This is a genomic window from Streptomyces sp. NPDC044106 (genome assembly GCF_056433985.1).
In genome coordinates, this window is the sequence record NZ_JBWKFZ010000010.1 from 109729 (window position 1) to 157023 (window position 47295).

Genomic DNA, 47295 nt, shown 5'->3' on the forward strand with positions numbered 1-47295 from the left:
CAGGTGCGGGGGCTGACCTCGCGGCCCTTCGGCGTCAACCTCTTCATGCCGCAGCCCGAGTACGCCGACGCGGCCGCCGTCGAGGTCTACCGCAACCAGCTCGCGGGCGAGGCGACCTGGTACGAGACGGAACTCGGCGACCCGGACAGCGGCCGCGACGACGGCTACGACGCCAAGCTCGCGATCCTCCTCGACGACCCGGTGCCGCTCGTCTCCTTCACCTTCGGCTGTCCGACCCGCGACGTCCTGGACGCCTTCGCGCGCGTCGGCACGCTGACGGTCGTCACCGTCACCACGGCCGAGGAGGCCCAGACCGCCCAGTGGGCCGGCGCCGACGCCGTGTGCGTCCAGGGCGTCGAGGCGGGCGGCCACCAGGGGACGCACAAGGACAACCCCGAGGCGGACGGCGCGGGGATCGGGCTGCTCTCGCTGATCACGCAGGTGCGCGAGACCGCGCAGATTCCGCTGATCGCCGCCGGTGGGCTGATGCGGGGCGCGCAGATCGCCGCGGTCCTCGCGGCCGGCGCGGAGGCGGCACAGCTCGGCACCGCGTTCCTCGTCACCCCCGAGTCGGGCGCGAACCCCCTGCACAAGCAGGCCATGACCAATCCGCTGTTCGTACGCACCGAGCTGACCCGGGCGTTCTCCGGGCGCCCCGCGCGCGGCCTCGTCAACCGCTTCATGCGGGAGCACGGCCCGTACGCCCCCGCCGCCTACCCGCAGGTCCACCACCTCACCAGCGGGCTGCGCAAGGCCGCGGCGAAGGCCGGTGACGCGCAGGCCATGGCGCTCTGGGCCGGGCAGGGCCACCGGCTCGCCCGGGAGCTGCCCGCGGAGCAGCTCGTGGAGGTCCTCGTCGCGGAACTGGCCGAGGCGAAGGACGCGCTGTCGGCGGGAGGCGCCGCGTGACCGCCCCCGTCTTCGTCGTCGAGGACTTCACCGAGGACCTCACCGGGGGCTTCACCGCGGGCGGCGGTGGACGCTTCGTCCTGGACGGGCCCGAGGGGCGGCACGCCGTCTCCGTGAAGCGGCTGCGCGCCGGCGAGGCCGTCGTCCTGACGGACGGCGCCGGACGGTGGGCGCGGGGCGTGGTGCGCGACACCGAGGGCAAGGACCGGCTGGTCCTCGACCTGGCAGCCGTGACCGAGGAGCCCGAGGAGACGCCCCGGATCACCGTCGTGCAGGCCCTGCCCAAGGGCGACCGCGGTGAACTGGCCGTGGAGACCATGACGGAGACCGGCGTCGACGCCGTCGTCCCGTGGGCCGCAGCGCGCTGCATCACGCAGTGGAAGGGCGACCGCGGGCTCAAGGCGCTGGCCAAGTGGCGGGCCACCGCGCGCGAGGCGGGCAAGCAGTCGCGCCGCGTCCGCTTCCCCGAGATCGCCGACGCCGCGTCCACCAAGCAGGTCGCCGCCCTCCTCGCGGACGCCGACTTCGCGGCCGTCCTGCACGAGGAGGGCAGCGAGCCGCTGGCCGCGGCGGACCTCCCGGCGACCGGCCGCATCGTGCTGGTGGTCGGGCCCGAAGGCGGCGTCTCGCCCGACGAGCTGGCGGCCTTCGCGGCGGCCGGCGCGAAACCGTACCGGCTGGGGCGCACTGTGTTGCGTACATCGACGGCCGGAACGGCGGCGACCGCCCTGCTTCTCGGCCGCACCGGCCGCTGGCTCTGACGAACCCTCTGGAGGCTGTCTTGGAACTCGCTCAAGTCCGGCTGCTCGTCACGGACTTCACCGCCTGCTACCGCTTCTACGGCGAGGTCCTCGGCCTCAAGCCCCAGTCGGGCGCCGAGGAAGGACCGTACGAGAAGTTCAGCCCGGCCGCCGGTTCCGCGGGCATCGCGCTGCAGGACCGCGCGATGATGGCAGGGTTGCTGGGTGAGCTGGCCGATTCGGTGACCGGCCACCGTTCGCTGGTGGTGCTGCGGGTCGACGACCTGGACGCGTACTGCGCGGAGATCACCGGACGCGGGGCCGTCCTCGTCCACGGCCCCGCGCCGTTCACCGACCGGATGCGCGTCGCCCATCTCAAGGACCCCGAGGGCAACGTCGTGGAGTTGCAGGAGTGGCTGCTGCTGCGCGGCTGACGCAAGAGGTCGGGCGCGGCGGCCCAGGGCCCGCGGGCGGGCGGGAACGGATGGCCGCAAGCGGTCTATCGCACCGGGGCGCGCGGTGGCACTCTGCCGCCCATGGGGGCATTGAGGCGGTTACGCGGCCGGGGTGCGGCGACCCGGCGTTCGGCTTTCCTGTACGCCGTCGGGCTCGCGGGCGCCGCCGCGCTCGGCGTCACCGCGTGCGATCCGGTCAACGGGGACATGAACTCCTCCGCGGTCGCACTCACCACCGACGAGCTGGGCACCAGGGCGCTGGAGCGGCAGCACACCGGTGTGGCGTGGCTCAGCTGCACCGCCCGCTTCGCCGACAAGGCCACGTCCCGCGGCAGGACCGCGCGGGACGACAGCATGGTGAAGGTCGACTGCCAGGGCGAGACCGACGGCGGCAAGGACATCTCCATCAAGGGCGAGGTGCGCTCCGTCGTCGACGGGGACTGCGTACGCGGCAACCTCACCGCCAAGGTGGACGGCAAGCAGCGGTTCCGCGTCGACGTGCTGGGCAACTGCTCGTCGGGCGGCGGGGGCGGGGGCGGCGGCGGGCATCCGACTTCCCGGCCGACCTTCTCCCACCACCCGCCGCCCTCCCACGAACAGCCCCGCCCCGCACCCACCACCACCGTCACCGTGACCGTCACCGCGGACCCACCCGCCCGGCCGACCTGCGAGTGCGTCCCGGGCAAATGACCCGGCGGCCTGGACGGCGGTACCCGGCCAAGTGATCCAAACCGGTGTCGGGCCGCCCGGCGCGTCCCTAGGCTGGTCGACGTGACAGAGGCAGCGCGCTCCGCGTATCTACGGTTCCCGCACATCCACGGCGAGTTGACCACCTTCACGGCCGAGGACGACGTCTGGATCGCGCCCCTCGACGGGGGACGCGCCTGGCGGGTCAGCGCCGACGACATGCCCGTGAACCACCCCCGGATCTCCCCGGACGGCACGACCGTCGCCTGGACCTCCACCCGCGACGGAGCCCCCGAGGTGCACGTCGCGCCCCTCGACGGCGGTCCCGCCGAGCGCCTCACGTACTGGGGGAGCGCGAAGACCGCCGTGCGCGGCTGGACCCCCGACGGGCGGGTCCTCGCGGTCAGTTCGGCGGGACAGGCCTCGCTGCGCCGCACCTGGGCGCGGGCCGTGCCGCTCGACGGCGGCCCCGCCGACACCCTCCCGTACGGCATCGTCGGCGACGTCGCGTACGGCCCCGAGGGGCAGATCCTGCTGCTCTCCGCCCCGATGGGCCGCGAGGCCGCCTGGTGGAAGCGGTACCGCGGTGGCACCGCGGGCAAGCTGTGGATCCGGCGGCCGGGTACGGACGGCGGGACGCCGCCCTTCGCGCGCGTCCACGAGGAGCTCGAAGGGAACATCGAGTACCCGCTCTGGGTGGGCGGGCGCATCGCCTTCCTCTGCGACCACGAAGGCGTGGGAGCGCTCTACTCCTCGCTGCCCGACGGCTCCGACCTGCGTGCGCACACCCCGGTCGACGGCTTCTACGCGCGGCACGCCGCCACCGACGGCACGCGCGTCGTCTACGCGTCGGCGGGTGAACTCTGGCTCCTTGACGACCTGTCGGACGCCGAGCCGCGCCGCCTGGACATCCGCCTCGGCGGACAGCGCACCGACCTGCAGCCGCATCCCGTCTCCGCGGTCCGCTGGTTCGGCGCCGCCGCGCCCGACCACACCGGACGCGGCAGCGCCCTCTCCGTGCGCGGCTCCGTCCACTGGGTGACGCACCGCGAAGGCCCCGCCCGCGCGCTCGCCGCCGAGCACGGGGTACGCGCCCGGCTGCCCCGCACCTTCCGCGTGCAGGGCGAGGAGCACGTCGTCTGGGTCACCGACGCCGAAGGCGACGAGGCGCTCGAATTCGCCCCCGCCACCGGCACCGCGCCCGGCGCCACGCCCCGCAGGCTCGCCGCCGGACAGCTCGGCCGGGTCCTCGGGCTCGCCATGGCGCCCGACGGCTCCCGCGCCGCCGTCGCCTCGCACGACGGCCGGGTGCTCCTCGTCGAACGGGAGAGCGGCGAGGTCCGCGAGGTCGACCGCGGCGAGTACGGCGAGGCCACCGGGCTCGTCTTCTCGCCCGACTCGGCATGGCTCGCCTGGTCGCATCCGGGACCGCGGCCGCTGCGCAGGCTCCGGCTCGCCAACACCGCCGACCTGTCGGTGTCCGACGCGACACCGCTGCGCTTTCGCGACTACGCGCCCGCGTTCACCCTCGACGGCAAGCACCTCGCGTTCCTCTCCGCCCGCGCCTTCGACCCGGTCTACGACGAACACGTCTTCGACCTCGCGTTCGTCGGCGGCTCCCGCCCGTACCTGATCACCCTGGCCGCGGCCACGTCCTCGCCCTTCGGCCCGCAGCGGCACGGCAGGCCCTTCGAGACACAGGACGGCGCGGGCGCCGAGACGCCCGACAGCGAGGGCGCGCCCGTCACCCGCATCGACTTCGACGGACTCGCCGACCGCATCGTGCCCTTCCCCGTCGAGGCCGCCCGCTACACCACGCTGAGGGCCGCCAAGGACGGCCTGCTCTGGCTGCGCCACCCGGTGCGCGGCGTACTCGGCGCCTCCCGCGCCACCCCGCACGATCCCGACCCGAAGACCGCCCTCGAGCGGTACGACCTCACGCGCCACCGCGTCGAGGAACTGGCCGCGGACGCCGACCACTTCGCGGTCACCGGCGACGGCAGGCGGGTCCTGCTGTGGACCGACGGCAAGCTGAAGGTCGTCCCCAGTGACCGGCGCGCCTCCGGCGACGAGGACAGCGACACCAACATCACCGTCGACCTCTCCCGGGTCCACCACACCGTCGACCCGGCCGCCGAATGGCGCCAGATGTACGACGAGACGGGCCGCCTCATGCGGGACAACTTCTGGCGCCCCGACATGGGCGGCGTCGACTGGGACGCCGTCCTCGAGCGCTACCGCCCGGTCCTCGCCCGCGTCGCCACCCACGACGACCTCGTCGACCTGCTGTGGGAGGTGCACGGCGAGCTCGGCACGTCCCACGCGTACGTCATACCGGGCGGCTCCGGCGGCGCGCCCCGGCAAGGGCTCCTCGGCGCGGACCTCTCGCGCGGCGGGGACGGCCTGTGGCGCATCGACCGGATCCTCCCCTCGGAGACCTCCGACCCCTCCGCGCGCTCGCCGCTCGCCGCGCCCGGCGTCGCCGTCCGCCCCGGCGACGCGGTCATCGAGGTGAACGGCAGGCCCGTCGACCCTGTCGCGGGCCCGGGACCGCTCCTTGTCGGCACCGCGGACAAACCCGTCGAGCTGACGGTGTCGCCGTCCGGCGGCGGCGATCCGCGGCACGCCGTGGTGGTCCCCGTCGACGACGAGGAGCCGCTGCGCTACCACGCCTGGGTCGCCGACCGGAGGGCGTACGTCCACGAGCGCTCGGGCGGTCGCCTCGGCTACCTCCACGTGCCCGACATGCAGGCGCCCGGCTGGGCGCAGATCCACCGCGACCTGCGGATCGAGGTGGCCCGCGAGGGCCTGGTCGTGGACGTCAGGGAGAACCGCGGTGGGCACACCTCGCAGCTCGTCGTGGAGAAGCTGGCGCGCCGCGTCGTCGGCTGGGACGTGCCCCGGGGCTCGCGCCCCTTCAGCTACCCCGCGGACGCGCCGCGCGGCCCCGTCGTCGCCGTCGCCAACGAGTTCTCCGGTTCCGACGGCGACATCGTCAACGCCGCCATCAGGGCGCTCGGCATCGGACCCGTGGTGGGCACGCGCACCTGGGGTGGTGTCATCGGCATCGACAGCCGCTACCACCTGGTCGACGGGACGCTGGTGACGCAGCCGAAGTACGCGTTCTGGCTGGAGGGCGAGGGGTGGGGCGTCGAGAACCACGGGGTCGAGCCGGACGTGGAGGTCGTCACCACCCCGGACGACCACGCGGCGGGCCGCGACCCGCAGTTGGACGAGGCGGTCCGCCTCGCCCTCGCCGCGCTCGCGGAGCATCCGGCGAAGGCGGCGCCGGACCTGCCGGGCGCACGGTGACCTCGTCCCGGTCCTTCGGCGCGGGGCCGATAGCATGCCGAGCGTACTGATCGTTCCGTTCCAGGAGGCGGCCCATGGCGGGCGAAGCGCGAAGCGACTGTCTGTTCTGCAAGATCGTCGCGGGGGAGGTGCCGGCGACCGTCGTGCGCGAGAGCGAGACGACCGTGGCCTTCCGCGACATCAACCCGCAGGCGCCGACCCACGTCCTGGTGATCCCCAAGGTCCACCACCCGGACGCCGCGTCGCTGGCGGCCGCCGAGCCGCAGATCGCCGCGGACGTGCTGCGCGAGGCGGGCGAGGTCGCCGCCCAGGAAGGCGCCGACAGCCACCGCATCGTCTTCAACACCGGAACCGGCGCGGGCCAGACCGTCTTCCACGCGCACGCGCACGTCCTGGCCGGCCGCGGCCTCCAGTGGCCCCCCGGATAGCGGAGCCGACGCCTCTTGTCCGTACGTGAACTGGTGGTGCTCGGCACCGCCAGCCAGGTCCCCACCCGGCACCGCAACCACAACGGCTACGTCCTGCTCTGGGACGGCCAGGGCATCATGTTCGACCCCGGCGAGGGCACGCAGCGGCAGCTGCTGCGCGCCGGGGTCGCCGCCCACGACCTGCACCGGATCTGTGTGACGCACTTCCACGGCGACCACTCCCTCGGCCTCGCCGGGGTGATCCAGCGCATCAACCTCGACCGGGTCCCGCACCCCGTCACCGCCCACTACCCGGCGTCGGGGCAGCGCTTCTTCGACCGCCTGCGGTACGCGACGGCCTACCGCGAGACCGTGGCGCTCGGCGAGGCGCCGGTCGCCGCCGACGGGCCGCTCGCCGTCACCCCGGCGTACACCCTCGACGCGATGAAGCTCTCCCACCCGGTGGAGTCCTACGGCTACCGCGTCACCGAACCCGACGGCCGCCGCATGCTGCCCCGGCTGCTCGCCGAGCACGGCATCAAGGGCCCCGACGTCGGACGGCTCCAGAAGGAGGGCAGCCTCGGCGGCGTCACCCTCGACGAGGTCAGCGAGGTGCGGCGCGGGCAGCGGTTCGCCTTCGTCATGGACACCCGGCTCTGCGACGGCGTGCACGCGCTCGCCGAGGGCTGCGACATGCTCGTCATCGAGTCGACCTTCCTCGACGAGGACGAGCAACTCGCCACTGACCACGGGCATCTGACCGCAGGTCAGGCCGCGCGGGTCGCCGTCGACGCGGGCGTGCGCCATCTCGTGCTCACGCACTTCAGCCAGCGCTACCCCGATCCGTCCGCCTACGAGCGGCAGGCGCGCGCCGCCGGCTTCGACGGTGAACTCACCGTCGCCCGCGACCTGACCCGCGTCCCCCTCCCCAGACGGACCTGAACCACCGGCCGAACCACCCACCGGCCGAACCACCCCCCTCGAACCGAACTGAGCGAGACCGCACCATGCCGATCCCCAAGGCCGAACTCCACCTCCACATCGAAGGCACCCTCGAACCCGAGCTCGCCTTCGCGCTCGCCGCGCGGAACGGCGTCGAACTGCCCTACGCCGACACCGAAGAGCTCCGCAAGGCCTACCTCTTCGACGACCTCCAGACGTTCCTGGACCTCTACTACAGCCTGATGGCCGTGCTGCGCACCGAGGCCGACTTCGAAGAGCTCGCGGAGGCCTATCTCGCCCGCGCCGCCGAGCAGGGCGTGCGCCACGCGGAGATCTTCTTCGACCCGCAGGCGCACACCGCGCGCGGCGTCCCCATCGCCACCGTCATCGAGGGCCTCTCCCGCGCCCTTGACCGCAGCGAGGAGCGGCACGGCGTCTCCACGCGGCTCATCATGTGCTTCCTGCGCGACGAGTCCGCCGAATCCGCCCTCCAGACCCTGGCGGACGCCGAGCCCCACCTCCACCGGATCATCGGCATCGGCCTGGACTCGGCCGAGGTCGGCCACCCGCCGGCCAAGTTCAAGGAGGTGTACGAGGCCGCCGCCGCCCGCGGTCTGCGCCTCGTCGCCCACGCGGGCGAGGAGGGCCCGCCCGCGTACATCACCGAGGCCCTGGACGTCCTGGGCGTCGAGCGCATCGACCACGGGCTGCGCTGCATGGAGGACCCGGCCCTCATGGAGCGCCTGGTCCGCGACCGCGTGCCGCTCACGCTCTGCCCGCTCTCCAACGTCCGGCTGCGCGCCATCGACGTACTGGAGGAGCACCCGCTGGCGCGGATGCTGGAGGCCGGCCTGATGTGCACCGTCAACTCCGACGACCCCGCCTACTTCGGCGGGTACGTCGACGACACCTTCCACGCCGTTCGCGAAGCCCTCGGGCTCGACCAGGAGCGGCTGCGCACGCTCGCCCGGAACTCCTTCGAGGCGTCCTTCCTCGACCGCGACGAGGCCGACGAGGCGCTGAGGGCGCGCTACCTCGCCGAGGTCGAGGCTTATTCGTTCGACTGAGGCCCGGCGACGGGTTACCGTCCTGCCCATGGACACCATCGCGCAGATCTACGGCTGACACGGCTCCCTGGCCCCGCCCGCCCCTTTCCGGGGCCGCGGCGGTGGGCCGCCGTGTCCAAGCCCGTAGCTCTCTGTACGAAGGAACTCTCATGTCATCCCGACGTCCTGCCCGTCGCCGCGCCCACATCGCCATGGTCGGCGTCCCGATGGTCAGCCATGTGCTGCCCGGCCGCGAGGTCATCCGTGAGCTGGTGGCGCGCGGCCACCGCGTGACATACGCCAACGACCCGGCCACCGCGGGGCTGATCGAGCCCACCGGCGCCGAACTCGTCGCGTACGAGTCGACGCTCCCGTTCCGCGACAACATCTGGCCCGAGGACCCGATCGAGGCCGGCGGGCTCTTCCTCGGCGAGGCGGCGGCGGTGCTCCCGCAGCTCCACGCCGCCTACGACGACGACCCCGCCGACCTCTACTTGTACGACATCGGCGCGTACGTCGCCCGTGCGCTCGCCGAGGCGCAGGGCCGGCCGCTCGTGCAGCTCTCGCCCACCTTCGTGGCCTGGGGCAGCTACCAGGAGGACGTCGGCGCGGTCCTCGCGCAACTGCCGGGCGCGGACGCGCTGGAGGCCCGGTTCAAGGAGTGGCTCGCCGGGAGCGGGGCCACCACGCTGGACGTCGCGGAGTTCTCCGGCGTGCCGCCGCGGGCCGTCGCCACCATCCCGCGGGCCATGCAGCCGCACGCCGACACGGTCGACGCCGAACGGATCGACTTCGTCGGGCCCTGCCTCGGCGAGCGTGCGCGGCGGGAGAGCTGGGCGCGGCCCGAGGGCGTGGAGAAGGTGCTCCTGGTCTCGCTCGGCTCGGCGTACACCGTGCAGCCGGAGTTCTACCGGCAGTGCGTGGCCGCCTTCGGGGACCTGCCCGGCTGGCACGTGGTCCTCCAGATCGGCAAGCACGTGGACCCCGCGGAGCTGGGTGAGGATCTCCCGGCCAACGTCGAAGTCCGCTCGTGGGTGGCGCAGTTGGCGGTCCTGGAGCAGGCCGACGCGTTCGTCACGCATGCGGGGATGGGGAGCAGTTCGGAGGGGCTCTTCTGCGGCGTGCCGATGATCGCGGTGCCGCAGGGGGCCGAGCAGCCGATGAACGCGGACCGGCTCGTGGAGCTCGGTGTGGCACGCCGCGTCGATACGGAGGCCGCGACCGGGGACGTCCTGCGGTCGGCCCTGCTCGGCCTCGTGGCGGACCCTGATGTCGCCCGCAGGTGTGCCGAGTTGAAGTCGGAGGTCCGTGCGGAGGGCGGGGCTCGGCGGGCGGCCGACCTGATCGAGTCGGAGCTTTAGCGCTCCACTGGGGGCGGGTGGGGAGCTGCGGGTCGGCTGCGGCTGGTCGCGCAGTTCCCCGCGCCCCTTCGCGGAGTTCCCCGCGCCCCTTGTCCTGCGCCGTTCCCCACCCCTGGCCGTTGACTCCGGCTCGTTCGTCTATCTACTCTCCGTTCTCATGTATGGACAGCGAAGCGGCGGTCTCGTCATCACCGATGTACGGCTCACTCCCGTTCTCGTTGCCGATCCGCCGCTGCTCAATACTCAGGGGGTCCATCAGCCCTATACGCCACGGCTGATCATCGAGGTGGTCACGCGGGGTGGGGTGAGCGGGATCGGGGAGACCTACGGGGACGGGAAGTACCTGGAGGTGGCGCGGCCTCTCGCCGAGCGGCTCGTGGGGCGGGAGGTCTCCGAGCTGAACGGACTGTTCACACTTGTGGACGACGTGGGCGTCGACGCCGCGCGGGTCGACGACTCCCTGGACGTCGGCGGGCTGCGCGGCGTGCAGAGCGCCGAGAAGTTGCGGCTCTCCGTCGTCTCCGGGTTCGAGGTGGCCTGTCTGGACGCGCTCGGCAAGGCGCTCGGGCTGCCCGTGCACGCGCTGCTCGGCGGCAAGGTGCGCGACGCCGTGGAGTACAGCGCGTACCTCTTCTACAAATGGGCCGAGCACCCCGAGGGCGTCGCGTGCGAGCCGGACGCCGGGTGGGGCGCGGCCCTCGACCCGGCCGGGATCGTCGCGCAGGCCCGGCTCTTCACCGAGCGGTACGGCTTCTCCTCGTTCAAGCTCAAGGGCGGCGTCTTCCCGCCGGATGAGGAGATCGCCGCGATCCGCGCCCTGGCCGAGGCGTTCCCCGGCACGCCGTTGCGGCTCGACCCCAACGGGGCCTGGTCGGTGGCGACTTCGCTGAGGGTCGCGGCCGAGCTCGGGGACGTACTCGAATATCTGGAGGATCCGGCGCTCGGCACGCCCGCGATGGCCGAGGTCGCCGCGGGCACCCGGATCCCGCTCGCCACGAACATGTGCGTGACGACCTTCGATGAGATACCGGAGGCCTTCGCGAAGGGGGCCGTGCAGGTGGTCCTCTCCGACCATCACTACTGGGGCGGTCTGCGGCGCACGCGTGAACTGGCCGCGGTCTGCCGGACGTTCGGCGTGAGCGTGTCGATGCACTCCAACACGCACCTGGGGATCAGCCTGGCCGCCATGACGCAGGTGGCGGCGACCGTGCCGGGCCTCGCGCACGCCTGCGACTCGCACTACCCGTGGCAGGCCGAGGACGTGCTGACCTCCCGGCCGCGCTTCGTGGCCGGGAAGGTCGCCGTCACCGACACCCCAGGCCTCGGCGTCGAGCTCGACCGGGCCAGGCTCGCGGCCCTGCACGCGCGCTGGCTGGACGACGGCTTCCGCGCGCTGCGGGAACGGGACGACGCGGCGGCGATGCGGGTGGCCGATCCCGCCTGGACGACACCGGCCGTACCGCGCTGGTAGTCCGGGCGCGGCGCCGCCGCCCGGCGTGCCACACGGAAGCCCCCAAGCCTCCCGCAGGGTCAGGGCCCTTCTGACGGATCTCCGTCAGAAGGGCCCTGATCCGTTACGTTGCCTGCATGGTCGTACCACCAAAGCCCACCGTCGACCCGCTGAAGGCGGCCCGCAGAGCCGGTGATCCGGACTGCGACGTCTACCTCACCGGCACGGTCTTCCTCGACATCATCTTCACCGGGCTCGACTCCGCGCCCGTGCGCGGGACCGAGTCCTGGGCGCGCGGCATGGGGTCGAGCCCCGGCGGCGTCGCCAACATGGCGACCGCGCTCGCCCGGCTCGGCCTGCACACCTCGCTCGCCGCGGCCTTCGGCGACGACCACTACGGGGAGTACTGCTGGGACGCCCTCGAACAGGGTGAGGGCATCGACCTCACGCCGTCGCGCACCGTCCCCGGCTGGCACTCGCCGGTGACGGTCTCGATGGCGTACGAGGGCGAGCGGACCATGGTGAGCCACGGCCACGAGCCGCCGCTGGACGCGGCGGCGCCGGACCGGGGCGCCCCTTTCTGCCCGCCACGCGCGCGTGCCGCCGTCGCCTCGCTCACCCCAGGCAGCCGCGCCCCCTGGATCGCGCGGGCCGCGCGGAGCGGCACCCGGATCTTCGCCGACGTCGGATGGGACGACACCGGACGCTGGGACCTCGCGGCCCTGCCCGACCTGCGGCACTGCGAGGCGTTCCTGCCGAACGCCGAGGAGGCGATGCGCTACACGCGCACGTCGTGCCCGCGGGAGGCCGCACGGGCGCTGACCGAGCACGTGCCGCTCGCCGTGGTGACGCTGGGCGCGGAGGGCGCGTACGCGGTGGACCGGCGGACCGGCGAGACCGCGGAGGTCCCGGCCATCGAGGTCGAGGCGCTCGACCCCACCGGGGCCGGGGACGTCTTCGTCGCCGGATTCGTCACGGGGACGCTGGCGGAGTGGCCGCTCGCGGACCGGCTCGCCTTCGCGGGGCTGACGGCGGCCCTCTCGGTCCAGGAGTTCGGCGGGTCCCTCTCGGCGCCGGGATGGGCCGAGGTGGGGGCCTGGTGGAGCCGGGTGCGGGAGGTCGAGGACCAGGATCCGGTGGCGCTGCGGCGGTACGCGTTCCTGGAGAAGCTGCTGCCCGCCGCGACGCGGCCGTGGCCGCTGCGCAGGGCGGTGCCGACCATCGGTTTCCGCTCCCCGTAGAGGATCACCGGCCGTCCGGCCGGTTTCGCCGGTGCGTGCCGGGCGTCCTGGCGCAGGCGGGGGCGCGGGGACGGGCTCCGAGGTGACCGTGGGGAAGATCCGCCGCCCCGTGGTGGTTCAGGTCGTATGCGACGGGCGCGACGAAAAGGCCTACGGCCGGGACGGCGGCGCGTCGTACTCTTGGCAGTGCAAGGCTGTCGAGCGGCCACAAGCCCCGCACGAGGAGGATGAGCAGGCCTTCAGAGCCGGCCCATGACTCAGACACCCACGACTCACACCGACGCGCAGGACCAGGCCCGAGCCCACTTCACCGTCCCCGCCAGCCATCCCATGGTGACGGTCCTCGGCTCCGGTGACGCCCTGCTGCGGGTGATCGAGAAGGCCTTCCCGGCGGCCGACATCCATGTCCGGGGCAATGAGATCAGCGCCGTGGGGGATGCCCACGAAGTCGCCCTGATCCAGCGCTTGTTCGACCAGATGATGCTGGTGCTCCGCACCGGTCAGCCGATGACGGAGGACGCAGTGGAACGCTCGATCGCCATGCTGAGGGCGGACGAGAACGGCACGGGCTCGCCGGAGACCCCCGCCGAGGTCCTCACGCAGAACATCCTCTCCTCCCGCGGCCGCACCATCCGCCCCAAGACGCTGAACCAGAAGCGGTACGTCGACGCGATCGACAAGCACACCATCGTCTTCGGGATCGGCCCCGCCGGTACGGGCAAGACCTACCTCGCCATGGCCAAGGCCGTGCAGGCGCTCCAGTCCAAGCAGGTCAACCGCATCATCCTGACCCGGCCCGCGGTCGAGGCCGGCGAGCGGCTCGGCTTCCTGCCCGGCACGCTCTACGAGAAGATCGACCCGTACCTGCGCCCGCTCTACGACGCCCTGCACGACATGCTCGACCCCGACTCCATCCCCCGGCTGATGGCCGCGGGCACGATCGAGGTCGCCCCGCTGGCGTACATGCGCGGCAGGACGCTGAACGACGCGTTCATCATCCTCGACGAGGCGCAGAACACCAGCGCCGAGCAGATGAAGATGTTCCTCACCCGCCTCGGCTTCGACTCCAAGATCGTCATCACTGGTGACGTCACCCAGGTCGACCTGCCGGGCGGCACCAAGAGCGGCCTGCGCGAGGTGCAGCGGATCCTGGACGGCGTCGAGGACATCCACTTCTCCCGGCTCACGTCGCACGATGTCGTCCGGCACAAGCTGGTCGGCCGTATCGTCGACGCGTACGAGAAGCACGACAGCCGCGACGGGAAGTAGACCAGCAGCACCATGTCGATCGACGTCAACAACGAATCCGGAACCGAGGTCGACGAGCAGGCGATCCTCGACATCGCCCGCTACGCCCTCGCGCGGATGCGCATCCACCCGCTCTCCGAGCTCTCGGTGATCGTCGTGGACGGCGACGCCATGGAGCAGCTGCACATGCAGTGGATGGACCTGCCCGGCCCGACGGACGTCATGTCCTTCCCGATGGACGAGCTGCGGCCGCCCATGAAGGACGACGAGCCCCCGCAGGGCCTCCTCGGGGACATCGTGCTCTGCCCCGAGGTCGCCGCCCAGCAGGGCAAGGACGCCCCGACGCAGCACTCCATGGACGAGGAGCTCCAGCTCCTCACCGTCCACGGAGTGCTGCACCTGCTCGGCTACGACCACGAGGAGCCGGACGAGAAGGCCGAGATGTTCTCCCTGCAGGCCGCGATCGTCGACGGCTGGCGTGCGGAGAAGGGCCTGACCGGGCCGTCCCCCGCGCCCACGGTCTCGTAGCGCCATGAGCCCTCAGCTGATCGCCGGCGCCGTCGCCCTCGTGGTCGTCGCCTGGCTCGCCGCGTGCGCCGAGGCGGGCATCGCGCGGGTCTCCAGCTTCCGCGCGGAGGAGGCCGCCCGCTCCGGGCGCCGCGGCAGCGCGAAGCTCGCGCAGGTCGCCGCGGACCCGACCCGCTATCTCAATGTGGCGCTGCTCGTGCGGGTGGCGTGCGAGATGGCGGCGTCGGCCCTGGTCACGTACGCCTGCCTGAAGGAGTTCGACGCGACCTGGCAGGCGCTCGCGGTCGCCATCGGCGTGATGGTCCTCGTCAGCTACGTCGCCGTGGGCGTCTCCCCGCGCACCATCGGCCGCCAGCACCCGCTGAACACGGCGACCGCCGCGGCGTACGTCCTGCTGCCGCTGGCCCGCGTCATGGGCCCGATCCCGCCCCTGCTGATCCTCATCGGCAACGCGCTCACGCCCGGCAAGGGCTTCAGGCGCGGCCCCTTCGCCTCCGAGGCCGAGCTGCGCGCGATGGTCGACCTCGCCGAGAAGGAGTCCCTCATCGAGGACGAGGAGCGGCGCATGGTCCACTCCGTCTTCGAGCTCGGGGACACGCTCGTACGGGAGGTCATGGTGCCCCGCACCGACCTGATCGCCATCGAGCGCTTCAAGACCATCCGCCAGGCGCTCACCCTCGCGCTGCGCTCCGGCTTCTCGCGGATCCCTGTGACGGGGGAGAGCGAGGACGACGTCGTCGGCATGGTGTACCTGAAGGACCTGGCCCGCAAGACGCACATCAACCGCGACGCCGAGTCCGAGCTCGTGTCGACGGCGATGCGCCCCGCGACCTTCGTGCCCGACACGAAGAACGCGGGCGACCTGCTGCGCGAGATGCAGCAGGAGCGCAACCACGTGGCCGTCGTCATCGACGAGTACGGCGGCACGGCCGGCATCGTGACGATCGAGGACATCCTTGAGGAGATCGTCGGTGAGATCACCGACGAGTACGACCGTGAGCTGCCGCCGGTCGAGGAGCTCGCCGACGGCTGCTACCGCGTCACGGCGCGCCTGGACATCGGCGACCTGGGCGAGCTCTTCGGGTTCGACGAGTTCGACGACGAGGACGTGGAGACGGTGGGCGGGCTGCTCGCCAAGCGGCTCGGCCGCGTCCCGATCGCGGGCGCCTCGGCGGCCGTGCCGCTGCCCGACGGGCGGGAGCTGAAGCTCACCGCGGAGTCCGCGGCGGGGCGCCGCAACCGGATCATGACCGTGCTCGTGGAGCCCGTCGCCGCCGACGGCGAGGAGCAGAGGGCGGGGGAGTCCGGGTGACGCCCGAGGCGCTGCGGGCGTTCTGCCTGTCCTTCAACGGCGTGGTGGAGGAGTTCCCCTTCAACCCGGAGACCTCGGTCTTCAAGGTGGCGGGGAAGGTGTTCGCGCTCACGGCCCTCGACGCGCGTCCGCTCACCGTCAACCTCAAGTGTGAGCCGGACATCGCCGTGCGGCTGCGGGCCGCCCATCCCGAGATCGTGCCGGGCTGGCACATGAACAAGCGCCACTGGAACACGGTCTCGGTCGCCGCGGGGCTCCCCGACCGGCAGGTCAGGGAGCTCATCGAGGATTCGTACGACCTGGTGGTGGCCGGGCTGCCACGGGCGGAGCGGCTGCGCCTCGACCGCCCCTGAGGGGCGTGCGCGAGCCGGGGTGCACCGTGCAGAGTGTCCCAACAGGCCCTCGCCATCGGGGACATGGGGCGGCAGAATGGACCGGGAGGCGGATCCGAAACGCTCCCACTCCGGGCTGCCGGCCAAGGGAACTCGGAGTGGAAACGTCGTGCGATGGCGTCCGCCGCAGCTGGTCCCGGCCTGGAGGCCGGGACCAGTCTCCGTTCACACGTGGGGCAGTACCCACCTGTCGATGATCTCCTGGACCATGATCAGAAGGCTCACCCACGGGGCCGACAGTGCGACCCGGTCGGTCCACGTGCGGATGGTGCGACGCCCGTCCGGCTTCTCGGCCATCGGGCTGTTCTCCTCCCTGGTTCCACGCGAGTCGTGGATACCGCGGCGAGCCACGAACGGGTGGCGCCAGGAAGGGCGAACCAGCGGTGGCCGGCACTCGACGGAGTGAGGCCGGACCCTGCCGGTGCTGTTCCCAACCTCCTTGCGGTGATGGTCAGTTGAGCAGGCTACCCTCTGCCGTATCGTAGCCTGCAGGATGCGACATGGGTAGTACTGTCGGGCACGTTGCTCATCGAGGGCTCGCCAAGTGCGATATAGCTATCCGGCAACTGTCGACCCCGGGCCGTCGCTCCGGTTGCGCACCCATGGGGTTCGGGGTCTCCTGGCAGTGGCGTGAACTGTCGTCCCGAAAGGTCTCGATGAGTAAGCTGCTAGTCTGCTATGTTGCACCTCGCACCATCCGGTCGGAGGTGAAGCCATCATGAGCGCGCCCAGTGCGGCACTTCAGCGGCTAAGGCTGCGCACAGAGCTCCGTAAGGCGCGGACCGCCGCGCATCTCACGCAGCGCCAGGTCGCCGCGAAGATGGAGTGGAGCCCCTCCAAACTGATCCGGATCGAGGCCGGCGAGGTCGGCGTCTCGGTCAATGACCTGCGGCCGCTCCTGGAGGCGTACGGGATCCGGGACCGCCGCAAGATCGAGGAGCTGCTCGACCTCGCGCGGGGCAGCCGGAAGATGCCGTACACGGAGTACCGCGACCTGTACAGCAAGGAGTTCTTGCAGTTCCTCGCCCTCGAGTCGTCGGCGTCGATCGTCCGGGCGTACAACTCCCTGCAAGTGCCGGGGCCGTTGCAGACCGAGGAGTACGGCCGCGCCATCATGCGGGCGTACGACAAGGGCATCGCCGACGAGATGATCGAGCGGGCCGTCGAGGTGCGGCTCTCCCGCCAGGAGATGCTGACGTCCGGCGATCGCGAGGTGTTCTACATCCTCGACGAGGCGGTCCTGCGCCGCCAGATCGGCGGACGCGGCGTCATGCGCGCCCAGTTGGAGCGGCTCGCGGAACTGGCGGCCCTGCCGAAGTTCACCATCCAGATCCTGCCGTTCAGCGTCGGCGGGCACCCCGGGGTCCAGGGGCCCTTCACGCTCTTCGAGTTCGAGGCGGACGAGATGCCGGACTCGCTCTACCTGGAGAACCCGCGGGGCGATTCCTACAGCACCAGCGCGCCCGAGGAGAGCGGGCGTTATCTGGAGAGGTTCTGGGAGCTGGAGGACCTCGCCGTCAAGGAGCGCACCGTGGACATCCTCAGGGCTCTGGCGGTCAGGGCCGAGGAGGGCGCCGACGATCTGGAGAGGCTCCTGCCGCCCGCCGAGGCTGTCTGACGTCCCATCAGCCCCGCTTGCACCACAGGACCTTGGCGCATTTCGAGTCGTTCGGAAGTGTATGACGCGCCGTTATCCTGGAAGAGGTGCTACGTCCCTGTGCACCAGCCGTGCTGGGCCGGCTGGCCTTCCGCACCCGGGGTGGAGGAGAAGCGTGGTCAGCACGTGGGGATGGCGCAAGAGCAGTGCGAGCGGGGCGTCCAACGACGACTGCGTGGAGATCGCCTGGACCGGCGGGACGGTCCTGATCCGTGACTCGGCGCGCCCCCGGGGCGCGGTCGTCGCGGTGGGCCCGGACACCTGGGAGGCGTTCCTCTCCTCCCTGGCCCGGCCTTCGGTGCGTGATGTGACGTCGGCCCGCCCCTGACCGGGCCGGGCCGGCGTCACGCGAGGACTCGGCGGGCTCAACCGCGCTTGCGTCCGCCGAGTCCGGCCGCCACCGCGGCCGCCGTCGCGAGGACCACCGCCGCGTCGATCAGGAGGACCGTCCGCGTGCCCGCCAGCAGGTCCGGGCCCGTCGTCGCGAGGACTCCGAGCAGCGGGATGCCGATCGTGATGCCCACCTGCTGGGTGGAGGTGACCAGGCCGGTCGCCAGGCCCTGCTCCTCGTCGGGGACGCCCGAGGTGACGGTCACGCCGTACGAGACGATCGCGCCCAGGTGGAACATGCTCGCCAGCGACACCGCGGCCGTGGCGAGCCACACCGACCAGCCGCTCTCCCCGATACCCAGCAGCGCGAGCCCGAACAGGCCCTGGCCGCACAGCGAGACGACCAGCGTGCGGCGCGCGCCGAAGCGGCCGATGACCTTCGGTGCGTAGGACCCCGCGACCACCGAGACGACGCCCTGCACGCCGAAGACGAGGCCGGCCCTGAGCGCGGAGAGGTGCAGGATCTCCTGCAGGTAGAGGGTGAGCACGAAGACGACCGTCGACATCATCGAGAACGTGACCAGACCGCCGAGGTTGCCCCACGCCACCGTGCGGCGGCGCAGCATCGGCAGCGAGACGAGGGGCGCGGCGGCGCGTGACTCGACGTACCCGAAGGCCGCGAGCAGCAGCACGCCCGCCACCAGGGTGACGACGACGTCCGCGCCGCCGAAGCCGCGCTCGGCCGCCGTGGAGAGCGCGTAGATCAGGGAGAGCAGGCCGCCGGTGACCGTCACGGCCCCCGGGATGTCCAGGCGCGGGCGGTCCGGGGTGCGGGACTCGGGCAGCAGTCCGGGCGCCAGCGGCAGCACGATCAGCGCGAAGAGGGTCAGCAGGCCCATCGTGGAGCGCCAGCCGAGGGTGTCGGTCAGTACGCCGCCGAGCACCATGCCGACCGTGAAGCCGAGCGAGAGCAGCGTGCCGGAGATGCCGAGCGCCCGGTCGCGCTGCGGGCCCTCGGGGAACGTGGTCGTCAGGAGCGACATGCCGGTCGGCACGATCGCCGCCGCGCCGACCCCTTGCAGGGCACGCCCGGCCAGGAACGACGCCGGGTCCCACGCGAAGGTGGCGAGCAGCGAGGCCAGGCCGAAGAGGGCGAGGCCCGCGAGGAACAGCTTGCGGCGCCCGAAGAGGTCGCCGGCCCTGCCGAAGAGCAGCAGGAAGCCGCCCGAGGGCAGCGCGAAGGCGGTCACCGCCCACTGCAGCGCGGACTGGCTCATGCCGAGGTCGGCGCCGAGCACGGGCAGCGCCACGTTCAGCACGGAGAAGTCGAGCGCGACCATGAACTGCGCGGCGCAGAGCACGAAGAGGACGAGCTTGTCGCGGGAGGAGAGCCTGGGGTTCTGCGGTCGCGGCGCCGGTGGGGCGGCCTGGGCGGATGGGGCGGTGGTGGTGTCGATCGCCATGGTCAAGAGCTTGCGGTGGCCGGAATAGTCGTGGGGAGCGGGAACTTATGCTGGTGGTCGGAACACCAGTCAGTGCTTGGGGGAGCGCCATATGGCAACGGCAGCAGCAGCGGGTGCGGAGTCGGACACCGGCGCATCCAAGGCGCATCGGCTCGGGGAGCTGCGGGAGTTCCTGATGAGCCGTCGCGCGCGGGTCAGCCCCGCGGAGGCCGGGCTTCCGGACGGCGGCGGCCGTCGTCGTACGCCCGGTCTGCGCCGCGAGGAGGTCGCCGTGCTCGCCGGGGTCGGGGCGTCCTGGTACCAGTGGCTGGAGCAGGGCCGGGACATCTCCGTCTCGCCGCAGGTCCTGGACTCCGTGGCGCGGGTCCTGAAGCTGAGCAGCGCGGAGCGGCGCCATCTGTACGTCCTGTCCGGTCTCAACCCGCCCGCGCCCGAGGTCGCGCAGACCGACCGGGGCATGTGCCAAGGGCTGAACCGGCTCATCGACGCGTGGCTGCCGTACCCGGCGCACATCATGGACGCGTACTGGAACTGCGTCATGTACAACGACGCGGCCGCTTCGGTGCTCGGCATGCGCTCGGAGACCTCCGAGAACTGCCTGCTCAACTTCTTCACCGATGCCATCTACCGCGCCCGCGCGAAGAGTTGGGAGCGGAACGCCCCGCAGGTCGTGGCCATGTACCGGGCCGCGTGCTCGGAGCACCCCCAGGACGACGGCTTCGCCGCGGTGATCGCCGGGGCGAAGTCGGTCAGCGCGGAGTTCACGGAGCTGTGGGAACGGCGGGACATCCTGCCCGGCGGGCAGCTCGCCAAGGAGATCGAGCACCCCGTGGTGGGCGCGCTGAACCTGGAGTCGACGCAGCTGAAGGTGCCTGCCAGGCCCGACCTCACGATCGTGCTGCACACGCCGCTGCCGGACGCCGAGGTGGACACGGCGGGGAAGCTGGCGTGGCTCGCCTCGCCCGAGGGGCGCCGGGGATCGATCCATCCGGTGGCGATGTAGCGGTGCGTGCTCCGTATGCTCGGTCCATGACTGAGAGCGCCGCGCTGGACCCCGAGGACCGCAAGATCGTCACCCTGGCTCGTTCCGCCCGGGCCCGCAATGGTGTGCCCGAGGGGGCGGCTGTGCGGGACGAGACGGGACGTACGTATGTCGCGGGGACCGTGGCGCTCGACTCGCTCCAGCTGTCCGCGCTGCGGACCGCCGTGGCGATGGCGGTGGCGTCCGGCGCGGAGTCGTTGGAGGCGGCGGCGGTCGTCTCCGGCGAGACGGCCGTGCGGGACGAGGATCTCGCGGCGGTACGGGACCTCGGCGGGGCCGGGACGCCGGTGTTCCTCGCGGGGGCGGACGGGGAGGTCCGGGAGCGGGTGGCGGCGGGCTGAGGCCTTCCCGGGGCTCCGTGCGCCGGGGGCGCGTGCTGGGCGCCGGGGCGCAGACGGGGGTCCAAAGACAGGCTCTGAAATCGACGGGCCCGTCACACCGCGTCGGGACCCCGTTCCCCCGTCCGCACCCGGACCACCGTCTCCACCGGCACCGCCCACACCTTGCCGTCGCCGATCTTGCCCGTGTGTGCGGCGCGCACGATCGCGTCGATGACCGGGTCCGCGTCAGGGTCGTCGACGACGACTTCGATGCGGACCTTGGGAACCAGGTCGACCTGGTACTCCGCGCCCCGGTACACCTCCGTGTGGCCCCGCTGGCGGCCGTAGCCGCTCGCCTCGGTGACCGTCAGGCCGTGTACGCCGAGTTCCTGGAGGGCCGTCTTCACCTCGTCCAGACGGAACGGTTTGATGACCGCGGTGATCAGCTTCATGCGACGGGGCTCCCCTTCTTGACCGAGGCGGAGCCCACGGGACTCGCCAGGACGCCGTGATCGTAGGCGCTCTCCGCGTGCTGTGTCTGGTCGAGGCCCGTCACCTCGTCCTCGGCCGACGCCCGGAAGCCCAGGAGCCCGTCGATCGCCTTCCCGAGGGCGTACGTGAGCGTGAACGTGTACGAAGCCACCGCGGCGACCGCCACCGCCTGCTTGCCGAGCTGCGCCGCACCGCCACCGTGGAACAGGCCCTCGGCGCCGCCCGTCATCGTGGCCGTCGCGAACAGGCCGATCAGGAGCGTGCCGATCACGCCGCCCACCAGGTGCACGCCGACGACGTCGAGCGAGTCGTCGTAGCCGAGGCGGAACTTCCACGCGACCGCGTACGAGCAGACGACGCCCGCCGCGAGTCCGATCACCGCCGCGCCGAGGATGTCGACCACGCCGCACGACGGGGTGATCGCGACCAGGCCCGCCACCGCGCCCGACGCCGCGCCGAAGGTGGTGGGGTGGCCGTCGCGCCGCTGCTCCACGAAGAGCCAGCCGAGCAGGCCCGTGCAGCCCGCGACCAGCGTGTTGAGGAGGGAGGCGGCGGCGAGGCCGTTCGCGCCGAGGGCCGAGCCGCCGTTGAAGCCGAGCCAGCCGAACCAGAGCAGCCCCGCGCCCATCAGGACCATCGGGAGGTTGTGCGGGCGCATCGCCTCCTTGCGGAAGCCGATGCGCGGGCCGAGCACCAGGCACAGGGCGAGGCCCGAGGCGCCCGACGCGATCTCCACGACCAGGCCGCCCGCGAAGTCGAGCGCGCCGAGCGAGTCCGCGATCCAGCCGCCGGGACCCCACACCCAGTGCGCCACGGGAACGTATACGACGAGCGTCCAGACCGGTACGAAGACCAGCCAGGCCGCGAACTTCGTGCGGTCCGCGATCGCGCCGCTGATCAGCGCCGCCGTGATCACCGCGAAGGTGAGCTGGAAGGTGGTGAAGAGGAGGGTGGGGACCGTGCCGGTGAGGGTGTCCGGGCCGATGCCCGCCATGCCGAGGTGGCCGACGCCGCCGATCAGGCCCGCGAAGGCGTCGTCCCCGAAGGCCAGCGAGTACCCCGCGACCAGCCACACCACGGTGACCAGCGCGATCGCCACGAAGGACATGAGCAGCATGTTCAGGACGCTCTTCGTGCGGACCATGCCGCCGTAGAACAGGGCGAGGCCCGGCGTCATCAGGAGGACGAGCGCGGTGGCCGCGAGCAGCCAGGCGGTGTCGCCGGTGTCGAGGTGGGGGGCGGCGAAGGTCGTCATGGGGGGAGAGCGTCACGCGCCCGCGTTTCGTAACGGGCACCCACGGGTTTCCGCCGTGTTTCGTGTTGCCGAGCCGCTTGTGGGGGCTCATGGGGCGGGCTCGGGCGCCGTACGGCGGGCCCCCGCGGGCCGGGCGGTGCGGCGGGGCTTCCGGGATCAGGGACAATGGGCGCCATGAGCGTTCGTACCCCGTCATCAGCCGAGCCGTCCGAGGCCGTCCACCGCGCCGGCTTCGCCTGCTTCGTCGGCCGCCCCAACGCGGGCAAGTCCACCCTCACGAACGCTCTGGTCGGCAAGAAGGTCGCGATCACCGCGAACCAGCCGCAGACCACGCGGCACACCGTGCGCGGCATCGTGCACCGGCCCGACGCCCAGATGATCCTGGTCGACACCCCCGGCCTGCACAAGCCGCGCACGCTCCTCGGCGAGCGGCTCAACGACGTCGTGCGCACGACGTGGGCCGAGGTCGACGTCATCGGCTTCTGCCTGCCCGCCAACGAGAAGCTCGGCCCCGGCGACCGCTTCATCGCCAAGGAGCTCGCCTCCATCAAGAAGACGCCGAAGATCGCGATCGTCACCAAGACGGACCTCGTCGACAGCAAGACCCTGGCCGAGCAGCTCATCGCCATCGACCAGCTCGGTGCGGAGCTCGGCTTCGAGTGGGCCGAGATCGTGCCGGTCTCCGCCGTCGGCGACCAGCAGATCGGCCTCCTCGCCGACCTCATCGTGCCGCTGCTGCCCGAGGGCCCCGCGCTCTACCCCGAGGGTGACCTCACGGACGAGCCCGAGCAGGTCATGGTCGCGGAGCTGATCCGCGAGGCGGCGCTGGAGGGTGTGCGCGACGAGCTGCCGCACTCCATCGCGGTCGTCGTCGAGGAGATGCTGCCGCGCGAGGACCGGCCGGCCGACAAGCCGCTGCTCGACATCCACGCGTTCGTCTACATCGAGCGGCCCAGCCAGAAGGGGATCATCATCGGTCCCAAGGGCAAGCGGCTCAAGGATGTGGGGATCAAGTCGCGGAAGCAGATCGAGGCGCTGCTGGGTACGCCGGTCTTCCTCGACCTGCACGTCAAGGTCGCGAAGGACTGGCAGCGGGACCCCCGTCAGCTGCGCAAGCTCGGGTTCTGAGGACGGGCTCTACTCCACCCCTCTGATCCGCGTCACAAGGCCCGCCCCCACCAGCCCGATCACCGCCGCCGTCACGTACAGCACCCGGTAGCCGCCCAGGTACGTGACGATCGGGGCCGCCATCGCGGGGGCCGCCACCTGGGGGAGGGAGTTGGCGATGTTGATGACGCCGAGGTCCTTGCCGCGGTCCATGGCCGTGGGCAGGACGTCCGTCATCAGGGCGAAGTCCACCGACGTGAAGACGCCGAAGCCGATGCCGAGCACAGCAGCCGCGACGACCGCGCCGGGCCAGGTCTGCCAGCAGGCGAGCAGGCCCGTCGCGACCGCCATCAGCGCCCCCGACCAGATCACGAAGGGCTTGCGGCGGCCCACCCGGTCCGACCAGGCGCCGCCCACCACGACCGTGGCGAGCATCGTCGCGCCGTTCACCGCCGTCAGGATCAGCACGCCCTGCTCCGGGTCGGCGTACGCCAGGCGGTCGCGCAGGAAGTACAGCAGGTAGAGCAGCACCACCGAGTTGCTGACGTTGATCAGGAAGCGGGTCAGCCAAGCCCAGGCCAGGCCCGGGTGGCCGCGGGGGCTGAGCCGGAAGCCCGCCAGGAACTCCCGGCGGTTCCACGGCGGCCGGTCGGCCGGTGTCAGGCGCAGGTCACGGTGGCGTACGACGTAGGGCAGCACGCCCGCCGCCGTGCAGAGCGCGCAGGCGGCGTACCCCGCGACCGTCCCGCCCGCCGCCGTCGCGAGCCCCGTGCCGACGACCACGCCGAGCAGCTGCGCCGCGCCGAGCCAGCCGCCCACCGAGCCACGCTGCGGACGCGGCACGCGGTCGGGGACGGCGGCCGTGACCGCGGCGAAGGCGGCGTTCAGGGTGAGCTGGACCAGGCACCAGCCCGCCGCGAGCCACCACACCGAGCCCGCCGCGGAGAGCAGCAGCAGCGCTGCGGCGCCGCCCGCCGTGCCCGCCACGATCCACGGGGTGCGCCGGCCCCACCGGGACGTGGTGCGGTCCGAGAGCGCGCCGAAGAGCGGGTTCGCGGCCAGGGAGACGACCGCGCCTGCGCCCGTCACCCAGGCGAGGACCGTCTCCTTGGAGGTGCCCGCGGGGGCCAGGTCCTCCGCCTGGAGGGCGAGCAGGATCTGCAGCGGGCCGTACCAGCCGACCCAGATCGCGCCGTTGGCGAGGGACAGGGAAGCCGTCCAGCCGCGGCCGACCCGCTCCGTCGGTTCCCGCAGCGCGACCGTGGTCACGGGCGCCGCGCCCGCAGGGTCTCGCGCAGCCAGTGGTACGACGCCTTGGGCGTGCGCTCCTGGGTGGCGTGGTCGACGTGGACGAGGCCGAACCGCTGCCGGTAGCCCTCCGCCCACTCGAAGTTGTCGATCAGCGACCAGACGAAGTACCCGCGCACGTCGACGCCCGCCTCCAGCGCCCGGTGCAGCGCCCGCAGGTGGCCGTCCAGGTAGGCGATCCGCTCCTGGTCGTCGAGGCCGTCGTACGAGCAGCCGTTCTCGGTGATCACGAGGGGCGGGAGGCGGTCGCCGTAGCGGTCGCGGAACGCGGTGAGCAGTTCGGTGAAGGCCTCCGGGACGACCGGCCAGCCGAAGTCCGTGACCGGGTACCCCTCGATCTCCCGGGGGGCGAAGGGGAGTTCGGGCGGGAGTGTGACGCCGGAGAACTCGGCGGCCGTCCCCTCGGGCGGTGGGGCGCCCACCTTCGTCGGCTGGTAGAAGTTGATCCCGTACCAGTCGAGGGGCTCGGCGATGACCTTCAGGTCCGCTTCGAGGTCGTCCGTCGGCATCAGCTCCCCGAAGCCCTCCGGGTAGCGGCCGAGGAGCAGCGGGTCGGCGAAGAGGCGGTTGAGGAGTACGTCGTAGAGGTCCGCCGCGGCGCGGTCGCCCTCGGCGCCGGAGGCCGGCCAGGTCGGGCCGTGCGAGTTGGCGATGCCTATGTCGTGGGCGCCCGCCGCGCGCAGCGCCCGTACGGCGAGGCCGTGCGCGAGGAGCTGGTGGTGGGCGGCGGGCAGCGCGTCGAAGAGGAGCCGCTCGCCGGGGGCGTGCTGGCCGAGCGCGTGGCCGAGCAGGGTGTGTTCCGCGGGCTCGTTGAGGGTGATCCACTTGGTGACGCGGTCACCGATGCGGGCCGCCACCACGGCCGCGTACTCGGCGAACCGCTCGGCGGTCCGCCGCTCCAGCCAGCCGCCGGCCCGCTGGAGCGCGAGTGGGGTGTCCCAGTGGAAGAGGGTGGCGACGGGGCGTACGCCCGACGCGCACAGCTCGTCGACGAGACGGTCGTAGAAGTCGAGTCCCGCGGGGTTCAGTGCCCCCGCGCCGGCGGGCAGCACGCGCGGCCAGGAGACCGAGAAGCGGTAGGCGTCCACGCCGAGGTCCCGGACGAGCGCCACGTCCTGGCGGTAGCGGTGGTAATGGTCGCAGGCGACCTCGGCCGTCGAGCCGTCCTTCACGTTCCCCGGCTCGGCCGTGAACGCGTCCCAGACCGAGGCGCCGCGCTGGTCGGCGGCGCCCTCGATCTGATGGGCCGATGTGGAGACGCCCCACAGGAAACCGTGGGGGAACTGGGGGAACGGTTCTCTCGCCGGTGTCGCCGCGCTCGCTGCCATGGGCGGGATCTTCCGGACCGGCCGGTACGGAAGTCAATGGGTGCGGCGAAGAAAGATGAACAACCCTCAGGTTCCAGTCCTCGGCGCCCCTAAGGGTCTCAGGCGCCTTCCTTCAGCACCCGCGAGATCAGCCTCCGCTGCGGCTCCGTCAGCCGCGGGTCCGAGCAGTACACCGTCCGCCCGTCCACCGTCAGCTGGTAGTTGAAGCCGTCGGGCACCCCTATCCGCGGGGCGTCCCGCCCGTCGGCCAGGGCCTTCTCGGCCAGGGCGTGCCATTCCGGGGCATCGGCCAGCAGCGAGGTGTCCACCTCGGCGTGCCGGTCGATGCCCGCGAAACCTCCGGTCCGCTTCACCTGGATACGCATGGGTCCTGTCTACTGCACCCGGTGGGCGGCCGGTAGCGCGTCATCAGCCGTTGGTGGGCACCTTGACCGTGGACCACGCGTCGATGACGGCCTTGAGCTCGTCGCCGTCGCCGAACTTCGCCCGCGCGGCGGCCACCGTCAGCTTCGCGAAGTCCGTGAAGGACGCGTCCTGCGCCAGCTCGCCGCCGGTCAGGACGGCGTACCAGATCTCTCCCGCACGCTCCCACGAGTGACCGCCCAGGGCGTTGGCGACCAGGTAGAACGCGCGGTTGGGGATGCCGGAGTTGATGTGCACGCCGCCGTTGTCGCGGCCCGTGTTGACGAAGTGGTCCATGTCGGCGGGTTGCGGGTCCTTGCCGAGCACGTCGTCGTCGTACGCGGTGCCGGGCTCCTTCATCGAGCGCAGCGCCTTGCCGGTGACGCGCGGGGCGAGCAGCCCCGCGCCGATCAGCCAGTCGGCGTCGGCGGCGGTCTGACCGAGCGTGTACTGCTTGATCATCGAGCCGAACACGTCCGAGAGGGACTCGTTCAGGGCGCCCGGCTGGCCGAAGTAGGTGAGGTTCGCCGTGTACTGCGTGACGCCGTGGGTGAGCTCGTGGCCGATGACGTCCACGGGGATGGTGAAGTCCAGGAAGATCTCCTGGTCGCCGTCGCCGAACACCATCTGCTCGCCGTTCCAGAAGGCGTTGTTGTACTCCTCGGAGTAGTGGACGGTCGCGATCAGCGGCAGGCCGTTGTTGTCGATGGAGTTGCGCTCGTACGCCTTCTGGTAGAGCTCGAAGGTCGCGCCGAGGCCCGCGTACGCGCGGTTCACGGTGGCGTCCTTGCCGGGCTTCTCGCCCTCGCCGCGGACCTTGCGGCCCGGCAGCTCCGTGCGGTGCCGTGCGTCGTGGATGGTGCGGTGCGGCTTGCCCGCCGCGGCTTCCTTGGGCGGGCTCACGCTGGGCGCGCCGATGACGGTCGTCAGGCGGCGCTGGGTGCGCTCGAAGGCGTCCCGCTGCAGGGTGCGGCGGGCGGGTGCGGCGAGCGCGGGGTCCTGGCTCCGGGCGAGGGTGTCCAGGACGTGCGGTGGCACGATGGAGCAGAAGACAGGCTCGAAGCCTGCCGGATTGGTGGTCATGGCGGCAATGTGGCACTGGGTCATGCCGCTGTCACTACCAGCCACCATGATTGGTGAAATAGAGGCATACGGGGGCCTGAGCTTCGCTCAGCGTGGTACAGGGCACTTTCCGGCCGGAATCCGACACCGATCCCGCATACTGATACGGGCCCGCGCACGGAACGCGGCTCGGCTAGGCTGCGGCACATCATGCGATTCGGGCTGCTTCTCCTTAGCTGCCGCGGCGAGGGCCTGTAGTCGAGGCCGACCCCCTCCCCGCGGAGTTCGGCGTTGCGCTAAGACCGTCGGCCGTCCTTCAGGACACTTCCGAGGAGCCCCGCACATGCCGAACTTCCAGCGCCCCACGTCCCTGCCGGTCCACAAGTACGGGCAGTACGAGCAGGTCGACATCCCCGACCGCACCTGGCCGGACAAGCGGATCACCGTAGCCCCCCGCTGGCTCTCCACCGACCTGCGCGACGGCAACCAGGCGCTGATCGACCCGATGTCCCCGGCCCGCAAGCGCGCCATGTTCGACCTGCTGGTGCGCATGGGCTACAAGGAGATCGAGGTCGGCTTCCCCTCCTCGGGCCAGACCGACTTCGATTTCGTACGCTCGATCATCGAGGACGAGGACGCGATCCCCGAGGACGTGACGATCTCCGTCCTGACCCAGGCCCGCGAGGAGCTCATCGAGCGGACCGTGGAGTCCCTGAAGGGCGCCCGGCGCGCGACGGTCCACCTGTACAACGCCACCGCCCCCGTCTGGCGCGACGTCGTCTTCCGCGGCTCGCGCGACGCCGTCAGGCAGATCGCCGTCGACGGCACACGCCTGGTCATGGAGTACGCGGACAAGCTGCTCGACGACCGTACGACCTTCGGCTACCAGTACAGCCCGGAGATCTTCACCGACACCGAGCTGGACTTCGCCCTGGAGGTCTGCGAGGGCGTCATGGACGTCTGGCAGCCCGACGCCGAGCGCGAGATCATCCTCAACCTGCCCGCCACCGTGGAGCGCTCGACGCCCTCGACCCACGCGGACCGCTTCGAGTGGATGTCCCGCCACCTGTCCCGGCGCGAGTTCGTCTGCCTCTCCATCCACCCGCACAACGACCGCGGCACCGCCGTCGCCGCCGCCGAACTGGCCGTGATGGCCGGCGGCGACCGCGTCGAGGGCTGCCTGTTCGGCCAGGGTGAGCGCACCGGCAACGTCGACCTGGTCACCCTGGGCATGAACCTCTTCAGCCAGGGCGTCGACCCGCAGATCGACTTCTCGGACATCGACGAGGTCCGCCGCGTCTACGAGTACTGCAACCAGATGGAGGTCCACCCCCGCCACCCCTACGCGGGCGACCTCGTCTACACCGCCTTCTCCGGCTCCCACCAGGACGCCATCAAGAAGGGCTTCGACGCGATGGAGACCCGCGCGGCGGCCGCGGGCAAGACCGTCGACGACATCGAGTGGGCCGTGCCGTACCTGCCCATCGACCCCAAGGACGTCGGCCGCTCCTACGAGGCCGTCATCCGCGTCAACTCGCAGTCCGGCAAGGGCGGCATCGCGTACGTCCTCAAGAACGACCACAAGCTGGACCTGCCGCGCCGGATGCAGGTGGAGTTCTCGAAGATCATCCAGAGCAAGACGGACGCCGAGGGCGGCGAGGTCACGCCCGCCGCGATCTGGAGCGTCTTCAAGGACGAATACCTGCCCAACCCCGAGAACCCCTGGGGTCGGATTCAGGTCAAGAACGGCCAGACGACGACCGACACGGACGGCGTCGACACCCTCACTGTCGAGGCGACCCTGGACGGCGATGACACCGTCCTGACCGGTACGGGCAACGGCCCGATCTCCGCGTTCTTCGACGCGCTGCAGGGCATCGGCATCGACGTACGCCTCCTGGACTACCAGGAGCACACGATGAGCGAGGGCGCGTCCGCGCAGGCCGCCTCGTACATCGAGTGCGCGATCGGCGACAAGGTGCTGTGGGGCATCGGCATCGACGCCAACACGACACGCGCGTCCCTGAAGGCCGCCGTCTCCGCCGTCAACCGCGCGGCACGCTGATCCACCGACCGGTTCCGCCCGGTTTCATCCGGCCCCGTCCGCCGATCCGGCGGGCGGGGCCGCGTCGTCTCCCGGCCATGTCCGGCCCGCTCTCCCGTACGAGGTGCTGACGCCACATCATCGATGTGGCTAACATCACGCCAACACGGCAATGCAGCCGGGGAGTTACGGAGGTGCGTGGTGCTGCCAGCTCGGGGACAGGACGGCCGGAATACCCGCATCCCCGCCAAACCGGTCTCGCGCGGGCGAGCGCTGTGCAGGCGCGTGATCGGCATGCACACCGCCTGGGACACCGTCGGCGACGGCGAGTTCTTCTGTCCGGGCTGCGGCGGCGACCGCAACTACCAGCGGCTCACAGGACGGCGCCGCTTCGTCCTGCTCGGCCTGCCCGTCGTGCCGCGCGGCACCCGCGGACCCGTCGTCCAGTGCGCCGCCTGCCAGGACCTCTTCGACCCGGACGTCCTGGACCACCCCACCACCACCCGGCTCGCCGCGATGCTCCGCGACGCCATGCACACCCTCGTCCTCGCGGTCCTCTCCGCCGGTGGCACCGCCTCGCGCTGCACCCTGGACACGGCCGTCGCCGCCCTGCACGGCGCCGGGCACGACGACTGCACCGAGGAGCAGCTCGTCGCCCTCGTCGAGGCGCTCGCCACCGACGCCGGACGCGCCACCGGGCCCGACTGCGACCCCGGCCTCGCCATAGAACTCCACGAGGCGCTCGGCCCGCTGGCCCCGCACCTCGCTCCCGCGGGCCGCGAGGCCCTGCTCCTCAAGGGCGCCCGCATCGCCCTCGCCGACGGCCCGTACACCACGGCCGAGCGGGACGTGCTCGCCACGGCGGGCTGCGCGCTGACGATCTGCTCGGAGGACGTGACGCGCCTCCTCGCGACGGCGCGGACACCTTCCTGACGGCAGACGTCCTGCCGAGGACGGGCGGCGGTCTCCCGCGCCCTTCCGCGTACCGGAAGATGGTGGGGTGGAACTACCTGTCGCGGTCCGGGGCACTGCGTCGGGCGCCGCCGCCCGCCGCGACCTCGTCGAGCGTCTCCTCGGGCCCGCGGCCCCCGGCGAACGGCTGCGCGCCGACGCCCTGCTCGCCGCGGCCATGGCCGTGAGCGCCCTCGTGGTCGTGCGGGCCGTGCGGGACAACGGCAGGACGCCCGACGCGTACGGCTGGGCGCTGCTGCTCGCCGCCCACGTCCTCATCGTGTGGCGCCGGCGCGCCCCGATGCGCGTCATGATCGCCATGCTGGCGATCCTGCTGCCCTACCACTACCTGGAGAACAACCACACCGCGCCGATGGCCGTGACGATGGCCGCGCTGTTCACCGTGGCCTCCCGCTCCCGCCCCCGGCACACCGTCCTGGTCGGCGCCGCGGGCATGGCCGTCATGCTCGGCGTCAAGTTCCATCAGGGCATGGCCCAGGGCGCGGAGACCCTGCGCATCTCCGGCTGGGTCGTCGCCTTCCTGCTGCTCGGCGTGTACGTACGCATCCACCGCCAGTACGTCACCTCGGTGGTGGAGCGGGCCGAGCGCGCGGAACGCACCCGCGAGCAGGAGGCGCGCCGCCGGGTCGCCGAGGAGCGGCTGCGGGTCGCCCGCGACCTGCACGACCTGCTCGCGCACAGCATCACCCTCGTGGGCGTCCAGACGTCCGTCGCCGCGCACGTGCTGACCGCCGACCCGGAACGGCTCGACCGTGCGGCCGTCGCCAAGGCACTCGACGACGTCGCCGAGACCTGCCGCAGCGCCCGCGGCGAACTCCGTGCCACCCTCCAGGTGCTGCGCTCCGGCACGGAGGACGAGGCCAGAGGGCCGTTGCCGGGCCTCGACGGGCTGCCCGACCTCGCCGCGGCGGCCCGCGTGTCGGGCGCCCGCGTGGAGCTCGCCGTCGCGGAGTGCGAGGCCCCCGCCGCCGTGGGCGCGGCGGCCTACCGCATCGTGCAGGAGGCGCTCACCAACGTCGTACGGCACGCGGGCCCCGGCGGCACCGTGCGGGTGTCGGTCGGCACCGCGGACGCGGCGCTGTGCGTGCGGGTCACGGACGACGGGGGCGGCGGCCGGACCGAAGAGGCGGGGCACGCGCCGGGGTTCGGGCTCGTCGGGATGCGGGAGCGGGCCCGCTCGGTCGGCGGCACCCTGGACGCGGGGCCGCGGCCCGAAGGGGGTTTCATGGTGTCGGCGGTGCTGCCCCTCGTACCCCTGTCCCTGGGAGGCCCCCGATGACCATCCGTGTGCTGCTCGCCGACGACCAGACGCTGGTGCGTGCCGCGTTCGCGATGCTCGTCGACTCGGCGCCCGGCATGGAGGTCGTGGGGCAGGCGGGCACGGGACGCTCGGCGGTCGACCTGGCACGCACCGAGCGCGCGGACCTCGTCGTCATGGACATCCGCATGCCCGACCTCGACGGCATCGAGGCGACGCGGCTGCTCGTGGCCGACAGGGACCTCGCGGGCGTGAAGGTCCTGATCCTGACGACGTACGACACGGACGAGCATGTCGTCGACGCGCTCCGCGCCGGCGCGTCCGGCTTCCTGGTCAAGGACACCAGACCCGCCGAACTCCTCGACGCCATCCGCACGGTGGCCGCCGGCGACGCGCTCCTGTCACCGGGGCCCACGGCCCGCCTCATCGCCCGGGTGCTGCGGGCGCCGGACGCCGGGCAGCCCGTGACGGGCGGGCCCGAGGGCCTCTCGGAGCGGGAGCGACAGGTCCTGCGGCTCGTCGCGCGCGGCCTGAACAACCAGGAGATCGCCGACACGCTCGGCCTGAGCCCGCTGACCGCGAAGACGCACGTGAGTCGCATCATGGGCAAGCTGAGCGCCCGCGACAGGGCCCAACTCGTCATCATGGCCTACGAGTCGGGGCTGGTGGCGCCCGGCTCGGTGGCGGCGCCCTGACGGCCCGCGTCATGTCCCCGGCCCTCCGTGCCCGTCACAGCAGCCCTGCCGCCGCCAGGTGCTCGCCCACCCGCGCCGTCTCCGCCGCCGACAGCGGGATCTGCGGCTCCGCCGTGGCCGGGCAGTCGATCACCCCGCGCAGATTCAGCGCCGCCTTGAACGCGCCGAGCGCCGCGGAGCTGCCGCCCATCCGCGCCGGGTCCCCGGCCGTGACCATTCCGAACAGCCCGCACAGCCGCTCCTGTTCGGCCCGCGCCCGCTCCCAGTCGCCGTCTTTGCAGGCGCGGTAGAGGGCCGCGTACCCCCGCGGGTCCACGTTTCCGAGACCGGGCACGATGCCGTCCGCGCCCATCGCGAGCGCCGCGTCGGCCGTCACCTCGGACCCGGTGAGCACACTGAACCCCGCGAGCCCCGGCTCCGAGCGCTTGCCGAGGACGACGCCGCGGAAGGCGCCCTCGTCGCCGCTGGAGTCCTTCAGGCCCGCGATGACGCCCTCCCCGGCCAGGCGGAGGACCAGCTGCGCGCCCAGCTTGGTGTGGACGGCGACCGGAATGTCGTACGCGAGGACCGGCACCGCGCAGCCCCGCGCGACCAGCCGGAAGTGCCGGGCGATCTCGGCGGGATGGGTCCGCGTGTAGAAGGGGGCGGTGACCACGACGGCGTCCGCGCCCGCACCGGCGAGGGCCCGCGCGTGGTCGAGGACGCGCGGCGTCGTCATGTCGATGGCCCCGGCCAGGACGGGCAGCTCACCGCCGACGTGACGTACGACCGTGTCGACGACGAGGGCGCGCTGCCGGTCCGTCAGGTACGCCGCCTCCGAGGTCGAGCCCAGCACGAAGAGACCGTCGACGCCGCCCGTCACCAAGTGGTCGACGAGCCGGACGAGTGAGGCCGTGTCGACCTCGCGCTCCGGTGTCAGCGGGGTGCAGACGGGCGGGACGACACCGGTCAGCGGGGTGGGGACGGGCATGGACGCTCCCTGGACTGGGCGGAGGCCGTGGCGGCGGCCTGGGTGACGAGGTCGTGGGTCGACTCTGCCTCGTCGACGGGGTGGAAGCAGCGGAACTCGTGCCCCGGCCCCGCCGCCCGGGCGTCCGGCATGGCGGTGGCGCACACGTCGTCCGCCTTCCAGCAGCGGGTGCGGAACGGACAGCCGCTCGGCGGCCGGGTCGCCGAGGGCACGGGCCCGGCCAGCGGGATCGGGTCGATGGGGTCGAGCAGGCCCGGCGTGGCGGAGAACAGGGCGCGCGTGTACGGGTGCCGGGCCCGGTCCAGGATCTCCCCGGCCGGCGACTCCTCGACGATCCGCCCGAGGTACATCGTGACGACGCGGTCGCTCATCCTGCGTACGGTCTGGATGTCGTGGGAGACGAAGACCAGGGCGAGGCCCAGGCGCTCCTTCAGGTCGAGGAGCAGGTTGAGGATCTGGGCCCGCACCGACACGTCCAGGGCGCTCGTCGGCTCGTCGGCGACCACGAGGGAGGGTTCGAGGGCCAGCGCGCGGGCGATCGCCACGCGCTGCCGCTGGCCGCCGCTGAGCTGGCCGGGCACGCCGTCCGCGAGGCCGGGCGGCAGGCCGACGAGTGCCATCAGTTCGCGTACGCGCGCGTCCCGCTGGGCCCTGGTGCCGCGCCGGTGGACGTCCAGGGGGTCCCGGAGGATCCGGCCGACCGGGAGCCTGCGGTTCAGGGCGGTCGACGGGTCCTGGAAGATCATGCCGGTGTGGGTGCCGATGGAGCCGCGGCGTTCTGCCGGGTCCATCGCCCACAGGTCGCGGCCGCGGAACGAGACGGTGCCGGTGGTCGGGCGCTGGGCGCCGACGAGGACTTTGGCCAGGGTGGATTTGCCGCAGCCGGATTCGCCCACGATCCCGACGGTTTCGCCGGGGGCGGCCTTGAGGGTGGCTTCGGTGAGGGCGTACACGTGGTCCCGGGAGAAGAGACCTCCCGACCTCGCCCTGTGGACCACGTGGACGTTGTCCAACCGCACGATGGGGGTCGTCATTCGGCTTGCCCTCCGTCGTGGCTCGTCGCGCGGTTCCCCGCGCCCCTGCGGGGCACGGTCGCCGGGTGGTGGCAGGCCGTCGTGTGGGTGCGGGGGCCCGTCAGCGCGGGAGGCTCGGAACGGCACACCGCGCTCGCCATCGGGCACCGGTCCGTGAACCTGCACCCCGCGGGGAAGTCCGCAGGGGACGGCACCACGCCCTTGATCTGGGTGAGGCGTTGTGCCGCCGACTCCAGGGAGAGCACCGAGCCGAGCAGGCCGCGTGTGTAGTGGTGGGACGGGGATTCGACGAGGTCGGCCGTGACGCCGGTCTCGACGATCTGGCCGCCGTACATCACCACCACCCGGTCGGTGACGTCGGCGACCAGGGCCAGGTCGTGCGAGACGAGGATCAGCGCGAAGCCCAACTCCTCGCGCAGTCGGAGCAGGAGCTGGATGATCTGGGCCTGCACGGTGACGTCGAGGGCGGTGGTCGGCTCGTCGGCGACGATCAGTTTCGGGTCGCGGGAGAGGGCCATGGCGATCAGGACGCGCTGGCGCTGGCCGCCGGAGAGTTCGTGCGGATAGCTGCGCAGGGTGCGGGCGGGGTCGAGGCCGACCAGTTCGAGGAGTTCGACAGGGGTGCGGCGGCCACCCCTGCGTACGACCTGCTTGAGCTGGGAGCGGACCGTCATGGCGGGGTTCAGCGACGACAGCGCGTCCTGGTAGATCATCGCCATGTCGTGGCCGAGCAGGCGGCGCCGGGCGCGCATGGGCAGGCCGATGAGCTCCCGGCCGTCGAAGGTGACGCGGCCGCCGACCTCGGCGCCCTTCGGTTCGAGGCCCATCACGGTCAGCGCGGTCAGCGACTTGCCACAGCCCGATTCGCCGACCAGGCCGAGGACTTCACCGGGCCGTACGTCGAAGCTGATGCCGTCGACGATGTCCCTGCCGCCGTGGCGCCGGGGGAAGGAGACGGTGAGGCGGTCGACGCAGAGGACGGGGGCGCCCGTCGGCAGGGGGCGGGCGCGGGAGCGGAGGCGGTCCGCCGCCTCGGTCAGGCCGGGCAGTTCGAGGACGTGGCCGCTGCCCGGCTCGGGGGTCTCCAGGCGGTCCTCCGCGCGCGCCGCGCCCGCGACGTCCCGGCCGGAAGGCGCCGCCCACGCGTCCGACACGCCCTCGGAGAGGACGTTCAGGGAGAGGACCGTGAGCAGCATCAGGAGGCCGGGGAAGACGGTCGCCCACCAGCCGCCGATCAGGACCATGTTCTTGCCGTCGGCGATGACGCTGCCCCAGGACGGGTCGGGGGGCCGCACCCCCGCGCCGATGAAGGAGAGCGACGCCTCGAAGACGATGGCCTCGGCGACCTGCACCGTGCAGAAGACGAGGATGGGCGCGGCACAGTTGACGGCGACGTGGCGGATCAGGATGTGCGGGGTGCGGGCGCCGATGACGCGTTCGGCGACGACGTAGTCCTCGCCGTACTGGTCGAGCACGTTGGCCCGTACGACCCGGGCGACGGGCGGGGTGAACAGGAAGGCGATGGCGCAGATCAGGACGAGGATGCCGCCGCCGAAGACCGCGACGAGCACGGCGGCGAGCGCGATGCCGGGGAACGCCATGACGACGTCGAGGCAGCGCATCAGCGTCTCGTCGACGGCCTTGCGGGAGGTCGCGGCGACCGCGCCGATCACGGCGCCGACGACGAGGGCGAGCAGGGTGGCGCCGAGCCCGATCGCCAGCGACCAGCGCGCCCCGTACATCAGTCGGCTGAGGATGTCGCGGCCCAGGCTGTCCTGGCCCATCCAGTGGCTGCCGGAGGGGTGGCCGGTGCCGTCGGTCTGCGGCTGCTGGTCGAGCGGGTCGTAGGGGGCGAGGAGCGGGGCGAACAGGGCCACAAGGACGACGAGGGCGATGACGCCGACCGCGACCCGGGACAGCGCGGGAAGGTTCCGCAGCGAGCGCAGCCGGAGGCCGGGCACGGAGAGCCGCTCGGTCAGTGCCTTGCGCGAGGCGGGCATCAACTCGTCCCCCTCAGGCGCGGGTTGACCAGGAGGTGGAGGATGTCGATGGCGAGGTTCACGACGACGAATCCGACGGCGGTGGTGATGACGACGCCCTGTACGACGGCCGGATCGCCGTTCTTCACGGCGTCGATCATCAGCTTCCCCATGCCGGGCAGCGAGAAGATCGTCTCGATGACCACCGCGCCGCCGAGCAGGTAGCCGACGCGCAGGCCGAGGACGGTGAGCGGGTTGATGAGGGCGTTGCGCAGGACGTTGCGGCCCACGACCACCACCGGCGGCAGACCGCAGCCGATCGCCGTGCGCACGTAGTCCTTGTCCAGCTCCTCGACCACCGCCGTGCGGATGATGCGGGTGAGGCCGGCCGCCACCGGCAGCGAGAGCGCGAAGGCGGGCAGCGTCATGGTTCTGAGCCACCCGGTGAAGGAGTCGGCGGGGTTGATGTAGCCGCCGGTCGGGAACCAGCCGAGGTCCACCGCCAGGTACTGGATCATGAGGAGCGCCAGCCAGAAGCCGGGCGCCGCGACACCGGTCAGGGAGACGACGCGGATCAGCTGGTCCGGCAGCCGGTCGCGGTAGATGGCGGCGGTGACGCCGAGGGTGAGGGAGAGCACCACGGCGATGCCGAGGCCGAGGAAGGTGAGCTGCACGGTGAGCGGCAGGGCGGTGGTGACCTGGTCGACGACGGGGGAGCGGTTGAGGACGCTGATGCCCATGTCGCCTCGCAGGAGGTCGCCGACAAAGGCGATGTAGCGCACGGGCAGCGGGTCGAGAAGCCCGTTCTCCTCGCGGAAGTCGTGCAGCTGCTCGGGGGTCGGGTTGGCGCCCTGGAAGAACGCGGACGCCGGGTCGACGTCCGAGAAGCGCATCACGAGGAAGACGAAGAGGACGATGCCGAGCAGCAGCGGGACGAGGAGGGCGACGCGGCGGGCCAGGATTCTGAGGACTGCGGTCACGGCGTGGAGCTCCTGAACCGGTCGGGTGTCAGACCCACTTGGCCTGCAGCAGATTGATCCCCGGGTAGGGCTGGGCCTTGACGCCGGTGATCTTCTTCGGGTCCCAGGCGGTCATGAGTTCGTTGTGGACCACCGGGTAGAGCACGGCCTGTTCCGCGACGACGTCGATGTACTCCTGGACCATGGCCTTCTTCTTGCTCGCATCGGGCTCGCGGGTCGCCTGGTCCATGTCCTTGAAGAGCTTCTTGGCGACCGGGTCGTCGGCCCAGCGCGCGTAGCCCATCCACAGGTTCTCGGCGCCGTAGTTGTAGTGCATGATCAGGTCGGCGTCGAGCCCGAACTGGTTGGGGTTGGAGGCGGCGGCGACCACCTGGAAGTCCTTCTTCTGGTCCAGCTTGCTGAAGACGGCGGTGGTCTCCTGCGGGTCGAGGGTGACCTCGACGCCGAGCTTCTCCCAGCCGTCCTGGATGGTCGGCAGGCAGTCGACGATCCAACTGACGTTGACCGCCATGAGGTTGACCTTCAGCTTGCCGACTCCGGCCGCCTTCAGGAGCTTCTTCGCCTTCGCCAGGTCGTAGCCGTAGACGGTCTTCGCGGGCCGGTAGGAGGGGTTGGCCTCGTTGAGGAAGGACGTCGACGCCTTGCCGTGGCCCCGGAGGGCGGCCCGGATCATCTTCTCGCGGTCGATGGCGTAGTGCAGGGCCTGGCGGACGCGGGCGTCGTCGAACGGTTGGTGCGCGGTGTTGAAGAGCAGGAAGAGGTTGTTCATGCCCGCGCCGCCCTCGACGGTCATCCCGCCCCTCTTGAGCTGCTCGATGTTGGCGTACGGGATGTTGTCGGCGATCTCCGCGTCCGCGCTGCCCCCGGAGATCTTCGCGACGCGCGGCGCCGCGTCCACGATGGTCAGCCAGTTCATCTTCTTGAACGCGGCCTTGCGCGGGCCGTTGTAGTCGTCGAAGGCCTCGAAGGTCGTGTTCGACTTCGGGTGGTGCGAGGCCTGCCTGTACGGTCCCGAGCCCACCGCCTTCCCCTTGGTCGCGTCGTCCCAGGCGCCCGGCTTCGAGAAGACGTGCTTCGGCATGATCTTGGCCAGGGAGAGGCGCGCGGCGCCGTCGGGGAAGGGGAACTTGAGGATCAGCTCGACGGAGGTGGCGCCGGTCTTCCTGACCTCCTTGAGCCAGCTCGCGAAGAAGCCCTTGGCGAGTGTCTGGGTCTTCGGGTCGAGGATGCGGTCGAAGACGAACACCACGTCGTCGGCGGTGACGGGCTTGCCGTCGTGCCACTTGGCTCCCGGCCGCAGGGTGAACTTCCACGTGGTCGCTCGGAGGTCGTTCGGGATCTCGGTGGCGAGCGCCGCGTAGGGCTCGCGGGTGATCGGGTCGGTGCCGAGGAGCCCCTCGTAGATGTGCTCGTTGCCTGCCATCGCGAAGGCCGACGCGGTCTGCGTCGGGTCCCAGCTGCCGTCGTTGCCGTAACCGATGACGGCGGTCAGCGTCGAGCTGCCGCCCTGCCCTCCGCCCCCGGTCTCGTTGGTGGACTCGGGCCCCGACGAGCAGGCGGAGAGCGTGGCGGTGACGGCGGCTCCCGCGCTGAGCGCGCCGGTGTACCTGAGGAAGGAGCGGCGGTCCGGCGCGAGCGCGCGGCGCACCGTACGAGAGGTCGGATCGGTCACTGTGTCTCCCTTGCCTCCCTGAGAGGTCCCACGTCCTACGTCGTGGGTGGCGTGGCGACGATAGGAGGGGGAAGAGGGCCGGTCAAGGCCTCCGGCACGGGCGCGCGGAGGGGTGGGCCGGATGAGGTGCGGGGGGCCAACCGGCGGCCCGGCCAGGGGTATTGGGGGCGGCGACCGGTCGTGAGGGAGGCGTCGGGCAGGGGTGCGGGGGGTGCTGAGGCGATCATGAGGGTGACATCGGGAAAAGATGTGCGGGACGCGGCACCGGTCGCGCGGCCTGTGACCACGCAGGTCGGCACCCCCTGAGAGCCTGTGTCATATCCCCGGCCAGGCGGCGACCACCCGGCCGGGGATATGACACAGGCTCTGAGGGGTCACAGCGAATGGTCGCGGGGATGCACCGGCCCCCGGACGTCACGGTCTCGCGAAGCGGTCGTCCGCGCCCCGGCCCCGGCCGGGTTTGTATCCTCGGCGGGCGCCAACCACCGAAAGCGGCACCTGCGAGAGGCACCACCATGACCACCGAGCTGAGCCCCGACACCCAGGCCCTGGCCGGGCTGCTTGAGCAGGCCAGGAAGGAGTACGCGGACCTCGCCGGGCGCGGACTCTCCCTCGACCTGACCCGGGGCAAGCCGGCGCCCGAGCAGCTCGACCTCGCCGAGGAGCTGCTGAGCCTGCCCGGCGGACGGTACACGGCCGCCGACGGCACCGACGTACGCAACTACGGCGGGCTCCAGGGGCTGCCCGAGCTCCGCGAGATCTTCGCCGAACTGCTCCAGGTGCCCGCGGGGCAGCTGCTCGCCCTCGGCAACTCCAGCCTGGAGCTGATGCACGACTGCCTCGTGCACGCCCTGCTCGGCGTTCTGCCCGGCGCCGAGTCCCGCTGGGTGGAGCAGGAGCGGATCGTGTTCCTGTGCCCGGTGCCCGGCTACGACCGGCACTTCGCGCTCTGCCAGCGCTTCGGCATCGACATGATCCCCGTGCCGATGACGGCGGACGGTCCCGACATGGACGAGGTCGAGCGGCTCGTCGCCGAGGACCCCGCGGTCAAGGGCATCTGGTGCGTGCCGAAGTACAGCAACCCCGACGGCGTCGTCTACAGCGACGAGACCGTGGCGCGGCTCGCCGCGATGCCCACCGCCGCGCCCGACTTCCGCGTCTTCTGGGACAACGCGTACGCCGTCCACCACCTCACCGACGAGCCCGCCGGGATCGCCGACCTGCTCGCCGCCTGCGCGCGGGCCGGGCACGAGGACCGGGCGTTCGTCTTCGGCTCCACCTCGAAGATCACCGCGGCGGGCGCGGGCGTCGCGTTCTTCGGCTCGTCGCCCGCCAACGTGAAGTGGCTGCTCGCGGCCAACCAGAAGCGGTCCATCGGCCCCGACAAGGTCAACCAGCTGCGGCACGTGATGTTCCTGAAGGACGCGGACGGCGTACGCGCGCACATGGAGCGCCAGCGCGCCCTGCTGCAGCCCAAGTTCGCGGCGGTCGCGCGGATCCTGGAGGCCGAGCTGGGCGGCACCGGCCTCGCCACGTGGACCTCGCCCAAGGGCGGCTACTTCGTGACCCTGACGGTCCCGGACGGCTGCGCCAAGGAGGTCGTACGCCGCGCCGCGGAGGCCGGCATCGTGCTGACCCCGGCCGGTGCGACGCACCCCTACGGGGACGACCCGCGCGACGCGGTCATTCGCGTGGCGCCCAGCTATCCGAACCTCGCGGAGCTTGAGCAGGCGATCTTGGGGCTGGCGGTGTGTGTGCGGCTCGTTGGCTATGAGCGGGGCGTGGTGGCGGTGCGCTAGGGGGAGTTTCAGGGGCGTGGGCGTCCGTTTATCTGTGCGGGTCGGCTGTGGTTGGGTGCGCAGTTCCCCGCGCCCCTTGGGGGGTGGGCGTCCGTTTACCTGTGACGGTCGGCTGTGGCTCGGCGCGCAGTTCCTCGCGCCCCTGGGGGGTCCGGGGTCTCTTCCAGGAATGGGGTCAGGAGGCCCGGGACCGCTCGTTCCGCGAAGGTCAGGCCCTCGCCCTCGTCCACGTCGTACGCCGCGTACTCCTGCGAGCCCGCCGCCGTCGTCGCGCTCAGCGTCACCAGGCCGGCCCGGCGTTGCAGCACGGACTGCTTGACGGTCCAGCCGATCACCCCGCCGCGCCGCAGGGCCACCGTGGACCGCCGCAGCGTCCCGGACCGCACCACGAGATAGTCGCCGTCGAGCGCGTGCCCCAGGCTGCGGTACGCGTCGCACGCGAGCGCCACCGCGAGCGGCACGAGGACCACCGCGGCCCCCGCCCCGAGATAGTTCAGGACCGGCACACCGAGCAGCACCCCGAGCAGGACCAGGACGAGGGCGGGTGTCAGCGCCGCCGACACCGCCCAGCGGATCCGCCGGGCCCGCGCCGCCAGCGGATGCGGCGTGAGCCGCGCGGCGGTGGGCGTCTCCGGCTCCCGCAGGACCCGTGCCGCCACCTCCGCGGCGAGTGCGCGGGGCGCCGCGGGCAGCAGGGTGCCCGGACCCGCCTGGTCCTCCTCGTCCCGGCGGGAGAGCCCCGTGGCGACCGCGTCCACGCGGGCCGCCCCGGACAGCCGCAGGCCGAGCGGTTCCACCACGTCGACGCCGCGCAGCCGCGCCTCCTCAAGGGAGACGGAACGGGTCGTGAAGAGCCCGCGCCGCACCCGCAGCGTCCCGCCGGGCTCGCGCTCCAGGCGGTAGTTCCACCACATCTCGACCCAGAGCCCGAGCGCCCCCACGGAACCGGCCGCCAGCGCCCCCACGATCAGGGCGAGCACCATGCCCGCGACCGACATCCCGCGAAAGACGTCACCCACCCACTCGATGACCTCATCCTGCACCCCGAACCACTCGCTGACCTGCATGATCGCCCCGCCCGCCGCGGCGGCGAGCGCCGAGGTGACGAAGGACAGCGGGGCGTAGCGTATCCAGCGGAGGTCGAGCGCGGCGATGGCGCCCGAGGCGTCGGCGGCGGCACTCGGAGTCGTCCGGCTCAGCAGTTCGCGCCGCAGCCGTTCGCCCTCCGCCCTGCGCACGGGCCTGAGTTCGAGCGTGGCCTCCTGCCCCGCGCTCTGCTCACCGGTGCCGATGCGGACCTCGACCAGGCCGAGGAGGCGCAGCAGCGGGTGGGCGACGAGGTCGACGGAGCGGATGCGCTCCCGGCTGAGGGAGCGGTGTTTGGCGAAGAGGATGCCGCTGCGCAGCTCGGCGCGGTCGGGGCCGATGCGGTAGCGGCTGTGGCGCAGCCGCAGCGCGTCGAGGCCCACGCCGCTCGCGATGAGCAGCGCGCTCAGGCCGACCGCCCAGGCGATCACGGGACCCATGGGCACCCAGCCCTGGAAGCTGAGGGTGACCGGCAGGCCGACGGCGGTCACCACACCGCCCGTCATCTGGACGGTGACGAGCAGCGAACGGCGGTCGAGCCGCCGCCAGTCGTGGTCCTCGGCGAGCTCGCCGCTCACGTCGCGTCGCCCGGTGTCGCCTGGGTGACGAGCGCGAGCCGCTCGGCGAGTTCCGCCGCCGTCGCGTGATCCAGGCCCTTGACCTTGAGCGCGCCCTTGGCGGACGCCGTGGTGACCGTGACGGTGGAGAGCCCGAAGACGCGCTGCACGGGTCCGCGCATCGTGTCGACGGTCTGGAGCCGCGACATGGGCGCGATCCGGCCCTCCGTCCAGAAGAAGCCGGTCCGCACGTACACCGCGTCGTCCGTGACCTCCCAGCGGTGGACCTTGTACCACCACAGCGGCAGCAGCGCCCCGACCGGCAGACCGCCCGCCGCGATCACCGCGGCGGGCAGCAGGAGCCAGAACCTGGCAGGGGTGATGAGCACGCCGAGCAGGCCGAGGAGCGCCACCGGGGCGGCGGCCGTCAGCAGCAGCTGCGTACGCCACCAGGCGACGGCACGGCGGTCCAGGGGGTGGCGCGGTGGCCGCAGCCGCACGCCTGCCCCTGGAGCTCTCGCGGCTTCCCCGGCTCCCTCGACTCCTTGGTCAACAACGTCAACAACCATGAGACGAAAGGTACTTGCCCGCCCGAGTTGCCTGCTCACCGGCTGTAGCCGGACTCGGCCGATCGTCGACCGCGACCGGCGCCGATCCGGCCACCTCCTAGTGCTGCTGCGCCTTCTGCGGCGTCGCCTCGCTGGGCCGCACGATGACGTGCCCCTCACCCTCCAGCTTCAGCTGCACGGCCTCGCCCGAGCCGCCGCGGAGCATCGAGCCGATGGACTGCGAGCGGTGCAGGGAGGTGCTGAGGTGGGCGGTCCAGCCGACCACCGCGTCCGTGTCGACGTACACCGGCTGCTGCGGCGAGACGGGAATGACCAGCGGGCTGCCCTCACACATCAGCCCGAGCCGGCCCGCACCCGTGAAGACGCTGTTGAACAGCCCGCCGCCGGTCATCCCCGCGCCCTTCACGGTCTTGATCTCGTACGAGAGGGTCGCGTCGAAGCAGAGGACGTTGCGGCCGTTGACCGTGAGGACGTCGCCGGGCTCGACGTCGACGATGAAGCAGTTCTGCGCCTCGTGCGCGAACCACGCCTCGCCCTGGCCGCGCACGGCCATCAGCGGCAGCCCCTCACCGGTCATGGCACGCTTGAGCATGCCGCCCACACCCTGCCCCTTGCGCTCGAACTGCAGGTCGCCGCGGTAGGCGATCATCGCGCCCTGCCGGGCGAACATCTCACCGCTCACGGCGTACTTGACGGATTTGGCGTTCTGCAAGGTCATGCCGGGGGCGTGGGCCGGCTGGGCCATGTGGTCGCTGGAGAACAGGTCACTCTTCATGCCGGTATCTTGGGCCACTTGTCGTGATCGGGGAAGCGTGGCCCCTCCGTGGGCCGTGAAACGCGGCGGCGACGTTTCGGCCCGCGCCGAAACGTGACGCCCTTACGGTCGTGGCATGACGCTTGCCTACGAGGAGTTCCGCGACCTGCACCGCGCCGGTGCGCCCCTGCTGCTGCCCAACGCCTGGGACCACGCATCGGCCGCCGCGTTCGTCGCCGCCGGGTTCCGCGCGGTCGGCACGACCAGCCTGGGGGTGGCGGCCGCGGCGGGGCTGCCGGACGGGGCGGGCACCGCGCGCGCCGCGACCCTCCGCCTGGTGCGCGGCCTGACCCGGCTCGACGCGCTGGTCAGCGTCGACATCGAGGGCGGCTTCAGCGACCGGCCCGAGGAAGTGGCCGCGCTGGTCGCCGAGTTGGCGGACATGGGGGTCGTCGGGGTCAACATCGAGGACGGTCGCGCGGACGGCACGCTGCGGGACGCCACGCACCAGTGCGAGATCCTCGGCGCCGTCCGGGAGGCGGTCGCTGGGCGGCTCTTCGTCAATGCCCGCACGGACACGTACTGGTTGCGGGACGCGGAGTGGGCGGACCAGACGGCGGACCGGCTCGCCGCCTACCGACAGGCGGGCGCGGACGGGCTCTTCGTGCCGGGAGTACGGGATGTGCGGGGTGTAAGGGACGTGCGGGGTGCCCGAGACGCCTGGGATGCCAGGGACATCCGCGTCATCGCGGAGCTGGTCGCGGGCCTCGACGCCCCGCTCAACGTCCTCCACAACCCCGGCGGCCCCGCCCTCCCGGCGCTGGCCGAAGCGGGCGTGGCGCGGGTCAGCTGCGGTTCGCTGCTGTTCAGGGCGGCGCTGCGGGGGGCCTTGGCGGCCGTCGAAGCGGTGGCGCGGAGCACGCCGTTGGCGTCGGGCATCCCTTCGTACGCGAAGACGCAGGCGTTGTCGGACGCCTTCGCCTAGAGTCCGGGCGGTGGAGATCACGGAACTGACCGACGCCGAAAGGCGGGTGTGGGAGGCGGTCCCGCTGGGGCGGACCGTCGACTTCCGGGAGCGGGACGGGGAGACCGCGGCGCTCGGCGCGGAGTGGGGCGCCGAGAGGACCGTACGCGCCGAGGTCCTGCGGGCACTGCTGCTCGGCGCCGCCCGGCGGGACGGCGAGATCCCCGTCCTCCGGGTCACCGGCGCGCGGGTCACCGGCCGGCTGAACCTCCAGTACGCGGAGGTCGCGGGCCCGATCCACCTGTGGGCCTGCTACTTCGACGAGGTGCCCGACCTGTACGGGGCGCGGCTGCGCCAGCTGTACCTGGGCCGCTCCGTGCTGCCCGGCCTGCACGCCGTCGCGCTGCGCGTCGACGGTTCGCTGCGGATGACCGGGTGCCGGGTGCGGGGGCCCGTCAGGCTCGGCGGGGCGCGGATCTCCGGGGCGGTCTTCTTCGACGGCGCGCGCATCGGGGAGGAGGGGGTGCGCCATTCCGAGCCCGTCCTGGCGCTCAATCGCGTCACCATAGACGACGAGTTCCAGGCGAACGCGGGCTTCACGGCCCACGGCATGGTCCGCCTCACCGGTTCGGTCATCGCGGGGAACATCACGCTCGACGACGCGGTGCTCAGCAACCCGGGTTCCACGGCGCTGCACGCGGCGAACTTGAGCGGGGGCGCGGATCTGCATGCGATGCGGGCCAGGGTGTACGGGCGGATCAGCCTGCGGGGCGCCCGTATCCCGGGACAGCTCAACTTCGCCCATGCCCGTCTGTCCAACCCGGGCGACATGGCTCTGCACGCCAGCAGCGTGACCGTCGGTGAGTTGTGGTTGCGTGAGGCCGCGCCCGTCGAAGGCTCGGTCAATCTGCGCCGGGCCCAACTGGACCTGCTGCACATCGCCCCCGAGACCTGGCCGGACGAGGTCCGCCTCAGCGGCATGACGTACAACACGCTCGATCCGCACGAACCGGCCGCGCGACGGCTCCAGGCCTTGGAACGGGACACCGACGGGTTCATCCCGTTCGCGTACGAGCAGCTGACCGCCGCGTACCGTCGCAGCGGCGACGACGCGGCGGCGCGGACCGTCCAGCTGGCCAAGGAGCGGCGTCACCGGGCGACGCTGGCGTGGTACGCCCGGCTCTGGGGCCATCTCCAGGACGTGACCGTCGGCTACGGGTTCCGGCCCACGCGGGCGGCGGCCTGGCTGCTGTCGTTGCTGCTTGTGGGGACCGTCACGTACGCGATACGGCAGCCGCCCGCGCTGAAGCCGGAGGAGTCACCGGAGTTCAACCCCCTCTTCTACACGCTGGACCTGCTGCTCCCGATCGTCGACTTCGGGCAGGAGCGGGCGTACGCCGCGCAGGGGGCGTACCAGTGGTTCGGGTATGCCTTGGTCGTGCTGGGGTGGACCCTCGCGACGACGATCGCGGCGGGCGTCACTCGGGCGATCAGTCGTCAGTAGGTGCCATGGCCAACGGCCTTTCACTGCCCCCCAGTTGTCGAGGACGGACCCCTGCCGAGTCTAGACACAAAACGTCACCGCAGGGGTGCGAAGAGTGAAAGCCGACGGCGAGGGGGAGCCACGTGAAGGCGGATGGAAAGCATCACGCAGTGGCATGTACCGAACGTGCGGAGGAAACCGTGAAGGAATTGCGCGCCGCGCTCACGCAGGCGGAAATCACGCTGCCGTCACTGGGGATCGGTACCGCGGCCCGGCTCGCGGCGGCGCCGAGGAGGCCCGTGTGAGCCTCGACCTGCCCATCGGGGCGTACGTGGTGGACACCCGTAGTGGTCAGGTGGGCCGGGTCATGGGGCACGAGGGGCCGTACGTCCAGTTGCGCCCCTACGGAGGGGGCCGTGAGTGGGACTGCGCTCCGGAGGTGGTCCGCACGGCGACGACCGCGGAGCGGCTGAGCGCGGCGACGGCGTACGCGAACGCCCGGAGCCGGGGCGAGGTGCCTTGACGGACAGCCGGCGGGTACCGGGGCCCGCCGCCCCGCCGGGATACGCGAGAATGGCCCCATGAGTCTGTTCCGCGACGACGGCATCGTGCTGCGCACCCAGAAGCTGGGCGAAGCGGACCGCATCATGCTGCTGTCTTCCGGGGGGCGACCCCCGTACCCC

45 protein-coding genes (1 of these 45 only partly in view) are annotated in these 47295 nt (G+C 72.1%); 29 read left to right on the forward strand and 16 right to left on the reverse strand.

Annotated elements, in window-relative coordinates:
• The 15 genes from AC07DI_RS19515 to AC07DI_RS19585 form a co-directional block, all read left to right on the forward strand.
• Nucleotides 1-909 carry the 3' portion of a nitronate monooxygenase gene (locus AC07DI_RS19515; RefSeq protein WP_384260186.1) on the forward strand. 165 nt of this gene lie to the left of the window's left edge, so the window shows 909 of its 1074 coding nt (coding positions 166-1074); the start codon falls outside the window, past its left edge; it ends in the stop codon at nucleotides 907-909.
• Nucleotides 906-1670, forward strand: a complete 765-nt coding sequence (locus AC07DI_RS19520; protein ID WP_384260183.1) for a 16S rRNA (uracil(1498)-N(3))-methyltransferase — start codon at nucleotides 906-908, stop codon at nucleotides 1668-1670. Before AC07DI_RS19515 ends, AC07DI_RS19520 begins: the two co-directional genes overlap by 4 nt.
• Nucleotides 1671-1690: 20 nt before the next feature.
• Entirely contained in the window at nucleotides 1691-2083 is a 393-nt protein-coding gene (locus AC07DI_RS19525; protein ID WP_384260181.1) for a VOC family protein, read from the forward strand.
• A gap of 102 nt (nucleotides 2084-2185) precedes the next feature.
• Nucleotides 2186-2794 (forward strand): hypothetical protein, encoded by a 609-nt coding sequence (locus AC07DI_RS19530; RefSeq protein WP_478905361.1) that lies wholly within the window; start codon nucleotides 2186-2188, stop codon nucleotides 2792-2794.
• An 81-nt stretch (nucleotides 2795-2875) separates the two neighbouring features.
• Nucleotides 2876-6103, forward strand: a complete 3228-nt coding sequence (locus AC07DI_RS19535; RefSeq protein WP_478905362.1) for a S41 family peptidase — start codon at nucleotides 2876-2878, stop codon at nucleotides 6101-6103.
• Between the two features lie 74 nt (nucleotides 6104-6177).
• On the forward strand, nucleotides 6178-6531 hold the full coding sequence (locus AC07DI_RS19540; RefSeq protein WP_478905363.1) for a histidine triad nucleotide-binding protein: 354 nt from the start codon (nucleotides 6178-6180) through the stop codon (nucleotides 6529-6531).
• Nucleotides 6532-6546: 15 nt separating this feature from the next.
• Entirely contained in the window at nucleotides 6547-7452 is a 906-nt protein-coding gene (locus AC07DI_RS19545) for a ribonuclease Z (protein WP_478905364.1), read from the forward strand.
• 65 nt (nucleotides 7453-7517) lie between these two features.
• Nucleotides 7518-8519 (forward strand): adenosine deaminase, encoded by a 1002-nt coding sequence (locus AC07DI_RS19550; protein ID WP_478905366.1) that lies wholly within the window; start codon nucleotides 7518-7520, stop codon nucleotides 8517-8519.
• 149 nt (nucleotides 8520-8668) lie between these two features.
• Nucleotides 8669-9859: a macrolide family glycosyltransferase gene (locus tag AC07DI_RS19555; RefSeq protein ID WP_478905367.1), complete on the forward strand. Its 1191-nt coding sequence runs from the start codon at nucleotides 8669-8671 to the stop codon at nucleotides 9857-9859.
• 157 nt (nucleotides 9860-10016) lie between these two features.
• Nucleotides 10017-11330 carry a glucarate dehydratase family protein gene (locus AC07DI_RS19560; protein WP_478905368.1) on the forward strand — a complete coding sequence of 438 codons (1314 nt, stop codon included), beginning with the start codon at nucleotides 10017-10019 and terminating at the stop codon, nucleotides 11328-11330.
• Between the two features lie 116 nt (nucleotides 11331-11446).
• Nucleotides 11447-12550, forward strand: coding sequence for a carbohydrate kinase family protein (locus tag AC07DI_RS19565; RefSeq protein ID WP_384260158.1), 1104 nt, complete (start codon nucleotides 11447-11449; stop codon nucleotides 12548-12550).
• Nucleotides 12551-12802: 252 nt separating this feature from the next.
• A complete protein-coding gene (locus tag AC07DI_RS19570) occupies nucleotides 12803-13819 on the forward strand; it encodes a PhoH family protein (RefSeq protein ID WP_384260155.1) in 1017 nt (338 codons plus the stop codon).
• Nucleotides 13820-13831: 12 nt separating this feature from the next.
• Nucleotides 13832-14326 (forward strand): rRNA maturation RNase YbeY, encoded by a 495-nt coding sequence (ybeY, locus tag AC07DI_RS19575; RefSeq protein WP_384260153.1) that lies wholly within the window; start codon nucleotides 13832-13834, stop codon nucleotides 14324-14326.
• Nucleotides 14327-14330: 4 nt separating this feature from the next.
• Nucleotides 14331-15638, forward strand: a complete 1308-nt coding sequence (locus tag AC07DI_RS19580; RefSeq protein ID WP_384260151.1) for a hemolysin family protein — start codon at nucleotides 14331-14333, stop codon at nucleotides 15636-15638.
• Nucleotides 15635-15991, forward strand: coding sequence for an MmcQ/YjbR family DNA-binding protein (locus tag AC07DI_RS19585; RefSeq protein WP_384260148.1), 357 nt, complete (start codon nucleotides 15635-15637; stop codon nucleotides 15989-15991). The genes AC07DI_RS19580 and AC07DI_RS19585 overlap by 4 nt, the downstream gene beginning before the upstream one ends.
• A gap of 204 nt (nucleotides 15992-16195) precedes the next feature.
• On the opposite strand, the gene AC07DI_RS19590 is transcribed toward AC07DI_RS19585, so the two are convergent.
• Nucleotides 16196-16327 carry a hypothetical protein gene (locus AC07DI_RS19590; protein WP_384260146.1) on the reverse strand — a complete coding sequence of 44 codons (132 nt, stop codon included), beginning with the start codon at nucleotides 16325-16327 and terminating at the stop codon, nucleotides 16196-16198.
• Between the two features lie 421 nt (nucleotides 16328-16748).
• Between AC07DI_RS19590 and AC07DI_RS19595 the strand changes: the two genes are divergently transcribed.
• The gene (locus AC07DI_RS19595) at nucleotides 16749-17648 is read left to right on the forward strand and encodes a helix-turn-helix domain-containing protein (protein ID WP_478905370.1); all 900 of its coding nucleotides are present in this window, start codon (nucleotides 16749-16751) and stop codon (nucleotides 17646-17648) included.
• A 154-nt stretch (nucleotides 17649-17802) separates the two neighbouring features.
• Nucleotides 17803-18015 carry a DUF397 domain-containing protein gene (locus AC07DI_RS19600; protein WP_384260141.1) on the forward strand — a complete coding sequence of 71 codons (213 nt, stop codon included), beginning with the start codon at nucleotides 17803-17805 and terminating at the stop codon, nucleotides 18013-18015.
• Between the two features lie 37 nt (nucleotides 18016-18052).
• Here AC07DI_RS19600 and AC07DI_RS19605 read toward each other — a convergent pair whose 3' ends face one another.
• The gene (locus AC07DI_RS19605) at nucleotides 18053-19480 is read right to left on the reverse strand and encodes an MFS transporter (RefSeq protein WP_478905371.1); all 1428 of its coding nucleotides are present in this window, start codon (nucleotides 19478-19480) and stop codon (nucleotides 18053-18055) included.
• A 91-nt stretch (nucleotides 19481-19571) separates the two neighbouring features.
• On the opposite strand from AC07DI_RS19605, the gene AC07DI_RS19610 reads away from it, so the two are divergent.
• A complete protein-coding gene (locus AC07DI_RS19610; RefSeq protein ID WP_478905373.1) occupies nucleotides 19572-20483 on the forward strand; it encodes a helix-turn-helix transcriptional regulator in 912 nt (303 codons plus the stop codon).
• A 26-nt stretch (nucleotides 20484-20509) separates the two neighbouring features.
• The gene (locus tag AC07DI_RS19615; protein ID WP_384255151.1) at nucleotides 20510-20863 is read left to right on the forward strand and encodes a cytidine deaminase; all 354 of its coding nucleotides are present in this window, start codon (nucleotides 20510-20512) and stop codon (nucleotides 20861-20863) included.
• Nucleotides 20864-20955: 92 nt separating this feature from the next.
• On the opposite strand, the gene AC07DI_RS19620 is transcribed toward AC07DI_RS19615, so the two are convergent.
• Nucleotides 20956-21294, reverse strand: coding sequence for a P-II family nitrogen regulator (locus AC07DI_RS19620; RefSeq protein WP_384255154.1), 339 nt, complete (start codon nucleotides 21292-21294; stop codon nucleotides 20956-20958).
• Nucleotides 21291-22589 (reverse strand): ammonium transporter, encoded by a 1299-nt coding sequence (locus tag AC07DI_RS19625; protein ID WP_384255156.1) that lies wholly within the window; start codon nucleotides 22587-22589, stop codon nucleotides 21291-21293. The genes AC07DI_RS19620 and AC07DI_RS19625 overlap by 4 nt, the downstream gene beginning before the upstream one ends.
• A gap of 165 nt (nucleotides 22590-22754) precedes the next feature.
• Here AC07DI_RS19625 and era point away from each other — a divergent pair, with 165 nt between their 5' ends.
• Nucleotides 22755-23717, forward strand: coding sequence for a GTPase Era (gene era, locus AC07DI_RS19630; RefSeq protein WP_384255159.1), 963 nt, complete (start codon nucleotides 22755-22757; stop codon nucleotides 23715-23717).
• 9 nt (nucleotides 23718-23726) lie between these two features.
• On the opposite strand, the gene AC07DI_RS19635 is transcribed toward era, so the two are convergent.
• The 4 genes from AC07DI_RS19635 to AC07DI_RS19650 form a co-directional block, all read right to left on the reverse strand.
• Nucleotides 23727-24965 carry an MFS transporter gene (locus tag AC07DI_RS19635; RefSeq protein ID WP_478905374.1) on the reverse strand — a complete coding sequence of 413 codons (1239 nt, stop codon included), beginning with the start codon at nucleotides 24963-24965 and terminating at the stop codon, nucleotides 23727-23729.
• The gene (locus tag AC07DI_RS19640; RefSeq protein ID WP_384255163.1) at nucleotides 24962-26332 is read right to left on the reverse strand and encodes a GH1 family beta-glucosidase; all 1371 of its coding nucleotides are present in this window, start codon (nucleotides 26330-26332) and stop codon (nucleotides 24962-24964) included. Before AC07DI_RS19640 ends, AC07DI_RS19635 begins: the two co-directional genes overlap by 4 nt.
• A gap of 98 nt (nucleotides 26333-26430) precedes the next feature.
• Entirely contained in the window at nucleotides 26431-26697 is a 267-nt protein-coding gene (locus AC07DI_RS19645) for a protealysin inhibitor emfourin (protein WP_384255166.1), read from the reverse strand.
• A gap of 43 nt (nucleotides 26698-26740) precedes the next feature.
• Nucleotides 26741-27817, reverse strand: coding sequence for a M4 family metallopeptidase (locus AC07DI_RS19650; protein WP_478905375.1), 1077 nt, complete (start codon nucleotides 27815-27817; stop codon nucleotides 26741-26743).
• 322 nt (nucleotides 27818-28139) lie between these two features.
• On the opposite strand from AC07DI_RS19650, the gene leuA reads away from it, so the two are divergent.
• The 4 genes from leuA (at nucleotide 28140) to AC07DI_RS19670 (ending at nucleotide 32765) form a co-directional block, all read left to right on the forward strand.
• Nucleotides 28140-29861: a 2-isopropylmalate synthase gene (leuA, locus tag AC07DI_RS19655; protein ID WP_478905377.1), complete on the forward strand. Its 1722-nt coding sequence runs from the start codon at nucleotides 28140-28142 to the stop codon at nucleotides 29859-29861.
• A gap of 180 nt (nucleotides 29862-30041) precedes the next feature.
• The gene (locus AC07DI_RS19660) at nucleotides 30042-30773 is read left to right on the forward strand and encodes a TerB family tellurite resistance protein (protein WP_478905378.1); all 732 of its coding nucleotides are present in this window, start codon (nucleotides 30042-30044) and stop codon (nucleotides 30771-30773) included.
• 67 nt (nucleotides 30774-30840) lie between these two features.
• Complete coding sequence (locus tag AC07DI_RS19665) at nucleotides 30841-32091, forward strand: sensor histidine kinase (protein WP_478905380.1); 1251 nt, start codon at nucleotides 30841-30843, stop codon at nucleotides 32089-32091.
• Nucleotides 32088-32765 (forward strand): response regulator transcription factor, encoded by a 678-nt coding sequence (locus tag AC07DI_RS19670; protein WP_384255178.1) that lies wholly within the window; start codon nucleotides 32088-32090, stop codon nucleotides 32763-32765. The genes AC07DI_RS19665 and AC07DI_RS19670 overlap by 4 nt, the downstream gene beginning before the upstream one ends.
• Nucleotides 32766-32799: 34 nt before the next feature.
• Here the strand turns inward: AC07DI_RS19670 and AC07DI_RS19675 are convergent, their stop codons facing one another.
• From AC07DI_RS19675 to AC07DI_RS19695, 5 genes are read right to left on the reverse strand one after another with little or no spacing between them, the layout of a single operon-like run.
• Nucleotides 32800-33735: a dihydrodipicolinate synthase family protein gene (locus tag AC07DI_RS19675; RefSeq protein WP_478905381.1), complete on the reverse strand. Its 936-nt coding sequence runs from the start codon at nucleotides 33733-33735 to the stop codon at nucleotides 32800-32802.
• Nucleotides 33714-34769 (reverse strand): oligopeptide/dipeptide ABC transporter ATP-binding protein, encoded by a 1056-nt coding sequence (locus AC07DI_RS19680; RefSeq protein ID WP_478905383.1) that lies wholly within the window; start codon nucleotides 34767-34769, stop codon nucleotides 33714-33716. The genes AC07DI_RS19675 and AC07DI_RS19680 overlap by 22 nt, the downstream gene beginning before the upstream one ends.
• The gene (locus AC07DI_RS19685; RefSeq protein ID WP_478905385.1) at nucleotides 34766-36769 is read right to left on the reverse strand and encodes a dipeptide/oligopeptide/nickel ABC transporter permease/ATP-binding protein; all 2004 of its coding nucleotides are present in this window, start codon (nucleotides 36767-36769) and stop codon (nucleotides 34766-34768) included. The genes AC07DI_RS19680 and AC07DI_RS19685 overlap by 4 nt, the downstream gene beginning before the upstream one ends.
• Nucleotides 36769-37728 carry an ABC transporter permease gene (locus AC07DI_RS19690; protein ID WP_384255188.1) on the reverse strand — a complete coding sequence of 320 codons (960 nt, stop codon included), beginning with the start codon at nucleotides 37726-37728 and terminating at the stop codon, nucleotides 36769-36771. The genes AC07DI_RS19685 and AC07DI_RS19690 overlap by 1 nt, the downstream gene beginning before the upstream one ends.
• Nucleotides 37729-37756: 28 nt before the next feature.
• Nucleotides 37757-39400 carry an ABC transporter substrate-binding protein gene (locus AC07DI_RS19695; protein WP_478905386.1) on the reverse strand — a complete coding sequence of 548 codons (1644 nt, stop codon included), beginning with the start codon at nucleotides 39398-39400 and terminating at the stop codon, nucleotides 37757-37759.
• Nucleotides 39401-39915: 515 nt separating this feature from the next.
• On the opposite strand from AC07DI_RS19695, the gene AC07DI_RS19700 reads away from it, so the two are divergent.
• Nucleotides 39916-41199, forward strand: a complete 1284-nt coding sequence (locus AC07DI_RS19700) for an aspartate aminotransferase type Ic (protein ID WP_478905387.1) — start codon at nucleotides 39916-39918, stop codon at nucleotides 41197-41199.
• A 95-nt stretch (nucleotides 41200-41294) separates the two neighbouring features.
• Here AC07DI_RS19700 and AC07DI_RS19705 read toward each other — a convergent pair whose 3' ends face one another.
• The 3 genes from AC07DI_RS19705 to AC07DI_RS19715 all read right to left on the reverse strand — a co-directional run bounded on the left by AC07DI_RS19705 (nucleotide 41295) and on the right by AC07DI_RS19715 (nucleotide 44186).
• Nucleotides 41295-42863, reverse strand: coding sequence for a PH domain-containing protein (locus tag AC07DI_RS19705; RefSeq protein WP_478905388.1), 1569 nt, complete (start codon nucleotides 42861-42863; stop codon nucleotides 41295-41297).
• Nucleotides 42860-43411 carry a PH domain-containing protein gene (locus AC07DI_RS19710; RefSeq protein WP_478905389.1) on the reverse strand — a complete coding sequence of 184 codons (552 nt, stop codon included), beginning with the start codon at nucleotides 43409-43411 and terminating at the stop codon, nucleotides 42860-42862. The genes AC07DI_RS19705 and AC07DI_RS19710 overlap by 4 nt, the downstream gene beginning before the upstream one ends.
• A gap of 97 nt (nucleotides 43412-43508) precedes the next feature.
• Complete coding sequence (locus AC07DI_RS19715) at nucleotides 43509-44186, reverse strand: AIM24 family protein (RefSeq protein ID WP_478905390.1); 678 nt, start codon at nucleotides 44184-44186, stop codon at nucleotides 43509-43511.
• Nucleotides 44187-44301: 115 nt separating this feature from the next.
• Between AC07DI_RS19715 and AC07DI_RS19720 the strand changes: the two genes are divergently transcribed.
• The 4 genes from AC07DI_RS19720 to AC07DI_RS19735 all read left to right on the forward strand — a co-directional run bounded on the left by AC07DI_RS19720 (nucleotide 44302) and on the right by AC07DI_RS19735 (nucleotide 47135).
• On the forward strand, nucleotides 44302-45150 hold the full coding sequence (locus tag AC07DI_RS19720; protein WP_478905392.1) for an isocitrate lyase/PEP mutase family protein: 849 nt from the start codon (nucleotides 44302-44304) through the stop codon (nucleotides 45148-45150).
• Nucleotides 45151-45160: 10 nt separating this feature from the next.
• On the forward strand, nucleotides 45161-46633 hold the full coding sequence (locus AC07DI_RS19725) for a membrane-associated oxidoreductase (protein WP_478905393.1): 1473 nt from the start codon (nucleotides 45161-45163) through the stop codon (nucleotides 46631-46633).
• Nucleotides 46634-46755: 122 nt separating this feature from the next.
• Nucleotides 46756-46917, forward strand: a complete 162-nt coding sequence (locus AC07DI_RS19730) for a hypothetical protein (RefSeq protein WP_478905394.1) — start codon at nucleotides 46756-46758, stop codon at nucleotides 46915-46917.
• Nucleotides 46914-47135 carry a hypothetical protein gene (locus tag AC07DI_RS19735; RefSeq protein ID WP_478905395.1) on the forward strand — a complete coding sequence of 74 codons (222 nt, stop codon included), beginning with the start codon at nucleotides 46914-46916 and terminating at the stop codon, nucleotides 47133-47135. Before AC07DI_RS19730 ends, AC07DI_RS19735 begins: the two co-directional genes overlap by 4 nt.
• Nucleotides 47136-47295 lie beyond the last annotated feature (160 nt).

Bases quoted from the DNA above. Each gene is read 5' to 3' on its own strand.
- AC07DI_RS19685 (WP_478905385.1), bottom strand. From the start codon at position 36,769: ATGCCCGCCTCGCGCAAGGCACTGACCGAGCGGCTCTCCGTGCCCGGC.
- AC07DI_RS19555 (WP_478905367.1), top strand. From the start codon at position 8,669: ATGTCATCCCGACGTCCTGCCCGTCGCCGCGCCCACATCGCCATGGTC.
- AC07DI_RS19715 (WP_478905390.1), bottom strand. From the start codon at position 44,186: ATGAAGAGTGACCTGTTCTCCAGCGACCACATGGCCCAGCCGGCCCAC.
- AC07DI_RS19645 (WP_384255166.1), bottom strand. From the start codon at position 26,697: ATGCGTATCCAGGTGAAGCGGACCGGAGGTTTCGCGGGCATCGACCGG.
- ybeY (WP_384260153.1), top strand. From the start codon at position 13,832: ATGTCGATCGACGTCAACAACGAATCCGGAACCGAGGTCGACGAGCAG.
- AC07DI_RS19640 (WP_384255163.1), bottom strand. From the start codon at position 26,332: ATGGCAGCGAGCGCGGCGACACCGGCGAGAGAACCGTTCCCCCAGTTC.
- AC07DI_RS19565 (WP_384260158.1), top strand. From the start codon at position 11,447: ATGGTCGTACCACCAAAGCCCACCGTCGACCCGCTGAAGGCGGCCCGC.
- AC07DI_RS19620 (WP_384255154.1), bottom strand. From the start codon at position 21,294: ATGAAGCTGATCACCGCGGTCATCAAACCGTTCCGTCTGGACGAGGTG.
- AC07DI_RS19530 (WP_478905361.1), top strand. From the start codon at position 2,186: ATGGGGGCATTGAGGCGGTTACGCGGCCGGGGTGCGGCGACCCGGCGT.
- AC07DI_RS19550 (WP_478905366.1), top strand. From the start codon at position 7,518: ATGCCGATCCCCAAGGCCGAACTCCACCTCCACATCGAAGGCACCCTC.
- AC07DI_RS19580 (WP_384260151.1), top strand. From the start codon at position 14,331: ATGAGCCCTCAGCTGATCGCCGGCGCCGTCGCCCTCGTGGTCGTCGCC.
- AC07DI_RS19650 (WP_478905375.1), bottom strand. From the start codon at position 27,817: ATGACCACCAATCCGGCAGGCTTCGAGCCTGTCTTCTGCTCCATCGTG.
- AC07DI_RS19710 (WP_478905389.1), bottom strand. From the start codon at position 43,411: ATGGTTGTTGACGTTGTTGACCAAGGAGTCGAGGGAGCCGGGGAAGCC.
- leuA (WP_478905377.1), top strand. From the start codon at position 28,140: ATGCCGAACTTCCAGCGCCCCACGTCCCTGCCGGTCCACAAGTACGGG.
- AC07DI_RS19570 (WP_384260155.1), top strand. From the start codon at position 12,803: ATGACTCAGACACCCACGACTCACACCGACGCGCAGGACCAGGCCCGA.
- AC07DI_RS19720 (WP_478905392.1), top strand. From the start codon at position 44,302: ATGACGCTTGCCTACGAGGAGTTCCGCGACCTGCACCGCGCCGGTGCG.
- AC07DI_RS19610 (WP_478905373.1), top strand. From the start codon at position 19,572: ATGGCAACGGCAGCAGCAGCGGGTGCGGAGTCGGACACCGGCGCATCC.
- AC07DI_RS19680 (WP_478905383.1), bottom strand. From the start codon at position 34,769: ATGACGACCCCCATCGTGCGGTTGGACAACGTCCACGTGGTCCACAGG.
- AC07DI_RS19625 (WP_384255156.1), bottom strand. From the start codon at position 22,589: ATGACGACCTTCGCCGCCCCCCACCTCGACACCGGCGACACCGCCTGG.
- AC07DI_RS19675 (WP_478905381.1), bottom strand. From the start codon at position 33,735: ATGCCCGTCCCCACCCCGCTGACCGGTGTCGTCCCGCCCGTCTGCACC.
- AC07DI_RS19560 (WP_478905368.1), top strand. From the start codon at position 10,017: ATGTATGGACAGCGAAGCGGCGGTCTCGTCATCACCGATGTACGGCTC.
- AC07DI_RS19605 (WP_478905371.1), bottom strand. From the start codon at position 19,480: ATGGCGATCGACACCACCACCGCCCCATCCGCCCAGGCCGCCCCACCG.
- AC07DI_RS19670 (WP_384255178.1), top strand. From the start codon at position 32,088: ATGACCATCCGTGTGCTGCTCGCCGACGACCAGACGCTGGTGCGTGCC.
- AC07DI_RS19615 (WP_384255151.1), top strand. From the start codon at position 20,510: ATGACTGAGAGCGCCGCGCTGGACCCCGAGGACCGCAAGATCGTCACC.
- AC07DI_RS19590 (WP_384260146.1), bottom strand. From the start codon at position 16,327: ATGGCCGAGAAGCCGGACGGGCGTCGCACCATCCGCACGTGGACCGAC.
- era (WP_384255159.1), top strand. From the start codon at position 22,755: ATGGGCGCCATGAGCGTTCGTACCCCGTCATCAGCCGAGCCGTCCGAG.
- AC07DI_RS19700 (WP_478905387.1), top strand. From the start codon at position 39,916: ATGACCACCGAGCTGAGCCCCGACACCCAGGCCCTGGCCGGGCTGCTT.
- AC07DI_RS19595 (WP_478905370.1), top strand. From the start codon at position 16,749: ATGAGCGCGCCCAGTGCGGCACTTCAGCGGCTAAGGCTGCGCACAGAG.
- AC07DI_RS19540 (WP_478905363.1), top strand. From the start codon at position 6,178: ATGGCGGGCGAAGCGCGAAGCGACTGTCTGTTCTGCAAGATCGTCGCG.